Raw genomic sequence first — 57,671 nt, forward strand, 5'->3', positions numbered from 1 at the left:
CAGTCCCCGGCTTCAGGCGAGAATGGTCAACACGCATTCCAGGAATGAGTGTAAGGCGGTCATGAATTACAAACTCAGCCTGCCCGAACACACCAAGAGTGTGAGTTTCACCTTCTGGATGAGATGAGGAGCCGGGCGTTGAGCTTCCATCCGGGTTCAGACGCGGGTTGAGGCGCTCCTGATATTTCCCTTCCACCCCGTAGGTGAAGTAGGTCTGTACACCTTCGGAAAGCCGAAATTCCGATGTGTTTTCCAGTTTTGCCTGCCAATTGTTGTAGACGTACTCAGCTTCAGTTCCCAAAGGAGCACCAGGACCTGCGCGGAACGTAATATCATCCAAATCACGCTTAGTCTGGCTCCAGGATACCTGTGCTTTTACATCCAACAAATCATTGCCAGAAAAAGCGTTTTCGTAAGCAAGCAGTGCCTGTTGTTCGCTTGTGGTTTGGTCCGCATAACCAAATCCGGGACTAAAGGTTGTCTGGTCATATAGGCCATACCCAGACTTATTGACGTTGAAATAGCTTGCAATAAGAGATTGATCGTTATCGGCACCGAAGCTGTATTTCAGCTTAGCGATGCCCGAGAGATCTGTCATGCGGGAGTTGCCGAGGTCTGCACCATCAGCGCCCTCATAATCTCCATCACGGCCATAGTTCAGGTTGACCAATAGCTCCAGATTTTCCAGTGGTCGGGCAGCGACTGTAACTGTGCTTCGCGCACCATTGCCGTTCGAGTCCCACATGGCTTTGGTGCGGACGGCCAGTTTGTCATCTCCCTCCAGCAAATCGCTAGCATCTTTCGTGCGCGCACTGACCACGCCACCAAGCGCACCTGCACTGAACAATGTGGAGGCAGCCGGCCCACGCAGAACCTCGACTTCCTTAAGCAATTCAGAATCGAAGAAGAAAGAGCCTGCACGGTACATCTCGAAGTAGGAGGTGACGCCATCCACTTGAATGATATTACGATTTTCACCGGAACCGAGAGCAGAGCCGATGCCGCGAATATTGATGGACTGCCCCAACGCATTGTCTGCATTTATGGTGGTGATCCCCGGAACCGCATCGAGGATCTCACCCAATGTGCTTGCTTGGGCTGCTTCAATTTGCTCCTGAGAGACTGAAGTCACAGCCTGAGGTGTATCAATCGCCACCTTCTCTTTACCTGCTGAAACAATGATTTCATCCAGCATGGTCGCAGGGCTGTCGGCAGCAACAGGCTGTGTAGCTTCCTGCGCTGAAACAGCCGCAGAAATCAGGGCGAGCGAGAGGGTTGTGCTGGCCAGGAGGGCCGCACGGGAATAGCGCGAAATGGACATGGTCGCCTCAGTCTGAATTTTATGGGAGTGGCTGGCTGAGACGCTGCTTTGGCTAGCTTGTGTTTGCGTTTTGCAAACGTTGTTTCTATCCGTGTTTTATAAACATGAACATAATAGTCAAGTTTTAAATTGAGGGTTTTTCCCTAGATGGGGATTGAGTGCATTCATAAGAAAAGCCTCCTTCGCAGGTTCCTGATTGCGAAGGAGGCCAAAAAACGATTGTATCTCCGCTGGTTAATCTGTTTCCTCACGACCACAAGTGCCGATGATCCAGCAAACTGCCGCTCCGATGAGCGCTCCAACTATTGGTGCCAGCCAGAACAACCAAAGCTGGTCTAGAGCCCAACCACCGTTGACAATAGCTGTTGCCGTGGACCGAGCCGGGTTTAAAGATGCGCCCGAGATGGGGATCGCGATGATGTGCATGCATGTCAGCATCAGGCCGATGGCAAGCGGAGCGAGGGCTGCAGGTGCTTTTTTGGAGGTTGCACCAATAATAACAATCAGGAACAGCGCTGTGACTGTGATTTCGGTAATGCCGACCGCAATTTCAGAAAAGCCGCCGTTGGAATGCTCTCCATAACCGTTGGAAGCAAAACCCGGAGGGTCACCCGGGCCATGGGCGAGAATGATCCAGAATACAAAGGCTGCTGTTGTGCCACCAATCACCTGCGCGATGATGTAGGGGACTACATCTGAGGCTGGGAACCGTTTTGCAGCCCAAAGGCCGATGGTCACCGATGGATTGAAATGAGCACCTGACACATTGCCGAATGCGTAAGCCATACAGACAACGGAAAGACCAACCGCAAAGGCTACGCCCAGCAAGCCAGATCCACCATACCACTCAACCGGTGCATAGGACACCAATGCCCCGCCGCACACAGCGGAGACCAGAGCAAAGGTTCCTACAAATTCTGCGCCTAGCTTCCTCAACATGATACTTCTCCTCATATTGATTTGAGGGAGGTATCACAGTGAGATTTCTAACTTACGTTTAGGGTAACCAGAAATCTAACGATTGCCTTAAGCATGCATTGCTAGATCTTTAGGAGGGCACTAGCATAAATGGAGGCGGAACTTCTTTTTTCTTCATATGGTTAGAAATGTGCCTCAGCCTCTTTCAGCTCGGCACATGCATGCCAATTGGTGATTTTGCATGTGCTGAATATGCCGAGAATGCCAAAGACCGCGAAACTGGAGAAGAGCCAAAAGGCTGAGTTGGCAATGCAGCCCGCAAGAGCGGGTACTAAACGCTACGGCGAATGTTTGAACCGTTGCCAGAGCAGCAGCCTCATTTTCTTTGTCTTCAACCGGCGTCAAATGAACAGCGGACAGCTTCTGGAGATAGAACGACATGAAGTTTGCCTCGACTCGCAAGGAGGGCTGTCACTTACTCAAAATGTCGTTTTAAAACGCAATCATTATACCGTTTCAGGCTTTGCAGCCATGTGCGTGAAACGGGCTCATTGTTGAAGATTCTTCTAAATTGCTAATGCAATAATTTTGCTAGATCACTCCAAAAATAGGATAAATATCGCGATGAAACGGGCTAGACTTACAGGATAAAACCCTTACCGTAACGGCATAACAGAGATATTATGCATTAGAAATGCATCTGGAATCTCTAAAATATGCCATGGTTGGGGAGGCTGCCTTGAAGCGGTTGTTATCTGTATTGCCCGCACTTTCACTCGCTCTCATTCCGCTGAGTTCAGCACAGGCTGACGCCGAGAAGAAAGTCAGCGTTGAGGATGCGAGAACGTTTATTGAAACCTCCGAAAAAGCCATTCAGGAGATCGGCGAGGAAGCTGGCCGCGTTGCCTGGGTGAATGCTAATTTCATCACCTATGACACCAACTGGCTGAATGCGTTAATGTCGGAGCGCACCACGAAGCTCTACGTTTCTCTTGCCAATCAGACCAAGCAGTATGACGGCCTTGACCTTCCGCCAGACCTTGCTCGGAAAATGAAGCTTTTGAAGCTGAACCTGACGTTGCCTGCCCCTGAGAATGATCCTGCGAAGATCAAGAAACTTGCGCAGATCAATACCGAGATGGAAACCATTTACGGCACAGGCAAGTATGAGATTGATGGTGAGGCGCTGTCTCTTTCCAAGCTCAGCCGCATCATGGCGACAAGTCGTGATTACGATAAGCTGCTGGAAGTCTGGGAAGGCTGGCGCACTGTCTCACCGCCTATGAAGGACATGTACACGGAGATGGTCGGCATCGCCAACCAGGGTTCAAGCGAGCTTGGCTTTAAAGACACAGGCTCCATGTGGCGCTCCAAGTACGACATGGATCCGGATGATTTCCGGCAGGACGTTGATCGCCTCTGGGGTGAAGTAAAGCCACTTTACGACAGCTTGCATTGTTATGTACGCGATAAGCTGGCGGATCATTACGGAGCCGATAAAGTGCCTGCCGACGGGCCAATTCCTGCGCATTTGCTGGGCAATATGTGGGCTCAATCCTGGGGCAACATCTATCCGCTTGTCGCTGCTGATGGAGACGAGCAAGGCTACGACCTGACCAAGTTGCTGGAAGAACAGAACTATACTCCACTCAAAATGGTGAAGACGGCGGAAGGGTTCTTCACCTCGCTTGGCTTTGATCCGCTGCCTGAGACGTTTTACGAGCGCTCGTTGATTACCGAACCGCGCGACCGGGATGTGCAGTGCCATGCATCTGCCTGGAACGTGGATGGCAAGGATGACCTGCGCATCAAAATGTGCACCGAGGTGACGGGTGAGGATTTCAATACCGTCCACCACGAGCTGGGTCACAACTTCTACCAGCGCGCCTATAATCACCAATCGCCGATGTATCAAGATGATCCGAACGACGGATTCCACGAAGCAATTGGCGACATGGTGAGCCTGTCTATTACGCCTAAGTACCTGAAGCAGATCGGCCTTCTGCCGCTTGATGCTTCAGAAGAGGTCAACACCAACATCCTGTTGGCTCAGGCACTGGACAAGATCGCATTTCTGCCATTTGGCTTGCTGGTGGACCAGTGGCGCTGGAAGGTGTTTAACGGTGAGCTGACTCCCGACACCTATAACGACGGTTGGTGGGACCTTCGCGAGAAGTATCAAGGCATTGCGGCTCCGGTTGACCGTGCTGCGGATGCATTTGATCCGGGTGCCAAGTACCACATTCCCAACAACGTGCCGTACACTCGCTATTTCCTGGCGCACATCTTCCAATTCCAGTTTTACCGTGAGGCTTGTCGCCTTGCCGGATGGGAAGGACCGCTGGCAGCGTGCTCCATCTTTGGCAACAAGGAAGTTGGCGAGAAATTCAACGCGATGTTGGAAACAGGCGCTGCGCTTCCATGGCAAGACAGTCTGGAGGCCTTCACCGGAAGCCGTGAAGCCGACGCGACAGCTATTTTAGAATATTTTGCTCCACTCCAAGCTTATCTGGACGAGCAAAATTCTGGCAAATCCTGCGGCTGGTAGACCAGCAAGGTAATCCTGCCGGCCTTGATGCCCTACAAGTCCGCCGGATATTATCAAACCCCGTCTTTATGGCGGGGTTTGTTTTATTTGGAGGCCTGTTGGAGCAAGTTTGGATGGGCTAGAGTTTTGAACGCAGGGAAAACGGAGGCATTGGTCATGAGCGAGGCGCAAAGCATCACTGTTCAAATGAGGGTCCTTACCGTCTCGGACATGCCTTTATTGCATGAATGGCTCAACCAACCCCATCTGCGGCCCTTTTATGAGCGTGAGCCCAGCACGCTTGAGCAAGTAACAGAGCGCTATGCGTGCCGCGTTTCGAACAATCATCCAACCAACTGCCTGATCGCGGAGCTTAACGGCGCGCCCTTCGGCTATCTGCAATGGTATCTGAACCGCGACTTTCCAGAGTACGGCACTGGTACAATTGGCATAACAGCTGGTGTTAGCTTCGATTACTACATTGGCGATCCTGCTTCCCTAGGCCAACAACTAGGAACAGTCATGCTGAATGCTGCAGTTGAGCATGTGAAGCCGCTTGTCTGCGTTGAGGATCAGTTCTTTTGCGTTGGTCACCGACCCGAAAACACCTCTGCACTCCACTGCTCTCAATGCGCAGGCTTTCGCTATTGCAAAGTCTTCACAGAGGATGGATTGCCCCACGAGCTTTATATGAGGGATGAGAGATAAGGCTCATAAACCTACTTAAGGTTGTAGAATGAACGTGCTAACTTCAATTCAAACATTGTTTGATTTGAGATTTTCATGGGCGCAGATGATTGGACAGACGAGGAGAATGATCTTCTTGTCGCTGAGTATTTTGAAATGCTGAAGTTGGGGCTTCAAGGTCAGAGTTTCAATAAGGCTGCTCGGCAGAGAGAACTTGCGCGCTCTATTCCAAGATCTGAAAAAGCGATTGGACGGAAACAGCAGAACGTAAGTGCTATTCTGGAAGACCGCAATCAACTATGGATCACTGGCCTCAGTCCAGCCAAACATTATCAAAAGTCTCTCAAAGATGCAGTTCAACGGCACTTAGATGCACGACAACAAGAGGACTTGCAGCAAGTTCCAGAAGAACGAATGGAGCTTGATGAAGGACCTGAGGAGTACATCGCTCCGCCGCCGTCCCAAGCTTCGACGATTGAGCCCACCACGCCTCGCAATATGGTTCGTCGGGCGCAAAAGCTGGATTATGCAGAGCGGGATGCGAGCAATCGGGAACTTGGCAAGCTAGGTGAGGCATATGTTGTTCAACTTGAACAACAACGGCTGAAGAAAGCTGGAAGAACTGACTTAGCCGAGAAAGTCATTTGGGCTTCTCAAGAGGAAGGCGATGGGCTTGGGTATGACATCCGCTCTTATGAAATCGACGGTACTGAGCGGCTCATTGAGGTGAAGACCACGAATGGTGGGCGGGAAACACCATTCTACATCTCGGAGAATGAACTGAGATTTTCGGAGGATGAGCCGGAGCGGTTTGTGCTTGTCCGTGTCTACAACTTCTCTGAAGAACCCGCTTGTTTCGAGCTGCGGTCGCCTTTGGAGCAGAACCTCTCGCTGAAGCCCGCGGTTTACAAAGCAGTTCCCGAATAAAGAGGGCATTTCTATGCCTCTCTTTATTCCGTTTGTTATAGGTTGGTCGGCTGAGCAAGTGAAGTAGACCTAAAACATAAGGCTTTCTTTCAAGAAAGGCTTCTTTGTGGGGGGCTTGAGTTAGATTTTGTAAGGCATGCCTGGAACTTGCGGCGGGTTGGCTGAAATCAGGGATCAGCGTACATCAGATTACAATCTCCAATGGCAATTATGTGTTTATCATCAATTGGAGATTTGGTTTTCATGCTTGCATCCATCTGCTTTCCAACAGTCAGGCATAGAGGCCGTACGGTCAAACGGCGGGCATCGTTTTTGGTCGCCTGTGCTCCGGTAGTTTTGATGATGACACTCTCTCAGGCGCAGGCTGAGCCGCAAACGCTTTTTTATGGCGGCGATATTCTGACAATGGCCGATGAGAAGGCGGATCGACGCAAAACAGTCAAAGCGCTGATTGTTCGAAATGGCGAAATCTCTGAGATCTTCAAGTCGGACGAAGACTACCAAACCTATTTATCCGACAGCGCTGTCACCAAGGTCAATTTGGGTGGGGCAACCTTAATGCCGGGCTTTATTGAGCCACATATGCATATGCCGCTTGTGGTGAACTATGCTGCGGTTGCTGACCTTTCTCCTTGTTTGCCAGAGCCCTACAGCTACCGCACCTATGACAACCAAGTTGACCCGCGTTTTAAAGACAAAACCGTTTGCAAATATGATGGCAGTATTGAGACTGGTTTTGAATGGACGTGGAATGTCCTGAACAGTGCAACCAATCGCTGGGTGCCTTTTGCGCCGGATGGGATGCCCACAAAGCAGGCCTGGATTGTGGGAAATGGGATTGATCCTTCACGGTTTGGTGTCACGCCAGATGAGATCCAGCGCGTTGCCACTTTCCGCTCCCATCCCGCTGAGGAAATCAGTAAGAGTGTTGAGGGTGCTGATGCGCATCCTGTGCTTATTCTGGATCAGTCCGGGCACGTCGCTTATGTCAATGGGAATGCGTTTGTTGCTGCCAACATCTGCACTGCCTGGCCTTGTGGGCCGGAGATAAACAGGAACAAGGACATGCCTGCGCCAGACCCTCTTGGCAAATGGGAGGTTTATACTGGTCAGGACGGGAACGCCTATTATTCCGGCTTACTGCAGGAGGAAGCGGCTTACAGGCCGTTTGTTGCGAAAATTCAGGAGATGGCAGGAGTGCCTGCCAGTAGCCCCTTCTTCTTCATGGATTACGAAGAAGGCCTCAAGGCCGTTGCTCCGGTGGTTGAAAAGATTGCGGCGGCTGGTGTTACGACCATTGTGAATGGTGGTGGCTTCACTGTTCCTATTATTCAGTTCAACAAAGACGTTGCGCTGCATAAAGATGAGGCTGGCAATTTCACAGCCCCGTTCCGTATCCGTACGCTTATTTCGGCTACGGCGATTGATCCCAGTGAGCATAGTAAAACAGCGGTTGAGATTGCCGAGGCGGAGATGACGTCTTTGTGGCCTAACGAGGTTTTGAGCAAAACGACGCTGATAAAGAACACCCAGGGTCGCTACGGTGCGACGGGCATCAAGTTCTGGGCGGATGGTTCAACGCAGGGGTGCTCGGCTTATCTCACTCAGGGTTACAACATAAATGGCATTTGCGTGGATGAGGAGAATGGCAAGAAGACTGCCGTTACCGGCTCGCATGGCGCGAACTACCAGTTCTTTATGCCGGATAATGATGAAGAACCGGATTTGAGCAAGATTGCCGGAGGGGATGGAAGCTTTCTGGCCGCTTTGCAACCCTTCTGGAGCAAAGGCTGGCCTATTCAAATCCACACCAATGGCGACAAAGCGATCAAGGCCGTTGCGATCACCACATTGGGGCTGAGTACCGGGCGGTGCAACGAGTATCCTGTGACGCTTATTCACGCGACTGTTGGAGGGGACCCTGCGACTTCACCCAGTTCAGTTGCGCAGTATTTGTGGGAGCTGACCAAAGTTGCAAGGCGGGTGCACTGCAAAAACGAGGGAGGCCTTCCTCTGAATTTCATCGTGTCACACCTTACTGGTCATGTCGGGTATTGGGGTGGCGGGTTTGTTAGCCTGCTGGATGGTAAGGATCTCAATAATTTAGGTGCGGACGGAGACCCTAACGGGCGGGCGCCGACGCTGGATGCCACCACGTTGGATGTTCGCGATAACATCCCCTTCACGCTGCACAGTGATGCGCCTATCGCGCCGGTGAATCCGCTTTGGTATGTTGAGCAGATGGTCACTCGCAACACCTGGGTCTATCCAGATATCAAGGGCAGTCAGGTCAAAGATATGCCTGACAGCAAGTGGGCTGGAAACCGGGATGGCCGATCCATCTATGAGAACCTGAAGGGCATAACCGCCGTTGCAGCCGAGCAAACGCTGATTGATGACAAGGTTGGCACGCTGGAGCAGGGCAAAGTGGCTGATCTGGTCATACTCGACAGGAACCCGCTTGATGCAGATAGCGACGTGAACAGCAGTGTTGCCATCAACAAGATCAAGGTTTGCTACACGTATCTGGCAGGTAAGCGGTGGAAGCCAAAGAGCTTTTCTGATGAGGCCTGCGGAAAGATCGAGATAACCGACTGATGGGTTTGCGCAGAGTATGGCTCGCCTCAAGCTCAGGTGCTGCGGTTCCTTAGATCCGGGGAATGGCTCGCACCTGTTCGTGCTGCTAGGGTCATATTTACCAAGGCGCTGACCTGCGGGCTTGGTTGCCCGGCCGCAGGCCAGCAGGATGCTCATTTTGTGCTGTGTGCACGGGCGATGACACGGGGTGTTGTGAGATCGCCGGAGCATCGAAAGGCACAGTGCGTGAGTGCGCACGGGCGGGTGGTTGGAACACCCGGTTTTGCGCGCGTGATGGGATTAAGCCGTTTTGCCTGTTTAAGTTTCAGGCAAAGACTGGCTTATTCAAGAAGCGATAGCTTGGATTTTTTTGGCTGCGGATGGGCGACCCGCTCCAGTATTCCGCAGGTCTTTCTTAATGCTTCCAGTCGGTCGCGTAAGGCTTGTTGCAGAGTGAACAAAGCATCGCGTTCCCGGCATTCCTGCATCCGCTCATTCAGCACTAATTGCTGCATATAAGCCAGATTTTCCAAATCCGAGACGGCTATGATGACTTCGTCAATTTCGTTTTGAAGCGTGTTTGTGGCGCTACATGCGCATGCGGTGTCGTCCATTCTCAATCCCTCTGTTTGTAGGGTGTTGAAAGACCGCGACGACAGCAAGCTTGTGACGGCCCGCTGGCGAGCGGGAGGTTCACAACCTGCAAACAGACAGGCGAGTTTATTCCCCCCCGAAGGAGGTATTGTATTCACCGCCCTCCCGCTCATAGCAAAGGGTTTGCGCGCTACCTATAAAGCAGGCACAAAAAATCCGCTAGTCGATCGGGAGCGGTAACCGCTGTTTGGAGAGGTTGTGAAGCCTCGAAAAACAGGATGGCCGCAGATGCATGCGGTGTCAATGGGGAGTTGTTGCAGGTGGGGGATAGGGGTTAGCGATGTGGTTAAAATTTGCAGAAAATAGTAATATCATTGCAATTTCAAATCGACTCGCTCACAATACGTTCCCAGAAAAGGAACAATTGACATTTTCCCAAAATGGGAGCATATAGTATTTAGCATGCGCGTTATTGCAAAAAAGAGACTCCGCGAGTACGGCGATAGCATGCCAGATGCGAAGGCATCTCTAGATAGCTGGTATTACGAGGCAATTCACGCAACTTGGAAAAGCCCTTCAGATATCAAAGCAAAATACAGACATGCCAGCATTCTGAAGAACGGAAGAGTTGTGTTCAATATTGCAGGAAACAAGCACCGGCTTGTTGTGTCGATCAATTATGAAGCTGGCATCATCTTCATCAAATTTGTCGGCACGCACAAAGAATACGACAAGATTAATGTAGAGGACGTCTGAGATGACCTTTATTCGCCCAATAAGAACAGAAGCAGATTATGACTCTGCACTAGAGCGGATTGAAGTGCTCATGGATGAGGCTTCAGATGACGACCGCTCACAAGACGAACTCGAGGTGCTGTGTACGCTCGTAGAAGCTTATGAAGCAAAACATCACCCGATTGATCTTCCTGACCCGATTGACGCAATAAAGTTCCGTATGGAGCAAGAGGGGCTTTCTCAAAAAGATTTAGAACCATTCATTGGCAGCCGTTCTAAAGTGTCGGAGGTACTTTCCAGAAAACGCTCTTTAACCCTCGCAATGATCCGAGCACTAAACAAACACCTCGGCATTCCTGCTGAGGTGTTAATTGGGAAAGAGAACTCCAAGCTTCCTGAGAATATGTCTGATGTAGTTTGGGAAAAGTTCCCGCTGTTGCAGATGGCTAAACTTGGCTGGGTATCTCAAACTGAGAACTTTAAAGATCGAGCTGAAGAGATTATGCGGGACCTCATTACGCGGGCTTGCGGGGAACAAGCTATCCCTGCTCCAATGTATCGGAAAAACAATAGCGTCCGCCGTAATGCCAAGATGGACCCATACGCACTACAAGCTTGGTGCCTCCATGTTCTTGCTAAAGCTAGAAGCCAACCTCTGACTACAAAATACGATCAGAAAACTATTACTGCTGAGTTTTTGCGGGAAGTCGCGCGGCTCAGTCAGTTTGAGGAAGGGCCTAAGCTAGCAAAAGAGTTTCTGGCAAAACACGGCATAGTACTTATCTATGCCGCGCACCTCCCTAAGACACACCTTGATGGAGCTGCAATGCGCACCGTTGAGGGTGTCCCTGTTGTTGGGGTCACCATTCGCTATGATCGCATAGATAACTTCTGGTTCTGCTTATTACATGAGCTAGCACACATTGGGCATCACCTGACTGACGATGAAAGTATGTTTGTCGATGACCTCAGCCTGAATGAGAGCGATCATGACGAAAGCTGGGAAAAGGAAAGAGAAGCAGACCAAATTGCTCTGGATGCGCTTATCCCTGCAGACATTTGGCAGGAGTACCAAATAGCTCCATCTACAGAGGTCTCCAAAGTTTTATCCATCGCGAAACAAGCAGGCGTGCATCCAGCAATTGTGGCAGGCCGTATTCGCAAAGAGAGCGGCAACTATCGCCAGCTCACAAAATTTGTAGGAAACGGTGAAGTACGGAGGTGCTTTGCTGACTGCAATTAAGTTTGAAGCGGGGTCTGCAAACCCCGCTTCAAAATAGAGTTCTCTTCGAGTTTAACCGCCTCTCGTGGAGAATGCCAAAACCGAGAAAGAACTGCTGTAGCAAGCTTTGTGTACCTTTTTCGGCTTGATTTGGCAAATTTTGAACTCAGGCGGAAGAAAGTAAGCTCTTATGAGTAAGAATATTGTTGTACTATCTGATGGCACTGGCCAAGAGGGTGGCGTCACAGCAGATAGCAACATCTATCGCCTTTTTAAGATGGCAGAAAACCGCACAAAAGATCAGATTATTTTTTATGATCGAGGTCTTGGTACTTCAGGCAGTGGTGGGTTGGTAAGCCGAAAATTGGGAAGCCTAACTGGTTTCGGAATCCAAAAAAATATTCTGGAATGTTACCGCTTTATTTTCGATAACTTCGAAGCAGGTGACAAGATTTACTTGTTTGGTTTTAGTCGAGGGGCGGCAACAGTAAGAAGCCTATCTGGCTTTTTACATCTGTTCGGCATCTTACCAAAGTCACGTCCAGAGCTAATCCAGCACGCTTACGAAATCTACAAAATCAAAGACAACAAAAAACGAGAAACTCAGGCAAAAGAATTCCGGCAAAAGCACCACAACATGTGGTGCACAGTGGAATTTCTCGGTGTCTGGGATACTGTACCTGCACTTGGAGCTCCAATCAAAGCACTAAGCTATCTGCTCAATGTAGTCCCATGGTTCAGACACAATTTTCATGACTTTACACTGAGCGCTTCCGTTAATAACGCCTATCATGCAGTTGCGATTGACGATGAGAGGAAAGCCTTTCATCCAAGGCTTTGGAAAGGTCAGGCTCGTCAAGACCAAAAAATGCGGCAGGTTTGGTTTTCAGGTATGCATAGTGACGTTGGCGGAGGATATGATGACTCCACCTTAGCTCGCGTCAGTTTGGACTGGATGCACCATTATGCAACTCAATGCGGCTTTCTTACCTACGATGGCGTTGCGTTTGAGAAGAAAGAAGTTCAATCAAATCCATTAGGACAAATGCACAATTCTCGTAGGAAGTGGTGGGAGCGGCTCTTTTACATTCGCAAAGAGCGGTCATTGCCTAAAGATATCAGAGATATCGAGCTACACTCTAGCGTTATTAAGCGCCATAAAGAGTTAAAAAACTACAATCCATGGATTCTTCAAAGTTCTTATACCGTTACCAACGAAAAAGAAGAAGCACCTACTGAGGCCGCTTAAAAAGCATAAACCTCCACCAGAGGCGGAGGTTTATTTTGCTTACCGGGAAAAGAAGCGCTAGTGCGCCTCTTCCCAGTTGGTAGCGGCTTCGGCTTCCACTTTGAGGGGGACCGAGAGCTGGAGGGCGGGTTCTGTTGCTTTTTCCATAGTGGTGATGACGAGTTTTTTGGTCTCGTCCACCTGATCCTCAGGCAGTTCAAAGATCAATTCATCGTGCACCTGCAACAGCATTTGCGCGTCCAGATTTGCCGTTTCCAGAACCTCGTCCATACGCACCATGGCACGGCGGATGATATCTGCCGCTGAGCCCTGAATTGGGGCGTTGATGGCTGCGCGCTCGTAGAACTGGCGCATGTTCGGGTTTTTGGTGTTTACATCCGGGTAATGAGCGCGGCGGCCAAAGATAGTTTCGACGTAACCGTTTGCATGGACAAACTTTTTGGTTTCTTCCATGTACTCTTTGATGCCCGGGAAGCGCTCAAAATACGTTTTGATGTAGTCGCCCGCTTCACCACGACCAATGCCCAGCTGGTTTGCAAGGCCGAACGCGGAAATGCCGTAGATGATGCCGAAGTTGATGGCTTTTGCACGGCGGCGAACGCTTGGGTCCATGCCCTCAATCGGCACACCAAACATCTCGCTTGCTGTCATGGCGTGAATGTCGAGCCCGTCCGCAAACGCCTGTTTGAGCTGCGGAATATCGGCCATGTGGGCGAGCACGCGCAGTTCGATCTGGCTGTAATCGGCAGAAATGAGCTTTTTGCCCTTCCCAGAGATAAACGCCTGACGGATTTTGCGGCCTTCAGAGGTTCTGATCGGGATATTCTGAATGTTTGGCTCGGAGGAGGACAAACGGCCCGTGGAGGTGGACGCCAGCGAGAACGAGGTGTGGACGCGGCCTGTTTCCTGATTGATGAAGCTTGGCAGGGCGTCGGTGTAGGTGGATTTCAGCTTGCTGAGCTGGCGCCACTCTACAATTTTGCTTGGCAGCTCATGGCCTTGTGCGGCGAGATCATCCAGCACGGAAGCCGAAGTAGACCAGGCGCCGGTTTTGGTTTTTTTACCGCCGGGCAGACCCATTTTGCCAAACAGGATTTCACCCAGCTGCTTTGGCGAGCCGACGTTGAAGATTTCGCCAGCCTTATCGTGGATCTCAGCTTCCAGCGCGGCTGCGCCTTGCGCGAACTCGCCGGAGAGCAGGGAGAGCATTTGACGGTCGATGGAGATGCCGCGGCGCTCCATTTTGGCCAGCGTTGCCACCATCGGGCGTTCCAAACGCTCATAAACCACGGTCATTTCCTCAGCAGCGAGGCGTGGTTTGAGGATTTTCCAGAGGCGCAGGGTGACGTCTGCATCTTCCGCCGCATAGGAGGTGGCTTTATCCAGCGGCACCTTGTCGAAGGAGATCTGCGATTTGCCGGAGCCGCACACTTCCTTGAACGGGATTGGCGTGTGGTTGAGCCAGCGCTGGGAGAGCTCATCCATGCCATTGCCGCCCATGCCCGCGTCGAGCGCATAGGAGAGCAGCATGGTGTCGTCAAACGGCGCCATTTCCACGCCGTAACGCTTGAGCACGAGCCAGTCGTACTTCATGTTCTGCGCGATTTTGAGGACAGCCGGGTCTTCCAGCATTGGCTTGAGCAGGGCGACAGCTTCATTGAGCGGGATCTGACCTTCCAGCAGCGCACCGCCGCTGAAGAGATCACCTTCGCCATCCACATGCGCCAGCGGGATGTAACAGGCTTTGCCCGGAGTGCAGGAGAGGGAAACGCCGACAAGGCCAGCTTCCATGGCGTTGAGGGCATCTGTCTCAGTGTCCACAGCCACGTAGCCCACTTCATAAGCCTGCTCTATCCACTCTTTGAGGCGCTCAGTGGTGGAAACTGTTTCGTATGCGGAATTATCTATAGGCAGCGCAGATATTTCAGCTGCAACTTTCTCTGCCAGAGGGGCGGCGGTCCATGCTTTACCCTCAAGTTCTCCCGCAGAATCCTCAGCTTGTTCTGCCGGTTTTGCAGTGCTTTCCCAGCCTTCAATCACAGGCTCAATCGGCTCGATGTTTTCCAGCACAGCGCTGGTTTTATCTGCCACTTTTTTGGTGAGGCTGGTGAAACCCATGGCTTTGAGGAAGCCGACAGCTTGCGCGCCGTCCACATCACACACGGTGAAGTCTTCGACCGGAGTTTCAACTGGCACGGCCTCTTCCAGCTGCACGAGGCGCTTGGAAATGCGGGCCTGCTCGGCGAACTCGATGAGGTTCTCGCGGCGCTTCTTCTGCTTGATGGTGTCGGCTTGTGCCAGAAGGCTATCCAGATCACCAAACTCGTTGATGAGCAGAGCAGCGGTTTTGAGGCCGATGCCTGGGACGCCGGGCACGTTATCGACGCTATCGCCCGCGAGCGACTGCACTTCGACGACCTTTTCCGGGCCAACGCCAAATTTCTCGAAGACCTCGGGCTTGCCGATCACCTTGTTTTTCATGGTGTCGACCATGCCGATCTTGTCGGTGACAAGCTGCATCAGGTCTTTATCGCCAGAGACGATGGTAACGCGGGCGCCTTGTGCGGCTGCCTGACGGGCGTAGGTGGCGATCAGGTCATCCGCCTCATACCCCTGCTGCTCAATGGCAGGCACACCAAACGCGCGCGTTGCCTGACGGATCAGGCCAAACTGCGGGCGCAGGTCTTCTGGCGGCGGTGGTCGGTGGGCTTTGTATTCCGGATAGAAATCGTTGCGGAACGTTTTACCGGACTTATCGAAAATTACGGCGAAGTGGGTTGGCTCGTCACCAGTTTCTTTGGTGGGGCCTTCCTGCATCATCTTCCAGAGCATGTTGCAGAAGCCGGAAACCGCGCCAACGGGCAGTCCGTCGGGCTTGCGAGTAAGCGGCGGCAGCGCATGATATGCGCGGAAAATGAAGGTAGAGCCATCGATCAGGATGAGGTGATCGTTCTCTGTGAGAGCTGGTGCAATGGATTGTGTCGACATGAGCGGGATCATGCCCGCCTTGGGCCGACAAAGAAAGGGCTATTAACCCTTTTTCAATGATGTTTTAGCGGAGGGTGAGTTTGGAACGGCCTCTGGCTACTTAGCTTTCAACTTCCACCTAACAAAAATGAAGTTACTCTGACTAATCCTGTTGTTCTAACAAATCTAATGCCTCCAGAATTGCTGATCGTGTATCCTTCGTGGCTGTGCTTGGTAATCCACCTTCAATCGAGAGCATGGCCAGGCCGTGTACGGCCCCCCACGCAAGCAGGGACTTAGCTGGGATTTCAGTATGTTTTTCATCTTCAACAGCATCGTTAAGCAATAGGCGTGTCATGCGTGCCTCTGCTTCGACTAAATCTACATCTGTCTCATCCAACAATGCCGTGCGGAACATTGTTTTGAATTTTGCAGGTTCAGAAAGAGCAAAGTCCAGATAGGCCTGTCCCTTAGCGGAAAATACAGAGAGCCCCGCACTGCGTGCTTCAGTGGCTGCTGTTTCCATATGCTCTGCCATTCCGCGATGTGCGCGGACAGCAACTGCTGTCATCACAGCCCGCTTGTCTTTAAAGTGCCTGAAAGCCGCAGCAGAGGAAACACCTGCATTTTTGGCAGCAGCCCGTAAGCTCACCCCCTCAGGCCCTTTTTCAGGCAACTGAGCTTCGACAGCATCCAGAAGCGCCTCACGCAAACCTCCATGATGATACTCTGATGTGCCCGGAGTTTGTTTTTCTTGCCTCGATGTTACCATTGATAACTTTCCACTTGACCAGATAGCCTCAACTGATGTTACCATTGATAACATATTTGAAGTCTGGAGAATTGCTCATGAATTCTGTTTTAATTTCCGGTGCCTCCAAAGGGCTGGGTGCCGCAATGTTAAAAGCTTTTACAACAAACGGATGGCAAGCGATTGGTACATCTCGCCAAGGAGGCACTTTAGAAGAACTTGATGTGTGCGACGAAGATTCTGTGATTGCACTTCGCAACCGCATTAACCTTGTCCCCGACTGTTTGATATTGAATGCGGGTTCTGGCATCGCTGGCCCTATTGAAATGACAGCTGCTTCCGAAGCCGTTCGACAGATCGATACCAACCTACTCGGCGTTGATAGAATGGTACGCGCCTTTCTTCCTGATATGCGAAAAAGGCGAGCAGGAACGATTGTAATTATTGGCTCTATTGCATCACGGCTCCCAATCCCTTTTCAAGCACTTTACAGTGCATCAAAAGCTGCGATTGCTAATTATGCGGCGGCCTTATCAATGGAGGTCGCCCCTTTTGGACTCCACGTTATACTGGTGGAACCGGGAGATCATCGAACTGACTTTGGTGCAGCGAGAAGGCGAAGTCCATCCGACAACGACCCTTACGAACCTTCCACAACACGTGCGATTAATAGTATGGCGAGAAGCGAAGAAAGCGGAAATGACCCGGAGCGATTTGCAAATTTAGTCGTTCGTGCTTGCATGTCAGACAAGCCTCCACACCGCCTTACAATTACGACTTTTATAGAGCGTATGCTTTTGGTTTTATCAACAATTTTGCCCCAACGAATGATGTTGAAGGCTACACGAAGAGCATTCTGTCGGGCGTAAAAGTCCAATGTAATTTAGGCGCTCCCAAAATGAACATCCGGCACGGAGTACACCATGTGTTTACTTATGACCTTCCTACGGCTTCTCACCTTGCCTAATGGGTTCCACGGGCTCTAAATAAGGCATGAAACCGGATTGGTTGTTGCGGATGGTTGGTTTGTATTTGCCTTCCGGGCAGATGAAAATCAGCTCATCCTGAATGCGTATTTGCTGGCATTCTTCGTTGAGCTCATAGACAAAGCCGTTGTTGTCACCGCTGAAGTAGTAATCGTTGGTAGCTGGCTCTTTTCCTGCCTCTGCTTTGTCAGCGCCATGTACGGATTTGTTGCAAAGATCGCGGATCTTATCGCGGTATTGAGAGCCGCCCAGATCAGCGATGCCCTCACGCTTCATGTGCTCTTCCTCGCACTCCGCAACTTCGGCGGATGTGGCCTGTTTGGGGGGAGGCGGGGTTTCCTGCGCCTGGGCTGTGAGTATGCCGGTGCCTGTGATGAAGATCAGGATGACCAGTGATCTGAGTGAGTTGCTGAGAAGCTGTATTGTGGTGGAGTAACTCATCTTGAGCTCCCTCCGTTTTCTACTGCTGAAAGGGCGGGCAAGCTGAAGCGCTCAGCCCCCTCAGGAGGATTGAAGCGGAAGTCTTCTGAATTGAGCTGAGGTTCAAGGTTCCACCCTCGATAGGACAGGTGTGTTTGAGGCAAACCAACAAGGTCCTTATAAGTGATAATAAGATAACCGGGCAGGCCACTGTCTTCGTAGACCCACAATTGCCAATCTACCTGATCGTTAAAGAAGGCAAGATGATGGGCAACCCCTTCTGGCAGAACCTCACGCCCGACGTAGACGGACTTCGTTATTAGGTCATCAAGCATCTGGCCCAGTTCCGGGTTGGCCAAATCAATGCCGGGCAATGTGAGCTGAAAGTCACTGCGTAGTACCTCAATAAATTCCGAGGAAGTTCCAGTAAAATCACCCTGAGTGTAGATGTTCCGCGTTTTGTCGAAATAAGTGATGATGCCGTCATCAAGATAGATTTCACTCATTCCATTAGGGCGTGGGAGATCAATTTTCAGATCACCATGCCCAAGAATGTTGACCGTGTATTCGAACACAAAGTTTAGCGGCACCCTGTCTTTAAAGATACGTTCCTCGCTCGCGTAGACGGTAAAGCTCATGGCTTTGATTTCACTGAACTTCTCGATGGTCTTGTTGAGGATTTGACGTGCTTTATCTTCTTTTTGCGCAACAGCGGGGTGGGGGCGTAGCTCCAGCCAGCCGATGGCCACGAGAATGAAGAGAAGCGGCAGAACCCTGAGAGCCCCGAGTTTCATGGAGATACGTTCCTTGATCTTGTCACACCGTTTGCTTCCGCAAAGCCTAAGCAAAGACCGGAAAGACCTTCTGAACCCAACCACTAAAATTGGCGCTTGCTGAACATGCATGCAAAAAGCCCCCGAAAGCGGCGGCTCCGGGGGCTTAGGCAGATCAGCGATTTCGCGCAGATATCAGGTTGGTGACGGTGCAGGGCTCTTGGTGCGTGGCATTTCCGCGATGTAGGCCCATGCCGGACGTTTGAACAGGAACTGGCCGTAGCCTACTTTGGTGATCAGCCAGAACAGGATCATCGGTGCGATGGTTGCGGTGCACGTAACGATCAACGAGATCACGCCCGCATCCTGAATGATGCCCAGTTTGAGCAAGATGGTGCGCGAAACAGCCATCGGGAAGAAGAAGGACAGGTAGATCACGATAGAGTTTTTGCCCATATAGCGCAGCAGATCCAAAGCTTTAACCTTGGAAAGCAATGCGGAAACGGTGATCACCGCCAATGCGCCCAAACCGCCCAAAGCAAGCGAGGCAAATGGCAGGTCCGCATAGCCGTAGCCAACGAACAGGCCGTTGACGACGGCCCAGACAAACACAAAGGCCAAGCCTTTCAGCACATTCTCGCGCACCCAGTCAGCAATGACGAAGATCTTTTGCGCAAAGATGTAGCCAGCGAAAAAGAACACGAAGCGAGCGGCTGTTTCGTCAATCAGCACAGAGCCGGTGCGCAACGCACTGATTTGCAGGCCAGCAGCGACCAGCAAGGTCACTTGCCATGGCACTTTTAGTGAGTGCAGCAGTTTGGTGATGACGAAGAAAACGGGCAGGGCGTAGATGAACCAGAGGGTTCCGAATGGTTGTACGAAGGCGAGCGCGTAGTGCATCAACACACCATCCCAGCCGAACTCTGCTGCGAAGGATGGTGCCTTCATTCCAAACTGGATCGTAAGCCAGAGAATGTAGAAGTAGAAGAAATGAACGACTTTACGGTCCAGATACAGGCGCCAGTCCCGATCCAGCGTCAAGGCGAGGAATAAGCCGGAGATCATGAAAAAGTCCGGCATACGGAAGGGCTTAGCAAAGGCAACAATGTCGCCCATGAACCCCATTTCGCCAATGGCACCTCCAACCCCAAGGGTTGAATGCATCATCACCACGAGAAAGATGCAAAAGCCTTTCGCGTAGTCAACCCAATCCACACGACTGGAGGTTTGGTGCGCCGCCATGTAATACCGCCCATAAATTGACTAATTAATTCGTGCAATCATAAGTTTTAAGGGATGCGAATACTAGCGGCATCTCTTCAACTTTAATTGTTGGTTACCGCGCCTGACTGCCAAAGGGCTACCTGAGACTTTGCAACACAGCCTGATGTTATGGCTCGTATCTTTGTGACCTAAGGTAATGTTAGTTTTTATGCGCCTAGGATACATATAGTTCCACCAGATATTCTGGAGATGCAATTGCTTAGGTATTTTAAGGCGTTATGCGCTGTTGCAGTTTTAGTCATCGCTCCACAGCCCTTAAGCGCTCAGGAGGCCACAAGCCCGCCGGAGTTGCTCAAGAAAATCTGGAATGGGCCGGACTTTGATGCCGATGACTTTGCGCCCGAAGTCTACAAGAAGATCCCGAAAGAACTTCTCGTCTCCATTCTTTCACAACAACGTTCCATCTATGGTCCTGCGCTTCATGTTGAAGCGACCAAGGACCCGCACAAGTTTCTTGTTGAGACGAAATCCTACAGGATTCCAACGCTTTTGAAGCAGAACAAGGCCGGTCAGCTGACGGGGCTGCTGTTTCGCTTTGCGCTTGTGAAGGATGTGAAACACGAAGACCTGCTGGAACACATGAAACAGCAGACTGCAACGCAGAGCTTTTTGCTGATGCAAAACGGAAAGGTGCATGCTGAGAACAACAGTGATGCACAGCTGGCCGTCGGATCTGCCTTCAAGCTTTATGTGCTGGACCAGGTGGCGCAGCGGGTCAGGGACGGAGACCTGAGCTGGCAGGACAAGATCACACTGGAGCAACAGCATATCTCGTATCCAGGTGGCACAATGCAGAATGAGCCGGTTGGCAAGAAGTTTGTTTTGCTGGATGTGGCACGCAATATGATTGAGATCTCGGACAACACGGCCACGGACTTGCTGATGGATCTGGTGGGGCAGGAAAGTGTGATGTTGCCGGGAGAAAGTTCACCAGCTCTGACAACGCAGCAGCTGTTTCACCTGAAAGCGGATGAGCAAGCTGCAGAAGCTTATCGACAAGCAGGGCCAGAGGAGCGGGCGCGGATTCTTGCTGCCTTACCGGCTCAGTTGCCGCCAATGGACAAGGTTTCCGTGCCTTTGACAGAGGATGTTGAGTGGTACATCTCGAACCGCGAGTTGTGCAAGATTGTGACAAAAGTGAAGGACATCAAGGGAGTTTTCGTAAATCCGGGTGTGGCCGAACCGGATAACTGGGCGTCTTATGCTTATAAGGGCGGCAGTGAGATTGGCGTGCTCAACATGACGTATGCGCTGGAAGACATCGACGGAAACAACTGGTGCTTCTCAACCACCTGGAATGCAAAGCAAGAGCTGGACGTCACTTACCTGATCGCGCTGGTCGCAACGTTGCTGGAGAGCCCTGAGGCAGTTCAGGCGGCTCTCCGTTAAACTTGGCAGGGTTTAGCGACGCTTGTCGTCGTCAGAGGACCATGGGCTGATCTGGTCCGGGTCATTGGAACGAGGACGGGAAGGGTCATCATCCTGCTCTGTATGACGGGAGGAGCTCCACTCGTCTTCATTCAGGTCCACAGTGCCATCGCGGCGACGGTAACCCGGATTGACGTTGAGGTTTTGTACCTTCACGTGGCGTGCCAGATAGTTGCCAATCACCTCGCGCAGTGGCGGGATGAAGAGCAGAAGGCCGATTGCGTCTGTAAAGAAGCCTGGAATCAACAGCATGAGGCCCGCAAACACGATCATCGCGCCGTGCATCATCTCATGACTTGGAACGCGCCCTGAGTCCATTTCGGCACGCATGCGCATGAGCAAAGACAGCCCCTGCTGGCGCAGCATATATGTGCCGGCAGCTGCGGAAGCTACAGTCAACAGGATTGTTGGAATTGCCCCGATAACACTTCCAACCTCAATAAAGAGATAGATCTCAATGGTTGGTAGCAGAATGAAACAGGCAAGAATGATAAGTCCGAGTGGCATAGCGTCCGCGTAGGTTTAGGTTTATTTTGCTTTTTGATCACTTCTTTTTGAAGCGATCTTACTTATAGTGGGTGATCTTCACAGAATTGCAATGACTGATTTTAGCTTATACTTGCGTGGTAAGACTTTAAAAAGGCGTTGGGATGGACACGAAATAGCTGGATGTTGCTGATAGAAACCTTAAATTAGTGACAGAGCCTGTAAAAATGCGCTAGAGCACATTATCTAGATATCTAATGCATTTGATCATCGGCGCCTGGCAGCCCACGAGTAAAGGACCGGTCGGTACTCGGAATGAACGAAATATTCGACGTCTACAACATAATCTTCCTTATTGCGGCAGTTGTTATTTTCCTGCGGTTACGCTCCGTTTTGGGCAATCGCACCGGTAACGAGCGTCAACCATTTGACCCGTATTCTGCTCAGCAAAAACAAGACTCTCAAAAGACTCAGGCTCCTGAGAATGAGGACAATGTTATTCCTCTTCCAGGCAGTGAGCATGTTCAACATGACCCTGAGCGCGCAGAGCGTGAAGCTCGCGAACAGATTGAGGCTGAGATCGACAAGCTTGCCAAAAAAGGCAGTGAGTTGAATCACGGTCTGCGGGAAATCTGGAAAGCTGAGCCGTCTTTCAATCCAAAAGAGTTTGCGGAAGGTGCACGCGGCGCTTACGAAATCATTTTGATGTCGTTTGCGCAAGGTGATCGCCGCACGCTCAAAGAGCTTCTTTCTCCTGAAGTGTTCAGTGGTTTCTCTGCTGCGATTGATGACCGGGAAAGCCGCAATGAGCGTGTTGAGTCCACCTTTGTGGGCATCGACAAAGCTGACATTGTGGAAGCGGTCTTCAACGACAAAGACAAGCTTGCTGAAGTGACTGTTCGCTTCAAGGGTCAGCTGATCACCGCGACACGGGATTCTGAAAACCGCATTGTGGATGGTGACCCAACCGCAGTGAGTGACCTGACTGACATCTGGACCTTCGCTCGCGTAACTGGTGAGAACGATCCAAACTGGAAGCTGGTTGCAACTGAATCTGCATGACGTTTCCTTTCTTTCGCGACGCTATGAGTTTCATTATGGCACTCAGCGTCGCGGCGGGGATAAGTTCTGCTGCTGTAGCTGGAAACACCCTTACAAAAGACCATAGGACCATGCGAAGCGCGAAGCTCTCCGGGCCACTTGATCCCAACGAAATCGACGGATGGGCTGCAGATGATCATTCTGCGGCCCTTTCCGCATTTGTGGCTCACTGCGAGGCGAGCGAGGGCCGAACGCTGCCGACAAAGGCGTTTGGCATTAGCGACGCAAAATTACGCGCTATCTGCGCAAAATCGCGCAAAATCGACGTAAATAACGCAAGTGATGCAAAAACCTTTTTAGAACAGAACTTTACGCTTCAGCGCGTAGAGGACGACGGGTTTGTGACCGGCTACTACATGCCAGAGCTGGAAGGCTCACTTGTTCGCACGGACGAGTTTGTTGTTCCCCTTCATGCCTATCCCAAAGGCCTGAAGGTGATGCCGACACGCGGCGATGTGATGGACGGTGCACTGGATGGAATGGGCCTTGAAGTGCTGTGGGTGAAAGACCCGATAGATGCATTTTTTACAGCTGTTCAGGGTTCTGCCCGTGTTCGTCTGCCCGATGGCGAGTTGCGGCGTTTAGCTTTTGCAGGCAAGTCTGGTCATGAGTATACTGCGATTGGCCGTGTGCTCATAGAGCGGGGCGAAATCTCCAGAGATAACATGGGCATGGATGCGCTTCGTGCCTGGTTATCCCAAAACCCATCCCAACAGAAAGACGTGTTTCGGCACAATAAATCCTACATCTTCTTTGAGTTACAATCTGCGCAAGACACGGAGATTGCAGCCATTGGAGGGGCAGGAACAGCCCTGACGGACCTGAGATCACTGGCAATTGATGATGATCTGCACACTTATGGCAGTTTAATTTTTGTCTCTAGTGAGTTAAGGACCTACGACACATCAGGTGATCGCTTCGCTAAACTTATGGTTGCTCAGGATACCGGGTCAGCCATCAAAGGCCCCGCGCGCGGCGATATCTATGTAGGAAGTGGTGCAGAGGCAGGTGCCGTTGCCGGGAATATCCGTCACCGTGCGGAATTCTATCTCCTTGTTCCAAAATAATAAATGATCGTGGACGGATCGGATAGATGACGAATGGTGATCGCGCAAAGCGAGCCAAGACAAAGCAGCTGAGCGAAGCAGACAAGCGCTTGTGGGACAGGGTGAAAGCCACTCTGACACCTATTCATCAAGAGCGCCTTTCTGATATGCTGGAAGATACGACGCAGCTTTCTGAGCCGGATCAGTCCCTTATGCACGCTCAAAGCGCTGAGGTGTCTCAGCCTGAGCTTAAGCCGCAGCTGACCTCTCCACCGAAGCCTCAGGCCAAAAAATCTCGCGGTTCCAAAGGGAAGACCGCGCCAGACTACAGCCCGCCCAAGCCTGTTGTTCCTGCTATGCCTCCGCTTTCACCGCTCAACAAGAAAGAGCGCAAAAAAGTTGTCCGCGGGGGCAAGGGCTATATTGATGCGCGCATCGATCTTCATGGTTTGACGCAGTATCAAGCGCATCAACGCTTAACCTCGTTCATCTATCAAGCGCAGGCCATGGGCTACTCCCTCGTGCTTGTGATCACCGGCAAGGGGCTCGACTATTCAAGCAGCCCCTATGGAGATGATCGTGGTGTGTTGCGCAGAATGGTACCGCAGTGGCTTTCTCTTCCTGATATGCGCAGCTGTGTGGTAGGCTTCGACCAAGCTCATGTTTCGCATGGGGGCAGCGGTGCGATTTACGTTCGCATTCGTAAGCGCAAAAAATAAGGTAGGAATTTCAGTAAGATGACGCCTTTTGGAGCCAAGGTTAGAGAGCTGCGGGCTAAGCAGAAGATTACCCTGAAGGAAATGGCGGAGGCGCTTTCGGTTTCCTCTGCCTACCTGAGTGCGCTTGAACATGGCAAGCGCGGTACTCCAACCTGGTACATGGTTCAACGCATGATCACCTATTTCAATGTGATCTGGGATGAAGCTGAAGAACTTCAAAGACTTGCGGAACTTTCCAACCCGAAAATCACCATCGATACCGGCGGCCTGACACCTCGGGCGACCGAGCTGACGAATATGCTTGCCTCGAAGATCAATGGACTCTCAGAGGAATCCCTGGAGCACCTCATTCATCAACTAAGAGTGGTTAGCTCTCGCGACAATATCTAGTCTAAGCCGACAAAGCTCTGTAAAGTCAGTCTGCTGACTTTTGAAGTGGACTGCTGATATGACGCCTGAAGAACTCAAAGTAGATCAACTGGTTGATCCCCAATCCCTTCTCAACGAACTCAAAGAGCTGGTTGAGAAGCACGATGGCGACGGCAACAGCTTTAAGCTGCGCAGTGATGTTTTGACGAAGCTGAAAGCCACGCACAAAGCAGCCTTTAAAGAGATTGAAAAGCTCCTGATGGAAGACGGGCAGGGCCGGCGATGTTCCGAGCGCTTGTCTTGCGTGCAGGATATGCTCATTCAGGTGATCTATGAGTTCGCGGTTACCTATGTTTATCCCGTTGAAAATCCAACAAAATCCGAGCGTATCAGCATCATAGCTGTTGGTGGTTATGGGCGCGGAACGATGGCGCCGCACTCTGACGTGGATTTGCTGTTTCTCTGGCCGTACAAGCAGACGCCCTGGGGTGATCAGGTTGTTGAGTTCATCCTCTACATGCTTTGGGACATGGGCCTGAAGGTCGGTCATTCCACGCGCAACCTTGATGAGACAATCAAGCAGTGCCGCGAAGATATGACCGTTCGCACAGCTGTTTTGGAAGCGCGTTATGTTTGGGGTGATCTTGAGCTTTTCCAAGAGCTTACCAAGCGCTTTGACAAGGAAATCGTTTCCGGTACAGGACCGGATTTCATCGCTGCCAAGCTTGCTGAACGAGATGATCGTCATGAACGCCACGGCGCGTCCCGCTATCTTGTTGAACCCAATGTCAAAGAAGGCAAAGGCGGCATGCGTGATCTGAACACGCTGTTCTGGATCGCCAAGTATTTTTATCGCGTTCCCAGTGGCTTAGGGCTGGTTGAAAAGGGTGTCTTCTCGCGACGTGTATTGAATCGGTTCCGAAAGAGTCAGGATTTTCTCTGGGCAGTCCGCTGTCATCTGCATTTTTTGACGAACCGTCCTGAAGAACGCTTAAGCTTTGATGTTCAACGGGAAATTGCTGACCGTCTCGGATATATGGATCATCCCGGCATGCGGGCTGTTGAGCGCTTCATGAAGCACTACTTCCTTGTTGCGAAGGATGTTGGTGATCTGACACGCATTTTTGCGGCTGCGCTTGAAGAGCAGCATGTGAAGTCCGCCCCAAGTATTTCGCGGTTCCTTGGTAGTTTTGTTCCGGGAAGCAAGCATAAGCGGCGATCTATCAAAGGAACCAAGGACTTCCTTGTCGAGAACGGGCGCATTATAGCTGCGAAGCCGGATGTCTTTGAGAAAGATCCGGTCAATGTGATCCGTGTGTTTTATCTGATCGACAAAACCAATTTGGATATGCATCCGGAATTGCTGAAACTGGTTCGTCGATCCAGGCGGCTGATCAATGCGGAATTCCGCAAGAATGAACAAGCGAATCGGCTGTTCCTGAAGGTCCTGACAAGTCGCAGTGATCCGGAAACCGTTTTGCGTGCGATGAACGAGTCGTCCATCCTTGGCCAGTTCCTGCCGGAGTTCCGGAAGGTCGTCGCCATGATGCAGTTCAACATGTACCACCACTACACTGTCGACGAACACCTCATCCGATCAGTTGGCGTTCTTTCTGAAATTGAGCGCGGGATGGGTGGGGATAGTCACCCTCTGGCAACGGATCTGATCAAATCGGTTCACAGCCGAAAAGTCCTTTATGTTGCAATGCTTTTGCATGATGTGGCGAAGGGACGGCCAGAGGATCATTCTATTGCAGGAGCCAAGATTGCGCGGAAGATTTGCCCACGTCTTGGCCTTTCTCCAGCAGAGACTGATACGGTCGCCTGGCTCATCGAGCAGCATCTGGAAATGAGTACGGTTGCACAGTCTCGCGACTTGAGTGATCCGAAAACCATCAAGGATTTCTGCCGTAAAGTGCAGAGTCTGGAGCGTTTGCAGCTCCTATTGATTTTGACGGTTGCGGACATTCGGGCAGTGGGTCCGAATGTATTTAATGGCTGGAAAGGGCAGTTGCTGCGCACGCTCTATTATGAGAGCGAGACGATCCTCAGCGGTGGTCATGGCCGTATGAGCCAGCAGCAGCGTGTTGACCATGCGAAGCAAGAGCTGGCCGAAGAGCTGGTAGGCTGGACTGATGAGGAGCTGGATAATTACCTCAATCGCCACTATCCGGCCTATTGGCTGCGCGTTGATCTGAAGAGCAAGATCAACCATGCGAACCTGATCCGCAAAACGGACAAGGAAGAGGAGCATCTGGCGACCTCAGTAGAGCCTCATGCTTTTGAGGGCGTTACAGAAATCACCGTTCTGGCACCGGATCATCCAAGATTACTCTCCACAATTGCGCGGGCTTGCTTCGCAGCAGGTGGGAACATTGTGGACGCGCATATCGACACCACTAAAGACGGGCTCGCGCTGGATACGATCTACATCAGCCGTGAGCTGCCTGAGGACGATGATGAGTATCGTCGCGGGGAGCGGATTTGCTGTTTGATTAAAGAAGCACTGCGTGGGACCGCGCCTGTTCCTGAGCTGAAGGGTGCAGCGACAAAGCCGAATGCTCGTAACAAGGCGTTTACGCTGCAAACAACTGTTTTAGTTAGCAATTCGTGGTCAGAAAACTATACGGTTCTTGAAGTGACCGGACTTGACCGACCGGGTTTGCTTTCTGATTTGACCACCGAGATCTCGGCTCTCAACCTGAATATTGCGAGTGCTCATGTTGGGACTTTTGGGGAGAAAGCGGTCGATGTATTTTACGTGACCGATCTGACTGGCCAGAAAGTTCACAATGTGGGGCGTCAGGAATCTATTCGCGATAGACTCAAAAATGCCTTTGACGGTAAAAAGCCACAAAAAGCGCCTACGAGCTCACGCCGTAAACCTCAAAAACATACAGGTAAGTAATTTTATATGAGCCTTTTCAAGAGCTTCGCCACGGTTGGTGGTGCAACAATGCTAAGCCGTCTCTGCGGGTTTGGGCGAGATGTGATGCTGGCTGCCTTTGTAGGCACTGGTCCTGTTGCAGATGCTTTTGTTGTGGCTTTCCGCTTACCAAACCTGTTCCGCAGATTGTTCGCAGAAGGTGCATTTAACTCAGCTTTCGTACCACTGTTTGCCCGCTCTGTTGAGGAAGACGGAGAGCAGGGCGCGCGGAAGTTTGCTGGTGAGATTGCGGCGGCTTTGTTCTGGACGCTGGTGGTTATCCTCGCTTTGGCCGAGGTTTTCATGCCTTTGCTCGTGCATGTGCTGGCGCCGGGTTATTTCTCTGACCCAGCAAAGTTTGACCTTACCGTCCTCATGTCACGCATAGCATTTCCGTATTTGCTGTTTATGTCTCTGCTTGCGTTTTTGAGTGGAATTCTCAATACCTTTCAAAGGTTTCTAGCCGCAGCGATGGCTCCCGTCATGCTCAATGTGGTGATGATGGGCGTGCTCGCAGCCATTGGTTTTTATGGGATGGAACCTGATCAGACGACCGGTGTCCTATTGGTTGCTGGTGTTGCTGTTGCAGGTGTTGTTCAGCTCGCTGTCGTTGCCATTGGTATGAAGCGGCTCGGGTTTCGCGTCCCTATCATGCGCCCACGATGGACGCCAGGCGTAAAGCGCTTGCTGGTTTTGGGTGTTCCCGGTGTGATTGCCGGGGGGATTACGCAGATCAACATCACGGTTGGCACTATCATCGCATCGCTGGAAAGTAGTGCGAATTCATACCTTTACTATGCTGACAGGATATACCAGCTGCCACTGGGTGTGGTGGGAATTGCGATTGGTGTTGTGCTTTTGCCAAGCCTGACACGGCAGTTGCGCTCTGGTCAGGAAGAGCTGGTTCATCATACACAGAACCGTTCCATGGAGTTCGCTCTTGCGCTTACTCTTCCGGCTGCAGTCGCACTCGTGATCATCCCAGATACCGTGATTTCTGTGTTATTCCAGCGCGGTCAGTTTACGGATGCTGCTGTTGAGCAGACTGCTTTGGCTTTGATGGCATTTGCCGTTGGTTTGCCTGCGTTTGTGCTGAATAAGGTGCTGTCCCCTGGCTTCTTTGCACGGGAAGATACCAAGACCCCAATGTACTTTGCCGCTGTTGCCATGGTGGTGAACGTGGCGCTCTCAATCTTGTTGTTCCCCACCTTCAAACACGTGGGCATCGCGATTGGGACAACTGCTGCGGGTTGGGTCAACTCGGCGCTGCTGGCCTTTGTGCTGTGGCGGCGTGGTCATTTTGTTGTCGACGCAGCATTGCTGAAAAGAATTCCGCTATTGGGCTTTGCCAGCGCTTTGATGGGTGTTGTGGTCTATGGCGGCACGCTTGTTCTGGAGCCGCTTTCAACCTCCAATCTGTTTGTTGTGCGAGCCAGCGAGCTGGTCCTTCTTGTCACCATTGGCCTGATTTCCTTTGGGATTTTGGTTCAGCTCACTGGGACCGTGGATTTTCGCGCACAACTGCAGAAATTGCGGCGATAAAGACTTTCTCACTCTGCAAATCACTTGCACATACGAAAAAGCGCAGTCATAACCACCGGGCTTAATCTGCGCGGGCTGTTCTAGTTTGTTTGTCACCCATTCAATCTATGCCCGCGCAACCCACTGGCCCTTCCAACAGGCCCAAGCCTAGGGATATTTGTTATGACGGCGTTTCAGCCTCGCGTTTTCTCCGGTGTTCAACCAACCGGAAACCTTCACCTTGGTAACTACCTCGGTGCTATTGTCCGCTTTGTTCCGCTTCAGGACCAGATGCCGACCATCTTCTCCATCGTTGACATGCATGCGATCACAGTCTGGCAGGACCCTGCCGAGCTGACGCAGCAGACCCGTGAAGTAACAGCAGCTTACCTCGCAGCCGGTGTTGATCCGAAGAAGTCGATCATCTTCAACCAGAGCCAGGTGAAAGAACATGCTGAACTGGCATGGATTTTCAACTGTATCGCCCGCATGGGCTGGCTGAAGCGCATGACTCAGTTCAAGGACAAAGCAGGAAAGAACGCAGAAAACGCTTCTGTTGGTCTGTTTGCTTATCCTAACCTGATGGCAGCAGACATTCTGGCTTACCGCGCTACCCATGTTCCGGTTGGCGATGACCAGAAGCAGCACCTTGAGCTGACACGCGATATTGCGCAGAAGTTCAACAATGACTTTGCTGATCGCATCAAAGAGCTGGGTCTTGGTGTTCCAAACCCTGAACCATCTCATGAAGCGCCGGATGAGCTTTACTTCCCGGTCACTGAGCCAATGATCACTGGTCCTGCGACCCGTATCATGAGCCTGCGTGACGGCAACAAGAAGATGTCCAAGTCTGATCCTTCTGATCTTTCCCGCATCAACCTGACTGATGATCAGGACACGATTGCGAAGAAAATCAGAAAGGCAAAGACCGATCCTGAGGCTCTTCCAAGTGAAGTGGATGGACTGGAAGGTCGTGCGGAAGCTGACAACCTTGTTGGTATTTATGCAGCCCTTTCCGGACGGACCAAAGCGGACGTTCTGGGCGAGTTTGGCGGCCAGCAGTTCTCAGCATTCAAACCAGCTCTTTCTGAGCTGGCTGTTGAGAAACTTGCGCCAATGAACGGTGAGATGCGCCGGATCATGGATGATCCTGCAAGCGTTGATGCCGTTCTTCGTGATGGTGCTGAGCGTGCTGCTGAGATTGCAGAACCAGTGCTGCATGATGTACGTCGCATTGTTGGCTTTTTGGAAAGCCGTCGCGGCTAATAAGCGTTTAGTTTCAAGACTGAGAAAGCCGCAGATAATCTGCGGCTTTTTTGCTTTCCGGAGTGTTGCGGCTGCTTTTACTGGCGCACTCACTCATCCTTTAAAAAGGGCGACACGCGCGCTTGCGCTGCCTCGTTGGCCGCAACGATGTGTTTGAGCAACAAGGCATCCACCGTATGTGCCATAACCACACAGCGCCGGTCCATTTGTGGGAAGTCATCGCACACGAGTGACTTGAACAGAGTAGGGTTCTGTTGAGCCAGCCCCAGCATGTCCTGAAGATCCTGAATACTATAACGCGCGTGAAGAACCTTTATAAACTGCTCTTTGAAGCCAGTGTTATCGGCCGTGATGCGCTGAGCCAGTTCTGCCCGCGTAACTTTACAGGCCTGCTCTGTCATGCGGACTCCACAAGTCATCATACGCGGTTGCTGTTGAAGGTAATCCGATATTGGACCGTGCATGTCTTCCCAATTGTCGAACTGATAGCCCTCGAAAAGTTGAGACATCATTTTTACCTGCTTCTCTCTATCAGGAGGCAAGGGGTGAGCAAATCGGAAAGTGGCGGAGGGATCTTTTGCATCAAGTTGGCCGGTGATGAGATCAGTGAGTGGAACCGATGTTACTGATTGCGTTGTGTCTGCAATCTTGTTTCCAGAAGCATTGATAAGCGCAGGGCCGCTAAGGATTACGGTCAGATTGCGCTCAGCAAGAGCTTGAGACAGCACAGCTTTCTCAAGAAAAGTGGCTTTGGTCAGGACTGTAGTTCCAGAATCGGCATTATTGAAATCCGACACCTTCAAGACCACTTGTAAGCTCGTATCATCCACCCGAGTTAACTGGAGAACGGATGGCCCCATGGATGTAGGGGGCGAAGGGGTTTCTTGCTCTGGTAAGAGCAAATCAGGTAAACTCTGTTCAACGGTATTGCTGCAGAACACAAACCCGTTTTCCCGCTTTACCTCGCCGTTATCACAAAAGGCCACCACAGGAACCGGACCTGAGTTTTGCTTCTTTTTTTCCTGCATACGGGCATAGGTAGCCTCTGTCATCTTGTAGGTCATGCGCTGTGTGACAGAACCATCCTCAGCAAAATCATAGTGCAACTCAATATCTACGCAGGCGGAAAGAACCACCGCCAAACACATAAAAACTATCGCCTTCCATCCTCGCATCTCTTACCCCAAAACTAATCTCATTAAAAAATACGCCGGAACCAAAGCAGAGGGTTGTCATATGAGCCACACAACTATGGTCTAAGGGGGGTTGAATTGATTATTGATATGGCTGTTTATCGCGTTTCGATGCTTAAAACTGGTTCTACCACAGATCTAAAAATACAGTGCTTATTGCCGCTTAGTGGGTCGAGTTCACCATATGCTCACGATCAGAGCAGGCAATATTATATTTGACGTAATGGTCAATCTGAGACCTTGAGAGTCTTTATCGCTGGATATTCTCTGGAGCTGTTGTCTATTTCTTATAAAATTCGCCAGAAACGCATTCAATTTGCGCTGTGTTTATTGACAGAGGGCTAGTTGCACCCCTACATCCTTGCTGATTGATTGGTGGGGCTTGCCCCAATACATCAGATGGTCGGATGAATGATTGAAACTCGTATTGATCGACGCTTTGCTAAGCTAAAGGCTGAAGGACGTCCTGCGCTCGTAACTTTTATTACGGCCGGAGACCCGGACCTCGCCACTTCACAAGCTATTCTGGATGCACTTCCAGAAGCGGGTAGTGATGTTATTGAGCTTGGCATGCCGTTTTCCGACCCGATGGCTGAAGGTGTTCCAATCCAGCTGGCGACTCAGCGCTCTCTAGCGCATGGTCACACGATGGACAAAACGCTTCAGATGGTGCGTGAGTTCCGCAAAAAGGACAATGACACCCCAATCGTTCTGATGGGTTATTACAACCCAATCTTTGTTCGTGGCAGCGCTGCTTTTGTGAAAGAAGCACGTGAGGCTGGCGTTGATGGTCTTATTGTTGTTGATGTGCCTGCCGAAGCAGATGATGAACTCTGCATTCCGGCGATTGAGGGTGGTGTGAACTTTATCCGCCTAACGACACCAACAACTGATGACAAACGCCTTCCAACTGTTCTGGCGAATACATCAGGTTTTGTTTACTACGTATCCGTAACTGGTGTAACCGGATCTGCCGCTGCAGACACCACTGCTGTTGCTAAGGCAGTTACACGAATTAAATCCCACACTGAGCTTCCTGTTGCTGTTGGCTTTGGCATTAAAACCGCTGAACAAGCAGAGGAAATTGGCAAGCATGCTGACGGTGTGGTGGTTGGCTCCATTCTTGTTGAGGCGATTAGAACAAGCCTTGACGACAACGGTAAAGCCACAAATCAGACACAAGCTGCTGTTACCGAAGTTGTGCGCTCACTACGTGTGGGTGTAGAAAAAGCTCGGAAATAAGTATTGCTTTACGTATGGCCCGTTTAATGGCCATTAAAAATTGAAAACGAAATTAAAGACAGGCGGCAGCCCGTGAACTGGATTAACAACGTCGTACGGCCGAAAATCCGCAGCTTTCTCGAAAAGCGCGAAATTCCGGAAAACCTTTGGATCAAGTGCCCTGAAACTGGCGAGATGGTCTTCCATCGCGATTTGGAGGCAAACCAGTGGGTTGTACCAAACTCCAACTTTCATATGCGCCTCTCCAGCAAGAAGCGTTTGGAGTATTTCTTTGACCAGGGTGAATACACCAGCATCGAGACTCCAGAAGTTGCTGTCGACCCACTGAAATTCCGCGACCAGCGCAAGTATGTTGATCGCCTGAAAGATGCCAAAGCCAAAACCGAGATGACCGACTCTGTCGTTGTCGCCAGCGGTAAGGTGAATGGCTACGACATGACCACTGCTGTTCAGGATTTCGCCTTCATGGGCGGTTCTCTTGGCATGGCAGCTGGTGAAGCGATCATCCGCGGTATGGAACATGCCGTTGAGCACAAAACACCTTTCGTCATGTTTGCCGCTTCCGGCGGCGCACGCATGCAGGAAGGCATCCTCTCGCTGATGCAGCTGCCACGGACCACTGTAACCGTGCAAATGCTGCGTGAAGCAGGCCTGCCTTACATTGTGGTGCTGACCAACCCGACGACCGGTGGTGTAACGGCTTCCTACGCGATGCTGGGCGATGTTCACATTGCTGAGCCTAACGCTTTGATCGGCTTTGCTGGCCAGCGCGTGATTGAGCAGACTATTCGCGAGAAGCTTCCTGAAGGCTTCCAGCGTTCTGAGTATCTGCGTGATCACGGTATGGTCGACATGGTTGTGCATCGTCACGAGCTGAAAGAAACCATTTCCAACCTGTGTAACCTGCTGATGAAGCGTGAAGCTCAGCTGCCAGTGCTTGAAGAAAAGCCTGCAGAACCAGAGGCTAGCACTGAGGTTGCTGCAACCCCATAAATCTTTACGGCTCACGGAGTTGCGATTTGCTTTTAAAAGTCCGGCATACCGTGCCGGGCTTTTTCTTTATTCAGTTGCCCAGCAGATTTGAAGGTGGATAGCCAATGAACAAGATCAAAGCCGCCCTTGATCGTTTGATGAAACTTCATCCCGATGAAATTGATCTGTCCTTAGACCGTATGCATCGGGTCATGAAGGCGCTGGGGAGCCCTGAGACACGCATTCCGCCAGTTTTCCATATAGCGGGGACCAATGGCAAAGGCTCTACCGGAGCCTCTGTCAGGGCACTTCTGGAGGCACAGGGGAAAACCGTTCATGTGTATTCCTCACCGCATCTGGTTCGCTTCAACGAGCGCATTCGGCTGGGTGGTACAGGTTGCTTTGTTGAAGATGATGCATTGCTTGAAGCGATTGAGCAGGTTGAGAAAGCCAATGATGGCCATGAGCTGACGTTTTTTGAGGCGACAACAGCTGTTGCGTTCTACCTGTTTGCCAACAATCCTGCTGATTATCTTGTTCTCGAAGTTGGGCTTGGTGGTGTTCTGGATGCCACCAACGTTGTTGAGAAGCCGCTGGTGAGTGTGATCACTCCGATCTCAAAAGACCACGAGAATTTCCTGGGTGATAGCCTTGAAGGCATTGCGCTGGAGAAGGCTGGGATCATCAAGCCGGGTTGCCCTGTTGTTGTGGGTCCACAAGCGGATGCCGTGTGGGATGTGATTGAGAACAAAGCCGGGCGGGAGCGCGCGCCTATCTGGTTTCAGGGGCAGGAGTTTTCTGCCTGGGAAGAGGGCGGGCGGCTTGTTTATCAGGATGAATTTGGGTTGCTGGACCTTTCACCGCCAAAGCTTGCCGGTTTCCATCAGATGTCCAACTCCGGTCTTGCATTGGCTGCGCTGCGGGCGGCAGGACTGCTTGAGAGCGAAGAGGCGCGGGTTGCTTGCGATAAAGCGCTGCGCTCCATCAACTGGCCAGCACGGATGCAACCTCTTTATGAAGGCAAGCTCTTTGACGAGCTGCCGGAAAGCAGTGAGATCTGGGTTGATGGCGGGCATAACCCCGGCGCGGCCAAGGTGATTGCTTCTTTCCTTGCGGATTTGACGGATAAGGCATCCCGTCCGACCTATCTGGTCATGGGCATGATGAACACGAAAGATCCGGAAGGGTTCTTTGAGCAGTTTGAAGGGCTGGCGAAGCATGTCATCTGCGTGCCGTTGACCACCACAAGCGCAGGGCGGTCTCCGATTGAACTTGCCGAGATTGCGCAGGCTGCGGGCCTTTCGGCATCGGCTCACGGCACTATGGACAGAGCAATTGCGGAGATCAGACGACGTGCGCAGGATGAAGACGAAGCACCACGCATTCTGTTTGGTGGCTCACTTTACTTAGCTGGCGAAATTCTTGACAGAAATGGCACACCGCCTGAGTAAACAAGGTTCGATTCAGACTCGAAATGATCGGTAGACACAAAAAAGGGAGGCAATTGCCTCCCTTAATTCGTTTCAGATCTCGCTGGAATTAGGCATCCAGACCTTCAAAGAGAGCGGTTGAGAGGTAACGCTCCGCGAAGCTTGGGATGATGATGACAATGTTTTTGCCTGCCATTTCATCACGCTTGCCAACTTCGATCGCAGCTTTCAGCGCCGCTCCGGAAGAGATACCGACCGGAACGCCTTCTGTTTTCGCCACTTCACGAGACAGTGCAAACGAGTCCTCATTGGAAACGGTGACCACTTCATCATAAACAGCGGTATCCAGAACGCCCGGCACAAAACCAGCGCCGATGCCCTGAATTTTGTGCGGACCAGGCTGACCGCCGGACAAAAGCGGGCTGTCAGCTGGCTCAACAGCGACCACGTGAAGGGCTGGATTGCGCTCTTTCAGCACCTGAGAAGTGCCCGTGATGGTGCCGCCGGTGCCGATGCCGGATACGAATACATCAACGTTTCCGTCGGTATCGTTCCAGATTTCTTCAGCAGTGGTTTTGCGGTGGATCTCAGGGTTAGCCGGATTTTCGAACTGCTGCGGGATTACTGCGTCTGGAATCTCCGCCAGAAGCTCTTCTGCGCGTGCGACAGCACCCTTCATGCCCTTTGGGCCTTCAGTCAGGTCAATCTCAGCACCCAGAAGCTTCAACATCTTACGGCGTTCGATGGACATGGTCTCTGGCATTACGAGGATCAGGCGGTAACCTTTTGCAGCTGCGACGAAGGCCAGTGCGATGCCTGTGTTGCCGGAGGTTGGCTCGATCAGAGTGGTTTTGCCCGGAATGATCTTGCCCGCTGCTTCCATTGCTTCAACCATTGCGACACCGATACGGTCTTTCACGCTGGAAATCGGGTTGAAGAACTCGAGTTTGGCAAGCAGGTTGCCTTTTACGCCGTGAGCCTTTGCCAAACGGTCCAGACGTACGATTGGTGTGTTTCCGATAGTCTCAGTGATGGAAGAGTAAATTTTTCCACGACCCGGCTTGGAAGTGCTCATCGAAATCCCCTTTATGCAATTTGCTTGTGAGTTTGAGCCCTGTCTCGGCGGAAGAATCCCGAGCTGCAGCCTCATTAAATTTCTTAATGAAATGTAGGAAGTGTAACGAGGGTTTTCGAGGTTTCAAAAACCCCGAAAACTATAGGATATAGAAACATGATGCAAAATACTGCATGAACATAGAATTACATTCTAGCTGAGCGATGATTTAGTATGGTCTTTTGCAAAAAAGACCATTTCCTCGAAAATAGATGAACTACGCAGTGGTTTGATCCAGCGCTTCAAGACCCAACAGGTCCGGCAGGTCTGACATGTGGCCGAAGGTGATCGCGCCCAGAGATTTGGCCTGCTCGATGTCTGCATTTACATCGCCCGTGTAGTTGAAGACGCGCATTCCTGCGGCTTTTGCGGCTTTGATGCCTGCGATACTGTCTTCAATTACAACGCATTGTTCTGGCTTAAAGCCCATGCCTTTGGCTGCATAGAGGAAGATATCCGGCGCTGGTTTGCCCATTTTGCAGTCCTGCGCGGAATAGAGCACGTCCTTGAAGGTTTCCCAAAGGCCTGCAGAGCCAAGTGTCATCTGCATCTTCTCATAGCGACCTGAGGAGCCAACGCAGAATGGAATGCCTTCTGCTTTCAGATGAGCAACAACATCCAGAATACCCGGAATTGGCTCAATACCAGCTTCAAACGCGACCAGATCAGCCTGGCGGACCTGTGCAGCCCAGTCATCAGGAAGTTTTTTGCCGCTGAGGCGCTCGGCTTCTTCCTTAATGGTGTCCATTGCGGTGCCGGTGAAGCGGTGGTGACATTCCAAAGGCGAGAAATCGAGGCCGATTTTCTTCATGAAGTCAGAAAGGACTTCATTCGCTATGGTTTCGGTGTCGACAAGAATGCCATCACAATCGAAAATCACCAATTCCGGCTTCATAATTCTTCCTTGTATTCCGCGGAGCCTCTCGCCTTCATGGGAGTTAACGCGAGACGCTCCAGTTTTCTTCCAGCGTATCCTTTGAAGATGCGCTTAAACGCCAGAGGAGCCAAACCCGCCTTCACCACGTTCGGTGGTTTCAAGCTCTTTGACTTCTTCGATCTGCACTTGCGTGACAGGGGCCACCACCATTTGAGCGATGCGCATTCCGCGCTCAATCACAAAGGAGTCTCCCCCCAGATTGATCAGGATGACCTTCACTTCGCCGCGATAATCAGCATCAACCGTACCTGGTGTGTTGAGGACCGTCACACCGTGTTTAGCGGCCAGACCTGAACGTGGACGAACCTGCCCCTCATGACCAGATGGCAGAGCAAGTGAAAGGCCCGTTGGCACCATCGCCCGCTGTCCGGGCTTCAACTCGATCGCATCTGTATTTGCTGCCTGCAAATCCAAACCAGCAGCCTCCGCACTTTGATAAGCAGGAAGCTCTAACCCTTCGCTGTGGGGAAGGCGCGTAATTTTTAGTTTTGGTGTCATGAAGAGGCCCATTGATAAGAGGCGTCTTTTCTAGCAGGAGTTTGCAATTTCTTCCAGTAGGCGCATGAAATTCGATCAAGGTCCTTATCCTGCGATAAGGTCACTTTCAGTGAACAGTCCTATCAACTTTACTGAGATTGGTCGCAATTCGCTAATGCAATACACTGTTGAGAATAAGGAATTCATCAACAAACCGAAACAAAAAAGCGTTTCACATGAAACAATCACCTCTCTTTTTGCCCCATGGAGCACCAGATCTCGCAATAAGACCTGAGCTGGAAGCTCATCAGTTTCTCAAAAACCTTTGTGTTTCAGAGGTTAAGCCCAATGCGATCGTGATCATTTCGCCTCACTGGCAAACAGAGCGGCTTGTCATCACATCAGCAGGTCCGTTGAAGACCATCCATGATTTTCGCGGCTTCTCGCCGAAACTCTATGACATGCAATACGCTGCAGATGCCCCAAGCTGGCTGGTTACTCGCACACACGACGCCATTACGCGCTATGGTCTGACCGTTTGCGAAGATAATTCATGGGGTTTGGACCACGGTGCCTGGGTTCCTTTGTCACTGGCTTTTCCTGATGCGGATATTCAAGTGGTTCAGGTGTCTTTGCCCTATGCCTATGGAAGCGAAGAGAGCTTTAACCTAGGGCGTGCTTTAGCTCCGCTGGCGGAAGAGGGTATCCTTGTTATTGGCAGTGGTGCGTTGACGCATAATTTTTCTGAAGTCAGCGGCAATGGTGTCACACCAGACTGGGCATTGGAGTTTGACCACTGGATTACCGAGCTTGCGGAACAAGGGGAGACCTGCGCACTGCTCTCTTCCAGCAATCATAAGTACTACAAAAAAGCACTTCCGACTGATGAACACTTCCTTCCGCTTCTGGTGGCATATGGAGCTGCGGGTGAGCATGCCTATGGTGAAAAGCTGCATGAGAGCTTCACTTACCGCTCTATCAGCATGAGTGCGTTTCGGTTTCGTAACAGGTCGTGAGTATAGCTAAAAACTTATCCCCCCATGCCGAAGAACGTCTATTCTCTTCATATGCCTACGTAACGGGCTGCTGGCGGAGCGACCGTCAGTTTGTCGTAGGCTGGGCGGGGCTATTGGAAGACGTAACGCACCTTTCAGTGGTCCGGTGAACCGAACTTCAAACGTGACCGCATGGTTTGAGGGGAAGGGCCCAGGACTATAGGGTATCACGCGGCGACGGATGCAGATGTACCGGTTGGAGAAATCCACTTTTGCAGATGTGTTTGTCAAAGACGGAGGAACTGTTTGGGCATGGAAACGTGTCTGGATAAGCCACTTTCTTTCCGGGAAACCGGCTATCGTGCCTTATAGGCAAAAGAGGCGACGTAGTTCATTATAAAAAGCCCGGGCAAGGCGCGTAGCCAATGCTGAAGAAACATTTTTAAACAAGTAGCGCAGGTATTGCCTGCCGCCTTGCTCATCCCGACTATCGGGTTTCACATGAAAACACCGCCGGAAATCTCCAGCGGTGCTAAAACTGCTTGTGTTTTCAAACTCGAAATTAATTCGAGCTGAGCTCTTTGTGCTTTTGCTTGAGAGCGTAGAGCGCTTCCTGAGCCTGGCGCGGTGTCATATCATCAGGATCAAAGGTCTCCAACAATTCAACAAGCTCACTGGAAACAGAGACTTCCTCATGTTCTTCCGGCTCCGGAATGGTTTCCAGAGGTTGCGAGAAGGATGCAAAGAGCGGCAGATCATCCAAAAGTGTCTCAGCAGGCTTGTTGGTGTCTTGCTCTTCCAGCTGCGTCAGGATCTTTTGCGCGCGGCTGACAACAGTCTTCGGCAGACCAGCCAGTTTTGCGACCTGAATACCATAGGAACGATCAGCAGCACCTTCGACGATTTCGTGAAGGAAGACAACATCGCCTTTCCACTCTTTCACACGCACGGTCGCGTTGTTGAGACGCTCCAAACGCTGTGAGAGTGCTGTGATTTCATGGTAGTGCGTCGCGAAGAGCGAGCGCGAGCGATTGGTTTCGTGCAGATGCTCAATGGCAGCCCATGCAATGGAAAGACCGTCAAAAGTCGCTGTTCCGCGTCCGATTTCATCCAAAATCACCAGAGAGCGGTCCGTGGCCTGATTGAGAATGGCAGCTGTTTCCACCATCTCAACCATGAAGGTTGAACGGCCTCTGGCGAGGTCATCAGCAGCGCCAACACGAGAGAACAAGCGATCTACAATGCCAATGTGGGCAGTCGTTGCAGGAACGAAACTACCCATTTGAGCCAGCACTGCGATCAATGCATTCTGGCGTAGGAAAGTTGATTTACCGGCCATGTTAGGACCAGTGATCAGCCAGATCTGGCCATTTTCGTAACTTTCCTGCGGGCCGAGGTTGGCATTGTTTGCCACAAATGGTTCGCCAGATTTGCGAAGAGCTTGCTCCACCACCGGGTGGCGGCCACCTTCAATCGTGAAGGCAAGCGAGCCATCAACGATTGGGCGGATGTAGTTTTCAGCTTCCGCCAAAACCGCAAGAGAGGTTGATACGTCCAGTACTGCAAGAGCTTCAGCCGCAGCTTTAATCAGGCCACCGGCCTCAACAACAGCCTTTGTCAGCTCGTTGAAGATTTCCAGCTCAATCGCAAGGGCGCGTTCTCCTGCGCTTGCGATTTTGCTTTCCAGATCAGCAAGATCGGTGGTCGTGAAGCGCATGGCGCCAGCCATAGACTGACGGTGAATGAAGCGGGAAGGGTCATCCTTCATCGGATCACACAGCGCGGTCGGCGCTTCCATAAACCAGCCAAGCACGTTGTTGTGCTTGATCTTCAGTGAGCGAATGCCAAGCTCTTCGGCCAGATCCGCCTGCATCTGTGCGATGACTTTTCGGCTCTGATCGCGAAGTGCTTTGAGCTCATCGAGGTCTGGATGATAGTTATGCGCAATGAAACCGCCGTCTCGCTTGAGAAGTGGCGGTTCTTCTGCAATCGCGACGCTAAGCTTTTCACCCAGCGCATGCGGTGCTTGCTCCAACTTTTGCACGGCAAAGCCAACTTCCTGAGGGAAGGCGCCGCCAGAGGCGAGCAAACCTGCAATTTCTCGCGCAGATTTCATTGCAGACGCGATGGACTGCAAATCACGCGGACCTCCACGGTCCACAGCAAGGCGGGACAACGCACGAGACATATCCGGTGCGGATTTCAGCAGGCTGCGGATATCCTCACGCTGCATGGTGTCGGACGCAAAAAACGCAATGGTGTCCTGACGATGACGGATTTGTTCCGGGTCCGTAAGGGGACCAGACAGACGACTAGCAAGCAGGCGAGAACCCGCTCCGGTCACGGTTTTATCGATTGCAGACAGCAAACTGCCTCGACGCTCGCCGGACAGGGTACGAGTCAGCTCAAGGTTGGCGCGGGTTGCCGGATCAATCAGCAACTGTCCTGCAGCGGCTTCTTTGACTGGTGGGTCGAGAGGAGGGCGCTCACCGAGCTGGGTTTTGTCGATGTAGGCCAGAATGCCACTGGCTGCGATCAGTTCAGCACGGGTGTAGTTGGCGAACCCGTCCAGCGTACCGACGGAGAAGTAAGTGGAGAGGCGATCCTGAGCGTTTGCGCCATCAAAAAACGTGCGTGGAACAGGAGAAAGGGCAGCGCCAAGTCCTTCGACTGTCGCTCGCAACTCGGTTTCCTGAAGAAGTGCGTCAGCAAGCACCAATTCTGATGGATCAATGCGCGCCAGATCAGCAGCAAGGCGCACATCGTCACTTTCAGCCACGCGGAACATGCCCGTGGACATATCAATCCAGGCGAGACCATAGAGGTTTCCGTCAGCCGTGCTCCCACCTTTGACCCGCGCTAACGAGGCAAGGAAGTTGTTTCGTCTGGCATCCAGAAGGCGATCTTCCGTGATCGTACCCGGTGTCACCAAGCGCACCACATCGCGGCGAACAACAGATTTGGAGCCACGTTTTTTGGCTTCTGCCGGATTTTCCGTCTGCTCACAAACAGAAACGCGGTGTCCAAGACCGATCAGTTTTTGCAGATAATCATCAGCGGCATGCACGGGAACGCCGCACATGGGAATATCATCACCATTATGCTTGCCGCGTTTGGTGAGCGTAATTCCGAGAGATTGGGATGCAACTTCTGCATCTTCAAAAAACAGCTCGTAGAAATCACCCATTCGGTAGAACAGGAGACTGTCCGGATTTGCCGTCTTAATCTCAATATATTGCGCCATCATGGGTGTGACGCGGCCTTTTGCTGGGGAAGGCTTTTCAATATCTGCTGTAGTCATGGCGCAGACACTAGCAAATGGTTCTATGTGTTTCACCCGTGTCAGTTTAGTTCACAGCTTGAGAACGAGATTTTACGGGGATAATGTCGTCCAGTGATATTTGAAAAGAACACTGCGCTTGAGGGTGAGGAATTTTTCGCATGCCAACCACTGATAAAACAGCAAGCTCGCAGGTCAGCTTTACTGACCAAGACGCGTTAGCCTTCCATAACGAAGGTAAACCGGGCAAGCTTGAAATCTCGCCAACCAAGCCAATGGCCACTCAGCGCGACCTGAGCCTGGCCTATTCTCCTGGCGTTGCTGTTCCTGTGCTGGCAATTGCAGAAGACGCAAGCAAGGCTTACGACTACACCACCAAAGGCAACATGGTTGCGGTTATCTCCAACGGTACTGCCATTCTTGGCCTCGGAAACCTTGGCGCATTGGCTTCCAAGCCGGTGATGGAAGGCAAATCAGTTCTCTTCAAGCGCTTTGCTGATGTGGATTCCATTGACCTTGAAGTGGACACTTCCGACGTTGAGGAGTTCATCGACTCTGTAAAGCACCTCGGCCCTTCTTTCGGCGGCATCAACCTTGAAGACATCAAGGCACCGGATTGCTTTATCATCGAGCAGCGTCTTCGTGAGATCATGGACATTCCGGTGTTCCATGATGATCAGCACGGCACTGCTATTATCGCAGCAGCGGGCTTGATCAACGCGGTTCATATGACAAATCGCGACATCAAAGATGTGAAAGTGGTCTGTAATGGCGCGGGCGCGGCTGGCATTGCTTGTATCGAGCTTGTTAAAGCGATGGGTGTTCCGCATGAGAACGTTCTTCTCTGCGATACAAAAGGTGTGATTTATCAGGGTCGTGAAGCTGGAATGAACCAGTGGAAGAGTGCGCATGCTGTGAAGACTGACAAGCGCACCCTTGAAGACGCACTGGATGGTGCCGATGTGTTCTTTGGTGTTTCCGTCAAGGGCGCTTTGACACCTGACATGGTGAAGACCATGGCGCCGGACCCAATTATCTTTGCGATGGCGAATCCGGATCCTGAGATTACGCCGGAAGAAGCCAAGGAAGTTCGTCCGGATGCTATTGTTGCAACAGGTCGCTCTGACTACCCGAACCAGGTGAACAACGTTCTCGGGTTCCCGTATATCTTCCGCGGGGCGTTGGACGTTCATGCAACAACCATTAATGATGAGATGAAAGTTGCCTGCGCTCGAGCGCTTGCAGAACTGGCTCGTGAAGATGTTCCTGATGAAGTGGCAGCAGCTTATCGTGGCAGCCGTCCTCGTTTCGGTCCCGAATACATCATTCCGGTTCCGTTTGATCCTCGTCTGATTTCCCGCATTCCTCAAGCAGTTGCACAGGCTGCGATGGATAGCGGCGTGGCACGTCGTCCGATTGTAGACATGGATGCTTATGGTGCGCAGCTACAGGGTCGTCGTGACCCGATTGCCGGTACTTTGCAGCGGATCATCTCCAAAGTGCGTCAAAATCCGAAGCGCATTGTGTTTGCGGAAGGGGAAGAGCCAGCGGTTATTCGCGCAGCTTCTGCCTTTGTTGCGCAAGGGCTGGGTGAAGCGATTCTTGTTGGCCGTGAAGATGAGATCCGCGCCAATGCGACATCTGCCGGTATTGATGTGAACCGCCCGGGCATTCGCCTTGAAAGTGCGCGATCCTCCACCCGCAATGCGGATTACGCAGAATATCTGTATTCTCGCCTACAACGTAAAGGCTATCTGCAACGTGATTGTCAGCGTCTCGTCAACAATGACCGTAACTACTGGGCGTCCATTATGGTTGCGCGTGGCGATGCTGATGGCGTTGTAACGGGAACAACACGAAACTATTCCGTTGCACTGGAAACCGTCAGCCGCTGTATTGATACCAAACCGGGGCACCGCGTGATTGGTGTTTCGCTTGTTGTGACACCGGGCAAAACTGTTCTTGTGGCCGACACGGCTGTTCATGACATGCCGACCTCAGAGGAACTGGCGGATATTGCGGAAGAAGCAGCGCATGTTGCCCGCCGTCTTGGTTCTGAACCACGCGTTGCTATGCTGGCGTACTCCACATTTGGCCATCCGAAAGGTGAGCGGACTGAGCGCCTTCAGGAAGCCGTTAAGATCCTTGATCGTCGCCGTGTGGACTTTGAGTATGATGGTGAGATGGGTGCAGATATTGCACTTAACATGGAGAAGATGGCGGCTTATCCGTTCTGCCGTCTGAATGGACCTGCAAACGTGCTTATTATGCCTGCATTCCACTCCGCTTCCATCGCAACGAAATTGTTGGAAGAGCTTGGCGGATCAACACTTATTGGCCCACTGCTGGTTGGCATGGACAAGCCGGTTCAGATTGTACCGATGGGTGCCAAGGATAGCGAGATCTTCAATATGGCAGCTATTGCGGCCTACAACATCACTTAGGTCTGACGGAATTGTGAGATCAGAAAAAGCGTCGCTTCTGCGGCGCTTTTTTATTCCCTAAGCCTCTGATGGAACTACACTTCTATCTGAAAGAAATTATATTAATTACATCTCTCGCAAAACTCTTTGTTTCCTTGAAAACCTCTCTTCACCCTGCCTCCTAAATGCAGAAGAACCGGATACGTATTTATAGATATGTTGAGCCCGAAAATGAAAGACTGAAGCTGGGAGTCGATCTATGGCTAAGGGTACAATTGAAGTTGCTGAATACCAATGGGCACAGAAGGTTCACAAAGAATACTCCTGGCCATTTGATGCATATGATGGTGACCCGACGCCTGCCAAAATTGCAGCTCATTGCAAACAGAAGAGTGCCAACTACAAGAAGGCCCTCAAGAAATACGCTGCAGAGAAGAAGAACCTCAAAACTCAGGCACAAATTGATACTTTTGCGCCTCTTTATAAGAACTGTCAGGATTATCTGACCCTCGCGGATAATTATCTAAAAGTCCCCAATGTTGCTGATGCAAACGAAGCTTTGGATGACGTTGCTGCTATTCTTGATGCAATGGGAAACCTCTTCACCCGTGAAAGCGGTGGTGCGAGGAATGGGGCAGCTAAGCAGGATCTTTCAACTGCCAAACAACAAAAAGAATTGGAAGAAAGTGCAAGTCGGCTGGCCTTCTATGGATCATTGAAAAAAGAGATTCATACCCCAGAACAACAGCAGTACTTCAATGAGATTCATAAGCAGGCTGAATGGAACATCGGAGAGATCGCCAAGCATATTCTCACTGGTAATCTTGAACAAGCAGATGATCTGTTGTTCCAGACACAATCCAATCTGAAGGGAATGGAAGGGCTAATTGCTGTCGTCAGAAAACAGGCAGATGATCTGAATAGCGCCAGAGCTGCAGTAAGTGACGCGAAAACTCGCATGGCGAACGCATATAAGATTCGAAAAACAATCGCCGACAAACAGGCCAGAAAAGTATTCGAAGACCAGCACAAACAGGCCAAATCGGAGATCAAGACGGCTGAAGGGTTGCTTAAAAAAGAACAAATCAAAGAAGCGCGACCTGTTCTTGCGTCAATCGATCATCTTGTCGAGCAACTGGAATATGCGACTGGAACCAATAACTGGGCACCTTTAGATCCCAAATATGCCCGTGAACTGAAGGGGTGTAAGATAGACCTTCAGTTAAGCTATCAGCAGATTAATTCGATTCCGGATAAAACTGCCAAGAGAGAATTTGAAAAGCACTATCAGACAGCAATCAACATTGTAGCAGACACTGAAGTGCTCATAGATGGCGACGGCAGAGCTGCTGAAGAGAAAGTGAAGGGCAACATTGCTACACTGAGAGGAAAACAGCGGGAAATAGACCTATGCATTTCTGAGTCTTTCGACTCCTTCACTACAAACCCAGGTGATGCCGGGCAACAGAATGGTCATCAACAAGACTTGGACGTATGCCGTGGAGACTTGGAAGCCGCGCAAGTTGAGCTTAGCAGAATCTCAAAAAACAAAGGTGTACTCACCGACCCTCAGATCTCCAAGCAGTTCATGGACTTTGCAGCAGCAGCACAATCTTACATTACTGAAGGCCTGCAATATGTAGCTACTGACAAAATTCAGGAAGCAAGAGGGAAGCTGCAAACCTGTTCATCAGCAATAACTTCAATGGAGTTTTTACTTGAATCTGCACAAGCAGCTAGTACCGGCGGTGATCAATCCGGAACACCGCAGTCTCAAGCTCAACAGACTAAAAACGCGGCTGATCAGGTTAAGGCTGAGCATCAAGCGATGATGGGCCGTATTAAGAACCTTCTCGGCCAGGAAGCAATTATTCAAGACCAGAAGCAGCTTGAAGAGTTCGCTACTTATAAACTCCTGGCTGATCAGCTAGACAGCATGATTTCTGACTTGATCCAAAGAGACAAAGTCAGTGATGCGCGTGCAGAACTGGTACAGCTGGATGGTATGGCAAGTAATCTGCAAGCGTGTATTGATCAGGCGAACGCAAGTAACGCACAACGCTCCTCGCAACAACACGATGAGCAACGCATTGCAGAAGAGCGACAACAAGCCTCCGCATATCGTAAAGCGCTTAACACTGCACAGCGCACAGAGAAGAAACTGGAAGCTCAGCAACCACAAATTGCGGACCCAGCAAAACAGCAGAGATATGCAGCTTTGCTGGCACAAATCGGTGAACTCATTAGCGAAATCGGCGGGACCCTTGCTACCAGCCAAGAAAACCGAATTCAGCTTACAGCACAGTTAATGCCGAAATTAGACGGCTACCTACAGCAAGCTCAGGACATTTATGATGGAGCTATAGCCGCTCAGCAGCAAGAAGAGTTGCTTAGACAAGGCGCTAATGAGTGCCGAGCCAAAGTCAAAGGAATAGCCGCCAAGGCGGCCTTCTTGAGGAAAAATAAAACAGACATCAAAGATCCTCAAAAACAAAGGCAGCTTGGACAATATCTCAGCGAAATCACTGACAAAATTAGGGAAATAAATCTTACGCTTGTTTCTAAAGACCCAAACCGGGTTCTTTTAGCCGAAGCGCTGTTTCCAGTTCTTAACAATGCCTACCTGCAGGCACAAGCATTCTACAATAACATGCTCAGTGCCCCTAAACCGACGCCGCACCATCTCAAAAAGAATGAAATTCGGTACAAGCACCGAGCAAAAGGTATCCGGAACAACGTCGATTCAAGAGCAACGCCAACTGGCCCAAATCCTGATTTTTACTGCGAGCAACAGGATGGGATGTTCTGCCTTAAGCATTCAATCAATGCTTGTCTTGGCTTTGGCGCTATCACCCCTCAAGATATGGAGGATGGTCTCTTAGCAACCAGTGTCGAGGGTTTTAAAGCTCAAGATGACAGGCAACTCTTTAGTGAGTTAAAGAATTTTTATCCTGGCCTGAAAATGGAAGACATGCTCAGAGAGAAGTCGAAGGATCCTGAAGGTTTCTATCGTAAGGCCGCAAAAAAACAGTTTGAGCAGCTCTTAGGGGGTGTATCGCCCGCTGATTACATCCGCGAGCGAGGCTCAGACCCACATTCAGCCATTGCGATCATGAAATCAAAACAGAAAGATCTTGGACTTCCAGACCTGAAAGACACTTTTTTAGATAAGCCGAAAACACCAGCTGACCTGCAGAAGAACGTCGACAAGGTCAAAGAAATCACAAGCGATGCTGATGTAGATCGTCTGGTTGTTGGAGCAGGTGCGCACTTCATCGCCCTCCGGAAGAACGCAGAGGGTGATTGGTTTGAGGTAGACAGTCAGAAGGCAGCTGCACAGCGGATTGATCTAGAGCAGTACTTCAGAGACAAGGCGCTTCAACACAAAAACGAAGCCCTTGCTATTCTGCATTTTGATGGGGATGTGAATGCTGAAGCTTCTCAACCAAGGAGATGAGTTGAGAAGCTGACAATGAGGAGTGAGCGCGTCGGTTAGACGCGCCGCATGTAGCCTTTGTAAACCCAGCCGATTTGTTCGGAGGTTTGGGCGTCGCGGATGCCGAGCCAGTTGCCTTTGCAATCGGCGATGTTAATTGCTTGATTTGGGATGAGGCGGCCAATGACGTTGTAATTGGTTCCGGGGCCGGTACGAAGGTTAAGCACACCTGACTTCAATGGCTTAACTGCATAAGTGCCTGCACATGCCTGATCAAACCCGATGGGCACTTGTGGCTGGTGCTGGTAGACTGTCTGTGCTGGGGAGCTGCTTGCAAAAGCGACGAGTGCTCCACATATACCAAGGGTCATCAGATGACCGCGATAAACTCCAGATTTTCTCATTGGTCCCGTCCAGTTCAGGTTCCATAAATGACCAGAACAGGGTGACAAACCCCGATATTTTTGGTCTAACGGTCATTCTGGTATTGCTTGAACACGGTGCAAATATGGTCTCTTCCGCTATGATAAAAATCTGCGGCATCTCTACGAAGGAAACTGCGGACGCGGTTACGAAAGAACAAGTCGATATGATCGGATTTGTCTTTTTTCCGAAAAGTCCGCGCTATGTTTCCATGGCTAAAGCCAAAGAGCTGGCAGACCACGTGCGCGGTAAGACGCAAATTGTTGCACTTACTGTGAACATGGATGATGCAGGCCTGAAGGAAATTGTCGACACCATCTCACCAGATGTTTTGCAGCTGCACGGGAGTGAAACCCCTGAGCGCTGCTCAGAAATTCGCGAGAGTTTTGGTGTTCCTGTTATGAAAGCCTGCGGGATTTCTTCTGCAGAAGACGTGGAGGCACTTACGCCCTATATTCCGCACGTAGACAGATTTCTTCTAGATGCAAAACCACCAAAAAATTCCGATATTCCGGGAGGAAATGGTGTCAGCTTTGACTGGAAACTGCTACAAGGCCTAGAACTTGGAAAGCCTATCATGCTTTCTGGCGGCTTAAGCCCTGAAAACGTCCGCGAAGCTTTGGCAATCTCCGGAGTGAGTGATGTCGATGTTTCATCCGGCGTCGAACGCGAGAAGGGCGTTAAAGACATCGAGTTGATTGAGGCTTTTGTGCGTGAAGCGCGCAGCGTTGCCGAGTGAATTTGGGAAGAATTAATGAACCAGCAAGCCAACACATTGCGTTCCGGTCCGGATGATCGCGGCCACTTTGGTGATTTTGGGGGTCGTTTCGTAGCTGAAACGCTCATGCCTTTGATCCTGGATCTAGAAAAGGCTTACAGTGACGCGAAGGCTGACCCAGCATATGCGGCAGAGCTGGAAAACCTGAACACCCACTATACTGGTCGCCCATCTGCGCTTTATTTCGCTGAACGCCTGACAGAAGAGCTGGGCGGCGCGAAGATTTACTTTAAGCGCGATGAGCTGAACCACACAGGGTCCCACAAGATCAACAACTGTATTGGTCAGATCCTGCTGGCTAAACGTATGGGTAAAACCCGTATCATTGCGGAAACCGGCGCTGGTCAACATGGTGTTGCGACCGCAACAGTTTGTGCGCGCTTTGGTTTGCCATGCGTTGTTTACATGGGTGCTACCGACGTTGAGCGTCAGAAGCCGAACGTGTTCCGCATGAAGCTTCTGGGTGCTGAAATTGTTCCCGTTACTGCGGGTGCTGGTACACTTAAGGACGCGATGAATGAAGCGCTACGTGACTGGGTAACCAACGTGGATGACACGTATTACCTGATCGGCACAGCTGCTGGCCCGCATCCTTATCCAGAGATGGTTCGTGATTTCCAGTCTGTGATTGGGGAAGAGACCAAAGAACAGCTGATGAAAGCAGAAGGCAAATTGCCAGATGCTCTCGTTGCTGCAGTTGGTGGTGGCTCTAACGCGATTGGCCTGTTCCATCCGTTCCTTGATGATCCATCCGTTGAGATTTACGGCGTTGAAGCTGGTGGTAAAGGCCTTCAGGGTGAAGAACATTGTGCCTCGCTGAACGCAGGTAAGCCGGGTGTACTGCATGGTAACCGCACCTATCTGCTGCAGGATGATGACGGACAGATCCTTGAAGGACATTCCGTGTCAGCAGGTCTGGATTATCCTGGTATCGGCCCTGAGCACTCCTGGCTGAAGGATGCAGGCCGTGTGAACTACGTGCCTGCGACTGATGAGGAAGCTCTGGATGCATTCCAGATGCTGACCCGCGTTGAGGGTATCATTCCAGCTCTGGAGCCAAGCCATGCGCTTGCTCAGGTGATCAAGATGGCGCCTAAGATGGACAAAGACAAAGTGATCGTCATGAACCTTTGTGGTCGTGGTGACAAGGACGTCTTTACAGTTGGCAAGATCCTTGGATTTGACCTGTAAGTCATTTGATTTTCAAATGAAAAAGGCGGGCCTTGTGCTCGCCTTTTTTGTTGCCTGAGATTGAATCGGACGTGAAACGATTAGCCCGTGGCAGCAATGCCATCCAGAACGCCGGAAACGCCAGCTTCCCAGCCCAGAATGGCGCGCTTACGAGTGATGCCCCAGTGGTAACCACACATATTGCCCTTTGCCCCGAGGACGCGGTGACACGGAACGACGAAGGACAGCGGGTTCTTTCCAACGGCTGTTCCAACAGCACGAGAGGCTTTGGGATTACCGAGGTTATTCGCGATCTCCGAATATGTGGTAGCCTTGCCTAAAGGAATTTTCAGAAGCGTTTGCCAAACGCGGATTTCAAAGTCCGTTCCAATGAAGACAACACGAAGCGGCTGATCTTCCTTCCACTTATTTGGCTCGAAGATGCGGGAGACGTAAGGAGCGGTGAGTTGCTGGTTCTCTTCAAACTCAGCGGCTGGCCAGCGTTCGCTCATGTCAGCAAGTGCTTTTGCCTCTTCGCCGGCATCGGCAAAGGCAAGGCCTGCCAGACCACGCTCTGTTACCATCAGCAGGACGATCCCAAACGGGCAGGGGTGAAAGCCCCAACTGATTTTTACGCCCGCACCACGCCGTTTGTAGTCGCCGGGCGTCATCGCCTCATGGGTTACAAACAAGTCATGCAAACGGGCGGGGCCTGAGAGGCCAACTTCGAGCGAGGCTTCCAGAATACTAGCGGAATCTTGTAAAAGAGCGCGTGCGTGATCGATGGTGATGGCTTGCAAGAATTGCTTGGGTGTAATGCCTGCCCATCTTGAAAACACCCGTTGAAGCTGAATTGGCTGAAGGCCAACGCTGTAGGCAAGCTCTTCAAGGGAGGGTTGTTCCCTCCAATTCTCGGAGATGCCTTGAAGGGTTTTCTGGACGACACGATAGTCCTCAAGAGCAGAACTGTCTTCTACAAACGTGCCATTTGCGAGATTGGCTGCATTAAACATCTTGATTCACGGCTCTTAGATTTCGTTTCTCATTAGGTGAAATCTAGATGATCCTCAGCCTGAGAGCCACCCGAAACGCGAGTACATAGGAACAGTGTATTTCAGGCTCAGGCATGATCAAACCCACGATTGCGTGCGGAGTGGATTGCCTGAGAAAACGCAGAGGCGAAACTTGTCCGGTCATCCGGGTTCAAAAACGCTCCAACAATGAGGAAAAGTTGATCAGAACGCACCAAAATGCGCGTAACTCCAACATCATCATCCCGTTCGATATGGAGTTTCATGTGAAACGGATTGAGTACATACTCCTGCACGTCGCCTTTGTACGTGACGTGTTTCAATCTGACCTCAAGCGGGGAAACGCTGATTTCCTCATAGGTTTCAGCCGTCGCAAAGTTGTGCCTGAACGCGAGCCAGAGAAAGAGAACAGGTAATGATAGGAGGATAGGCGCGGGCCATAATCCCATCAGAACAAGCACGAGCGAATAAAAGCCAGCAATCAAGCCAGCGCACCAAAGAACGATGTTCACGCCCCGGCGGGACAGTGAGCGGTGCGGGGTTAGAACAGCCTGAAAGAAAGGGGGATAAGGCTCCCGCTTTTGAAGATCATGGGGCATTGGTGCTATTTCGCACTCTGTTTCATTGCTACTCTTTATCGCTTAAGAGTATAGAGCTTTCAAAGCCTACGCAAAGTCACTTATTTCCTTCGAGAGTCCTATGGTTGACGCTACCAAAACAAAGAAGGTTGCATCTTCTTCCAGTACACGCAAAAAGCCGGTTTCTAGATCAAGGTATTCTAAAGCCGAGATCTACGAAATCTTTGCGGCATTTGAAAAAGACAATCCAGAACCGGAAGGGGAGCTTAATCATTCCAACGAGTTCACGCTGCTGGTTGCTGTTGTGCTTTCCGCTCAAGCAACAGATGCCGGGGTGAACAAAGCAACGAAACATCTCTTCCAGATTGCAGATACGCCAGAGAAGATGGTTGCTCTTGGAGAAGATAAGATCCGTGAAGAGATCCGCACAATCGGGCTCTATAAAAACAAAGCAAAGAATACGTTTTTGCTCTCACAAATGCTGATTGAGCATCATGGTGGGCAAGTTCCGCAAACCCGTGAGGAGTTGGAAGCTTTGCCGGGTGTTGGCCGTAAAACAGCAAATGTGGTACTGAATATTGCTTTTGGGCAGCCTACGATTGCGGTAGACACGCATCTCTTCAGGATTGCAAACAGGTTAGGGCTTGCCCCCGGCAAAACACCGCTGGATGTTGAGTTGAAACTGGAAAAGATAATTCCGCAAGATTTTATGCAGCACGCACACCACTGGCTGATCCTACATGGCCGTTACATCTGTAAGGCGCGCAAGCCGGCGTGCGATCGCTGCATCATCTATGATCTTTGCAAAAGCAAAGAGAAAATCTTGAAAGAAGTTGCCTGAGAAAAAGCAGAGGCTCTTAATGCATCTGCTTTTTACGGAGACGAACAACCACTTCCACGCGGGAAATTTCCATTCCTTCAGGTGGAACTGGCAAGTTGTCTAGTGTCAGGCCACTGTCTGGAATGTCGATTACACGGTTCTCATCTTCCAGGAAGAAATGGTGATGCTCAGAAGTGTTGGTGTCGAAGTAAGTCTTTGTTCCTTCAACAGCAACTTCACGCAGCAAACCAACTTCAGTGAACTGATGAAGTGTGTTGTAAACTGTCGCCAGAGAGACGGGCACATTCGCAAGGATAGCTTCTTCGTGAAGGACTTCCGCCGAGATGTGGCGATTACCCTGAGAATAAAGAAGCTCAGCCAGTGCCACGCGCTGACGTGTAGGGCGCAGACCTGCGTCTCTTAGCATCCCTGTTACATCTTGATGTTCGTTAGCAATCTGCGAGCTCATTTTTTCCTACTTTAGTTCTTTAGGGTGCTGATGTTTTAACACCTACGCACCAATTCTACCAGCATTAGATTAAAAGCAACCTATTGACCTGCACCCAAGCACTCTCAATATAAGGGAGCATAACCCTTGATACATCAAGCTAAAACCAAGCAGGATTAACCGGACTGCTTATAACAATAATAAGAATAGTATAAGTTTAACACAACTGCGTACATTGAGCACACGCAAACTCACATACATCGCTCTTTCGATATTCGGGCTCGTGTGCTAGGAAGGCCCGAACAGTTAATACTTAGAACCATCGTTACGTTTAGGTAAGGTGAACCCTACGTTTTTCTGGCCTCAAACAAACGACAAATTATGCGGGAATAGAATGCACGAGAAGCGTTCAAGCTACGATAAAGAAGCTCTGCTGGCCTGTGGTCGCGGTGAGCTGTTTGGCCAAGGCAACGCACAGCTGCCACTTCCTCCTATGCTGATGTTTGATCGCGTCACCGAAATTTCTGAGGAAGGCGGCGAGTACGGCAAAGGCGTAATTCGTTCTGAATTCGACATTAATCCAGATCTCTGGTTCTTCGAATGTCACTTCCAGGGCGATCCTGTTATGCCTGGCTGTCTTGGTTTGGACGCTCTGTGGCAGATGACTGGCTTCTATCTTGGCTGGCTCGGCGAGCCAGGTCGTGGTCGTGCACTTTCTACCGGTGAAGTTAAATTCACAGGTCAGGTTACTCCTGACGTAAAAATGCTGGAATTCGGTGTTGATATGAAGCGCGTTATGCGCTCCCGCCTGAAACTGGCAATTGCTGATGGCTGGGTAAAAGCTGACGGCGAGACTATTTTTGTTGCGAAAGACCTACGTGTTGGTCTGTTTCAAGACGAAGCAAAATAAGTAATCAAATTATGCGAGGGTTTGTCATGTGGAATGACGAACCCTTTTTTGGAATTGGGTCCGATTGGACCGCTTAACCCACGGGAGACCTTAGATGAGGCGTGTGGTTGTTACTGGTATGGGTATTGTTTCTCCTCTTGGCAACAATGCTGAAGAAGTGAAAGCAAGCCTTTACGAAGGTAAGTCCGGTATTGTTGCAGCTGAAGACTACGAGAAGCTCGGCTTCCGTTGTCAGGTTCATGGCGCACCTACCTTGGACCCATTGGAAAAACTTGGCCGTCGTACCTCTCGCTTTATGGGTGAAGGCGCTGCATGGAACTACATTGCCATGGAGCAGGCCATTGAAGATGCTGGTCTTTCCGAAGATCTGGTTACCAATGACCGCACTGGCCTGATCATGGGTTCTGGTGGCCCGTCCACCAAAGCGATCGTTGAAGCTGCGGATATCACCCGTGAAAAGGGCCCACGCCGTATCGGGCCGACCGCTGTTCCGAAAGCTATGAGCTCTACGAACTCTGCTACGCTTGCAACGCCATTTAAAATTCACGGCGTCAACTACTCCATTTCCGCAGCTTGTGCGACAACCAATATCTGTATTGGTAATGCCTATGAGCTGATCCAATGGGGTAAACAAGACGTGGTATTTGCTGGCGGTGGCGAAGAACTGGACTGGACACTCTCCAACCTGTTTGATGCTATGGGCGCAATGTCATCCAAGTACAACGACACTCCGTCTACGGCTTCTCGTCCATATGACAAGAACCGTGATGGCTTTGTTATTGCTGGTGGTGGCGGTGTGCTGGTTCTTGAAGAACTTGAGCATGCAAAAGCACGCGGTGCAAAAATCTACGCGGAAATCGTGGGTTACGGTCAGACTTCTGATGGTCACGACATGGTTGCACCAAGTGGTGAAGGCGCCGCTCGCTGCATGAAGATTGCGCTTAAAGACGTTGATTGTGACATTGACTACATCAATCCACATGCAACCTCTACACCTGTTGGTGACATCAAAGAGATTGAAGCGATCCGCGCCGTGTTCGGTGACAAGGTTCCGCCAATTTCTGCGACTAAAGCGCTTTCTGGTCACTCTTTGGGTGCTGCAGGCGTTCATGAAGCGATCTACTCTTTGCTTATGATGGAAGGCAACTTCATTGCGGCTTCTGCTCATATTGAAGAATTGGATCCGGATTTTGAGGATATGCCAATCGTAAGAGAACGCGTAGATAATGCAGAATTGAATTGCGTTCTTTCAAACGGCTTTGGATTTGGCGGCACCAACGCGACCGTCGTGTTTAAGCGATACAAAGACTGAGTTTGAGGTTCTGAGCTTGCTCAGCTCCTTTAACTTTTGATTAAAGGAGTTTTCTATGAGCAAGCTTATGCAAGGCAAGCGTGGTCTGATTATGGGCGTTGCCAATGACCACAGCATTGCCTGGAGCATAGCCAAAACTCTTGCAGAACAGGGTGCAGAAATGGCGTTTACCTATCAAGGTGACGCCTTCGCCCGACGCGTAAAACCACTGGCAGACAGTGTTGGATGCGATATGCTTCTTCCATGTGATGTGGAAGACATTGATAGCGTGGACAAGGTTTTCGCTCAGCTCCAAGAAAAATGGGGGAGCATTGATTTCCTCGTGCACGCGATCGCGTTTTCAGACAAGTCTGAACTGCGTGGCCGTTATGCAGACACTTCCCGTGATAATTTTGCCCGCACCATGCAGATCTCCTGTTTCTCCTTCACAGAGATTGCAAAGCGAGCGGCTGATTTGATGCCGAACGGCGGTTCCATTCTGACACTGACGTATGGGGGCGCGACCAGCGTGATGCCAAACTATAACGTCATGGGCGTTGCCAAGGCCGCACTGGAAGCATCCGTACGCTACCTGGCTATGGACTTTGGCGAGCAGGGCATCCGCGTGAATGCTATATCTGCAGGGCCTGTGCGTACACTGGCTGGGGCAGGTATCTCTGACGCTCGTTTGATGTTCAACTTCCAGCAGGCAAACTCTCCGCTGAAGCAGACTGTTACAACCGAACAGCTTGGTGGTTCTGGTCTCTACCTTCTCTCAGAGTTGTCTGGCGGAGTGACTGGTGAAGTACACTTTGTGGATTCCGGTTATAACATCGTTTCGATGCCACGTATGGAAGAGCTTAAAACTGCTGAGAAGCTGATGCGCGAAAAGGAAACCATCTAGGTTTCTCTTGATTACTCAATTGAACAATAAAAAAGCCTCTGAGAAAATTCAGAGGCTTTTTGAAATCATGATCTGTGAGGATCAGTTATTGATTGTCTCGTTTTTGTAAACGCCGAACAGTCTGCTCTGATCAATCCAACCTTCAAAATCTTTGCCGGAGATGCGACAATAGCCGTCTATGCACTCAACGACACCAGCAAGCACCAGTGGCTCCAGAAAGGCGATGACCTTTTCATTCGGGCCGGGGCGCTTGCGCAGAGGGGTGGTTTCTACTGTGTTTTCCAGCCAAGGCGTTACCAGTGCAGAGCGGTAGCCAGTCAGCAGGGTTTTGAAAACCCAACCGTCTTTGCCTTCCCAATCACGGATGCGGCGCCAGTCGTCATATTCCTGAATAACTTCAACCGGCAGCCTGCTGCGAATAAAAGTCCAGCCAATATCGTGATTTCTGCTTGGACCTTTGCGAACGTTCACTCTATCAGACTTGAGGCTGACAAAACGCGGAACCGGGAGACCTGAGACACCAGAACCCGCAGACTGCGCCTGTGAGGTGATTACGAATGGGGAAACAAAGAGGAATAATAGAAAAGCAGCTGCAAGGGCACCAAGAGCACGAAAACTTTTATTTTTCATAGCGATACCAAAACTTCCCGTAGGCTAATCCGTAATTTTCACTAAAATCGAGACACAAGTATCATACCTTAGATCTCGCGATTTCCGATAGTGGCTGCTATTAGATGTAGACGTGTTTGACAAGTCTTGTTTTCACCGGAACATTTGGTAATGAAACTTTAACAGCCTGTAAGACCTTTGAGTCATTGACTCATATGGTGATTAGGGCAGGGTTAAAAAACTTCGAATTTTTGACAGAAGGCGGGGACGATGCCAAAAAAGAAGCCTATTGTGGTTGTGACGCGGAAGCTGCCGGATGTTGTTGAAACACGCATGCGCGAGCTTTTCGACACACGATTGAATGAGCAAGACAAGCCATTCACACAGGCCGAGCTTGTGGAAGCTGTCAA

General features: G+C 50.9%; 48 protein-coding genes (2 of these 48 running past the window's edge). 29 read left to right on the top strand and 19 right to left on the bottom strand.

The window, feature by feature from the left end; all coding sequences use genetic code 11:
- Positions 1-1,321, bottom strand: the 5' portion of a protein-coding gene (locus tag DHN43_RS10545) for a TonB-dependent receptor domain-containing protein (protein ID WP_108818564.1). It extends 755 nt beyond the left edge of the window; the window shows 1,321 of its 2,076 coding nt (coding positions 1-1,321); its start codon is at positions 1,319-1,321; the stop codon falls past the left edge of the window.
- Positions 1,322-1,555: 234 nt separating this feature from the next.
- Complete coding sequence (aqpZ, locus tag DHN43_RS10550; protein ID WP_108818565.1) at positions 1,556-2,260, bottom strand: aquaporin Z; 705 nt, start codon at positions 2,258-2,260, stop codon at positions 1,556-1,558.
- Positions 2,261-2,978: 718 nt separating this feature from the next.
- Between aqpZ and DHN43_RS10560 the strand changes: the two genes are divergently transcribed.
- From DHN43_RS10560 to DHN43_RS10575, 4 genes are all read left to right on the top strand, one after another.
- A complete protein-coding gene (locus DHN43_RS10560; protein WP_199914799.1) occupies positions 2,979-4,787 on the top strand; it encodes a M2 family metallopeptidase in 1,809 nt (602 codons plus the stop codon).
- 156 nt (positions 4,788-4,943) lie between these two features.
- Complete coding sequence (locus DHN43_RS10565; protein ID WP_159096818.1) at positions 4,944-5,474, top strand: GNAT family N-acetyltransferase; 531 nt, start codon at positions 4,944-4,946, stop codon at positions 5,472-5,474.
- A 75-nt stretch (positions 5,475-5,549) separates the two neighbouring features.
- Complete coding sequence (locus DHN43_RS10570; protein WP_108818567.1) at positions 5,550-6,380, top strand: DUF3883 domain-containing protein; 831 nt, start codon at positions 5,550-5,552, stop codon at positions 6,378-6,380.
- 243 nt (positions 6,381-6,623) lie between these two features.
- A complete protein-coding gene (locus DHN43_RS10575; RefSeq protein ID WP_159096820.1) occupies positions 6,624-8,978 on the top strand; it encodes an amidohydrolase family protein in 2,355 nt (784 codons plus the stop codon).
- A gap of 320 nt (positions 8,979-9,298) precedes the next feature.
- Here the strand turns inward: DHN43_RS10575 and DHN43_RS10580 are convergent, their stop codons facing one another.
- Positions 9,299-9,571 carry a hypothetical protein gene (locus DHN43_RS10580; protein ID WP_108818569.1) on the bottom strand — a complete coding sequence of 91 codons (273 nt, stop codon included), beginning with the start codon at positions 9,569-9,571 and terminating at the stop codon, positions 9,299-9,301.
- 442 nt (positions 9,572-10,013) lie between these two features.
- Between DHN43_RS10580 and DHN43_RS10585 the strand changes: the two genes are divergently transcribed.
- The 3 genes from DHN43_RS10585 to DHN43_RS10595 all read left to right on the top strand — a co-directional run bounded on the left by DHN43_RS10585 (position 10,014) and on the right by DHN43_RS10595 (position 12,757).
- On the top strand, positions 10,014-10,307 hold the full coding sequence (locus tag DHN43_RS10585; protein ID WP_108818570.1) for a type II toxin-antitoxin system HigB family toxin: 294 nt from the start codon (positions 10,014-10,016) through the stop codon (positions 10,305-10,307).
- Position 10,308: 1 nt separating this feature from the next.
- On the top strand, positions 10,309-11,529 hold the full coding sequence (locus tag DHN43_RS27590) for a hypothetical protein (protein ID WP_199914800.1): 1,221 nt from the start codon (positions 10,309-10,311) through the stop codon (positions 11,527-11,529).
- Positions 11,530-11,698: 169 nt separating this feature from the next.
- Positions 11,699-12,757 (top strand): DUF2235 domain-containing protein, encoded by a 1,059-nt coding sequence (locus DHN43_RS10595; RefSeq protein ID WP_108818571.1) that lies wholly within the window; start codon positions 11,699-11,701, stop codon positions 12,755-12,757.
- A 57-nt stretch (positions 12,758-12,814) separates the two neighbouring features.
- Here DHN43_RS10595 and polA read toward each other — a convergent pair whose 3' ends face one another.
- A complete protein-coding gene (gene polA / locus DHN43_RS10600) occupies positions 12,815-15,757 on the bottom strand; it encodes a DNA polymerase I (protein ID WP_108818572.1) in 2,943 nt (980 codons plus the stop codon).
- 130 nt (positions 15,758-15,887) lie between these two features.
- Positions 15,888-16,496 carry a TetR/AcrR family transcriptional regulator gene (locus DHN43_RS10605; protein WP_208995193.1) on the bottom strand — a complete coding sequence of 203 codons (609 nt, stop codon included), beginning with the start codon at positions 16,494-16,496 and terminating at the stop codon, positions 15,888-15,890.
- A 77-nt stretch (positions 16,497-16,573) separates the two neighbouring features.
- On the opposite strand from DHN43_RS10605, the gene DHN43_RS10610 reads away from it, so the two are divergent.
- Complete coding sequence (locus DHN43_RS10610) at positions 16,574-17,344, top strand: SDR family NAD(P)-dependent oxidoreductase (protein WP_208995201.1); 771 nt, start codon at positions 16,574-16,576, stop codon at positions 17,342-17,344.
- A 75-nt stretch (positions 17,345-17,419) separates the two neighbouring features.
- Here the strand turns inward: DHN43_RS10610 and DHN43_RS10615 are convergent, their stop codons facing one another.
- The 3 genes from DHN43_RS10615 to DHN43_RS10625 form a co-directional block, all read right to left on the bottom strand.
- Positions 17,420-17,902, bottom strand: a complete 483-nt coding sequence (locus DHN43_RS10615) for a hypothetical protein (protein WP_108818574.1) — start codon at positions 17,900-17,902, stop codon at positions 17,420-17,422.
- Positions 17,899-18,675, bottom strand: coding sequence for a DUF2092 domain-containing protein (locus tag DHN43_RS10620; RefSeq protein ID WP_063303354.1), 777 nt, complete (start codon positions 18,673-18,675; stop codon positions 17,899-17,901). Before DHN43_RS10620 ends, DHN43_RS10615 begins: the two co-directional genes overlap by 4 nt.
- A gap of 174 nt (positions 18,676-18,849) precedes the next feature.
- The gene (locus tag DHN43_RS10625) at positions 18,850-19,896 is read right to left on the bottom strand and encodes an acyltransferase family protein (RefSeq protein WP_108818575.1); all 1,047 of its coding nucleotides are present in this window, start codon (positions 19,894-19,896) and stop codon (positions 18,850-18,852) included.
- A 237-nt stretch (positions 19,897-20,133) separates the two neighbouring features.
- Here DHN43_RS10625 and DHN43_RS10630 point away from each other — a divergent pair, with 237 nt between their 5' ends.
- Positions 20,134-21,327, top strand: a complete 1,194-nt coding sequence (locus tag DHN43_RS10630; RefSeq protein WP_208995203.1) for a serine hydrolase — start codon at positions 20,134-20,136, stop codon at positions 21,325-21,327.
- A 12-nt stretch (positions 21,328-21,339) separates the two neighbouring features.
- Here the strand turns inward: DHN43_RS10630 and DHN43_RS10635 are convergent, their stop codons facing one another.
- Positions 21,340-21,873, bottom strand: coding sequence for an FxsA family protein (locus tag DHN43_RS10635; protein WP_063286252.1), 534 nt, complete (start codon positions 21,871-21,873; stop codon positions 21,340-21,342).
- A 294-nt stretch (positions 21,874-22,167) separates the two neighbouring features.
- Between DHN43_RS10635 and DHN43_RS10640 the strand changes: the two genes are divergently transcribed.
- From DHN43_RS10640 to trpS, 7 genes are all read left to right on the top strand, one after another.
- Positions 22,168-22,914: a Tim44/TimA family putative adaptor protein gene (locus DHN43_RS10640; RefSeq protein ID WP_057463180.1), complete on the top strand. Its 747-nt coding sequence runs from the start codon at positions 22,168-22,170 to the stop codon at positions 22,912-22,914.
- A gap of 35 nt (positions 22,915-22,949) precedes the next feature.
- Positions 22,950-24,020, top strand: a complete 1,071-nt coding sequence (mltA, locus tag DHN43_RS10645; RefSeq protein ID WP_208995205.1) for a murein transglycosylase A — start codon at positions 22,950-22,952, stop codon at positions 24,018-24,020.
- Between the two features lie 26 nt (positions 24,021-24,046).
- Complete coding sequence (locus tag DHN43_RS10650) at positions 24,047-24,718, top strand: Smr/MutS family protein (RefSeq protein WP_063286250.1); 672 nt, start codon at positions 24,047-24,049, stop codon at positions 24,716-24,718.
- An 18-nt stretch (positions 24,719-24,736) separates the two neighbouring features.
- On the top strand, positions 24,737-25,108 hold the full coding sequence (locus DHN43_RS10655; RefSeq protein WP_057463182.1) for a helix-turn-helix domain-containing protein: 372 nt from the start codon (positions 24,737-24,739) through the stop codon (positions 25,106-25,108).
- 58 nt (positions 25,109-25,166) lie between these two features.
- The gene (locus DHN43_RS10660; RefSeq protein ID WP_108818577.1) at positions 25,167-27,995 is read left to right on the top strand and encodes a [protein-PII] uridylyltransferase; all 2,829 of its coding nucleotides are present in this window, start codon (positions 25,167-25,169) and stop codon (positions 27,993-27,995) included.
- Between the two features lie 6 nt (positions 27,996-28,001).
- Positions 28,002-29,555, top strand: a complete 1,554-nt coding sequence (gene murJ / locus DHN43_RS10665; RefSeq protein WP_108818578.1) for a murein biosynthesis integral membrane protein MurJ — start codon at positions 28,002-28,004, stop codon at positions 29,553-29,555.
- A 162-nt stretch (positions 29,556-29,717) separates the two neighbouring features.
- Complete coding sequence (gene trpS, locus DHN43_RS10670) at positions 29,718-30,800, top strand: tryptophan--tRNA ligase (RefSeq protein ID WP_063308965.1); 1,083 nt, start codon at positions 29,718-29,720, stop codon at positions 30,798-30,800.
- 89 nt (positions 30,801-30,889) lie between these two features.
- Here trpS and DHN43_RS10675 read toward each other — a convergent pair whose 3' ends face one another.
- The gene (locus DHN43_RS10675; protein WP_159096822.1) at positions 30,890-31,942 is read right to left on the bottom strand and encodes a hypothetical protein; all 1,053 of its coding nucleotides are present in this window, start codon (positions 31,940-31,942) and stop codon (positions 30,890-30,892) included.
- A 462-nt stretch (positions 31,943-32,404) separates the two neighbouring features.
- Here DHN43_RS10675 and trpA point away from each other — a divergent pair, with 462 nt between their 5' ends.
- The 3 genes from trpA to DHN43_RS10690 all read left to right on the top strand — a co-directional run bounded on the left by trpA (position 32,405) and on the right by DHN43_RS10690 (position 35,658).
- Positions 32,405-33,235: a tryptophan synthase subunit alpha gene (gene trpA, locus DHN43_RS10680; RefSeq protein WP_063303359.1), complete on the top strand. Its 831-nt coding sequence runs from the start codon at positions 32,405-32,407 to the stop codon at positions 33,233-33,235.
- Between the two features lie 72 nt (positions 33,236-33,307).
- Complete coding sequence (accD, locus tag DHN43_RS10685) at positions 33,308-34,228, top strand: acetyl-CoA carboxylase, carboxyltransferase subunit beta (RefSeq protein ID WP_063298936.1); 921 nt, start codon at positions 33,308-33,310, stop codon at positions 34,226-34,228.
- A 104-nt stretch (positions 34,229-34,332) separates the two neighbouring features.
- Positions 34,333-35,658 carry a bifunctional folylpolyglutamate synthase/dihydrofolate synthase gene (locus DHN43_RS10690; RefSeq protein ID WP_108818580.1) on the top strand — a complete coding sequence of 442 codons (1,326 nt, stop codon included), beginning with the start codon at positions 34,333-34,335 and terminating at the stop codon, positions 35,656-35,658.
- 88 nt (positions 35,659-35,746) lie between these two features.
- On the opposite strand, the gene cysK is transcribed toward DHN43_RS10690, so the two are convergent.
- The 3 genes from cysK to dut form a co-directional block, all read right to left on the bottom strand.
- Complete coding sequence (cysK, locus tag DHN43_RS10695; RefSeq protein WP_063292542.1) at positions 35,747-36,712, bottom strand: cysteine synthase A; 966 nt, start codon at positions 36,710-36,712, stop codon at positions 35,747-35,749.
- A 256-nt stretch (positions 36,713-36,968) separates the two neighbouring features.
- Complete coding sequence (locus DHN43_RS10700; RefSeq protein ID WP_108818581.1) at positions 36,969-37,646, bottom strand: HAD family hydrolase; 678 nt, start codon at positions 37,644-37,646, stop codon at positions 36,969-36,971.
- Between the two features lie 93 nt (positions 37,647-37,739).
- Positions 37,740-38,198 (bottom strand): dUTP diphosphatase, encoded by a 459-nt coding sequence (gene dut / locus DHN43_RS10705; protein ID WP_108818582.1) that lies wholly within the window; start codon positions 38,196-38,198, stop codon positions 37,740-37,742.
- 203 nt (positions 38,199-38,401) lie between these two features.
- On the opposite strand from dut, the gene DHN43_RS10710 reads away from it, so the two are divergent.
- Positions 38,402-39,181, top strand: a complete 780-nt coding sequence (locus DHN43_RS10710; protein ID WP_108818583.1) for a DODA-type extradiol aromatic ring-opening family dioxygenase — start codon at positions 38,402-38,404, stop codon at positions 39,179-39,181.
- Positions 39,182-39,722: 541 nt separating this feature from the next.
- On the opposite strand, the gene mutS is transcribed toward DHN43_RS10710, so the two are convergent.
- Positions 39,723-42,461, bottom strand: coding sequence for a DNA mismatch repair protein MutS (gene mutS / locus DHN43_RS10715; RefSeq protein WP_108818584.1), 2,739 nt, complete (start codon positions 42,459-42,461; stop codon positions 39,723-39,725).
- 140 nt (positions 42,462-42,601) lie between these two features.
- Here mutS and DHN43_RS10720 point away from each other — a divergent pair, with 140 nt between their 5' ends.
- Both DHN43_RS10720 and DHN43_RS10725 read left to right on the top strand, forming a co-directional pair.
- Positions 42,602-44,884, top strand: coding sequence for an NADP-dependent malic enzyme (locus DHN43_RS10720; RefSeq protein ID WP_108818585.1), 2,283 nt, complete (start codon positions 42,602-42,604; stop codon positions 44,882-44,884).
- A 238-nt stretch (positions 44,885-45,122) separates the two neighbouring features.
- Entirely contained in the window at positions 45,123-48,320 is a 3,198-nt protein-coding gene (locus DHN43_RS10725) for a hypothetical protein (protein WP_108818586.1), read from the top strand.
- Between the two features lie 35 nt (positions 48,321-48,355).
- Here DHN43_RS10725 and DHN43_RS27290 read toward each other — a convergent pair whose 3' ends face one another.
- Positions 48,356-48,703, bottom strand: a complete 348-nt coding sequence (locus DHN43_RS27290; protein ID WP_208995209.1) for an SH3 domain-containing protein — start codon at positions 48,701-48,703, stop codon at positions 48,356-48,358.
- Between the two features lie 41 nt (positions 48,704-48,744).
- Here DHN43_RS27290 and DHN43_RS10735 point away from each other — a divergent pair, with 41 nt between their 5' ends.
- Together DHN43_RS10735 and trpB are read left to right on the top strand one after the other, a co-directional pair.
- Positions 48,745-49,461 carry a phosphoribosylanthranilate isomerase gene (locus DHN43_RS10735; protein WP_063317119.1) on the top strand — a complete coding sequence of 239 codons (717 nt, stop codon included), beginning with the start codon at positions 48,745-48,747 and terminating at the stop codon, positions 49,459-49,461.
- 15 nt (positions 49,462-49,476) lie between these two features.
- Positions 49,477-50,691 carry a tryptophan synthase subunit beta gene (gene trpB, locus DHN43_RS10740; RefSeq protein WP_108818587.1) on the top strand — a complete coding sequence of 405 codons (1,215 nt, stop codon included), beginning with the start codon at positions 49,477-49,479 and terminating at the stop codon, positions 50,689-50,691.
- An 80-nt stretch (positions 50,692-50,771) separates the two neighbouring features.
- Here trpB and DHN43_RS10745 read toward each other — a convergent pair whose 3' ends face one another.
- Together DHN43_RS10745 and DHN43_RS10750 are read right to left on the bottom strand one after the other, a co-directional pair.
- Positions 50,772-51,683, bottom strand: coding sequence for a methylated-DNA--[protein]-cysteine S-methyltransferase (locus DHN43_RS10745; RefSeq protein WP_063286236.1), 912 nt, complete (start codon positions 51,681-51,683; stop codon positions 50,772-50,774).
- Positions 51,684-51,790: 107 nt separating this feature from the next.
- The gene (locus DHN43_RS10750) at positions 51,791-52,300 is read right to left on the bottom strand and encodes a DUF2244 domain-containing protein (protein ID WP_208980764.1); all 510 of its coding nucleotides are present in this window, start codon (positions 52,298-52,300) and stop codon (positions 51,791-51,793) included.
- Positions 52,301-52,400: 100 nt separating this feature from the next.
- Between DHN43_RS10750 and nth the strand changes: the two genes are divergently transcribed.
- The gene (gene nth / locus DHN43_RS10755) at positions 52,401-53,120 is read left to right on the top strand and encodes an endonuclease III (RefSeq protein WP_063286235.1); all 720 of its coding nucleotides are present in this window, start codon (positions 52,401-52,403) and stop codon (positions 53,118-53,120) included.
- 16 nt (positions 53,121-53,136) lie between these two features.
- On the opposite strand, the gene irrA is transcribed toward nth, so the two are convergent.
- A complete protein-coding gene (gene irrA / locus DHN43_RS10760) occupies positions 53,137-53,568 on the bottom strand; it encodes an iron response transcriptional regulator IrrA (protein WP_057463201.1) in 432 nt (143 codons plus the stop codon).
- Between the two features lie 373 nt (positions 53,569-53,941).
- On the opposite strand from irrA, the gene fabA reads away from it, so the two are divergent.
- From fabA to fabI, 3 genes are all read left to right on the top strand, one after another.
- Positions 53,942-54,457, top strand: a complete 516-nt coding sequence (gene fabA, locus DHN43_RS10765) for a 3-hydroxyacyl-[acyl-carrier-protein] dehydratase FabA (protein WP_057463202.1) — start codon at positions 53,942-53,944, stop codon at positions 54,455-54,457.
- 94 nt (positions 54,458-54,551) lie between these two features.
- Positions 54,552-55,769, top strand: a complete 1,218-nt coding sequence (fabB, locus tag DHN43_RS10770; protein WP_063286233.1) for a beta-ketoacyl-ACP synthase I — start codon at positions 54,552-54,554, stop codon at positions 55,767-55,769.
- 55 nt (positions 55,770-55,824) lie between these two features.
- Positions 55,825-56,652 (top strand): enoyl-ACP reductase FabI, encoded by an 828-nt coding sequence (gene fabI, locus DHN43_RS10775; RefSeq protein WP_108818588.1) that lies wholly within the window; start codon positions 55,825-55,827, stop codon positions 56,650-56,652.
- 81 nt (positions 56,653-56,733) lie between these two features.
- On the opposite strand, the gene DHN43_RS10780 is transcribed toward fabI, so the two are convergent.
- Positions 56,734-57,282 (bottom strand): SH3 domain-containing protein, encoded by a 549-nt coding sequence (locus DHN43_RS10780; protein ID WP_108818589.1) that lies wholly within the window; start codon positions 57,280-57,282, stop codon positions 56,734-56,736.
- A 249-nt stretch (positions 57,283-57,531) separates the two neighbouring features.
- Here DHN43_RS10780 and DHN43_RS10785 point away from each other — a divergent pair, with 249 nt between their 5' ends.
- Positions 57,532-57,671, top strand: partial view of a 2-hydroxyacid dehydrogenase gene (locus tag DHN43_RS10785; protein WP_108818590.1) — the 5' portion only. Its footprint extends 847 nt past the window's final position; 140 of the gene's 987 nt are visible here — the first part of the coding sequence; its start codon is at positions 57,532-57,534; the stop codon falls past the right edge of the window.

The sequence above is a fragment of the Pseudovibrio sp. Alg231-02 genome (assembly GCF_900143565.1).
Classification (GTDB): Bacteria; Pseudomonadota; Alphaproteobacteria; order Rhizobiales; family Stappiaceae; genus Pseudovibrio.

Excerpts from the sequence above, each read along its gene's own strand:
- aqpZ (WP_108818565.1), bottom strand. The coding sequence starts at position 2,260 with ATGTTGAGGAAGCTAGGCGCAGAATTTGTAGGAACCTTTGCTCTGGTC.
- DHN43_RS10565 (WP_159096818.1), top strand. The coding sequence starts at position 4,944 with ATGAGCGAGGCGCAAAGCATCACTGTTCAAATGAGGGTCCTTACCGTC.
- DHN43_RS10570 (WP_108818567.1), top strand. The coding sequence starts at position 5,550 with ATGGGCGCAGATGATTGGACAGACGAGGAGAATGATCTTCTTGTCGCT.
- DHN43_RS10575 (WP_159096820.1), top strand. The coding sequence starts at position 6,624 with ATGCTTGCATCCATCTGCTTTCCAACAGTCAGGCATAGAGGCCGTACG.
- DHN43_RS10580 (WP_108818569.1), bottom strand. The coding sequence starts at position 9,571 with ATGGACGACACCGCATGCGCATGTAGCGCCACAAACACGCTTCAAAAC.
- DHN43_RS10585 (WP_108818570.1), top strand. The coding sequence starts at position 10,014 with ATGCGCGTTATTGCAAAAAAGAGACTCCGCGAGTACGGCGATAGCATG.
- DHN43_RS27590 (WP_199914800.1), top strand. The coding sequence starts at position 10,309 with ATGACCTTTATTCGCCCAATAAGAACAGAAGCAGATTATGACTCTGCA.
- DHN43_RS10595 (WP_108818571.1), top strand. The coding sequence starts at position 11,699 with ATGAGTAAGAATATTGTTGTACTATCTGATGGCACTGGCCAAGAGGGT.
- polA (WP_108818572.1), bottom strand. The coding sequence starts at position 15,757 with ATGATCCCGCTCATGTCGACACAATCCATTGCACCAGCTCTCACAGAG.
- DHN43_RS10605 (WP_208995193.1), bottom strand. The coding sequence starts at position 16,496 with ATGGTAACATCGAGGCAAGAAAAACAAACTCCGGGCACATCAGAGTAT.
- DHN43_RS10610 (WP_208995201.1), top strand. The coding sequence starts at position 16,574 with ATGAATTCTGTTTTAATTTCCGGTGCCTCCAAAGGGCTGGGTGCCGCA.
- DHN43_RS10615 (WP_108818574.1), bottom strand. The coding sequence starts at position 17,902 with ATGAGTTACTCCACCACAATACAGCTTCTCAGCAACTCACTCAGATCA.
- DHN43_RS10620 (WP_063303354.1), bottom strand. The coding sequence starts at position 18,675 with ATGAAACTCGGGGCTCTCAGGGTTCTGCCGCTTCTCTTCATTCTCGTG.
- DHN43_RS10625 (WP_108818575.1), bottom strand. The coding sequence starts at position 19,896 with ATGGCGGCGCACCAAACCTCCAGTCGTGTGGATTGGGTTGACTACGCG.
- DHN43_RS10635 (WP_063286252.1), bottom strand. The coding sequence starts at position 21,873 with ATGCCACTCGGACTTATCATTCTTGCCTGTTTCATTCTGCTACCAACC.
- DHN43_RS10640 (WP_057463180.1), top strand. The coding sequence starts at position 22,168 with ATGAACGAAATATTCGACGTCTACAACATAATCTTCCTTATTGCGGCA.
- mltA (WP_208995205.1), top strand. The coding sequence starts at position 22,950 with ATGGCACTCAGCGTCGCGGCGGGGATAAGTTCTGCTGCTGTAGCTGGA.
- DHN43_RS10650 (WP_063286250.1), top strand. The coding sequence starts at position 24,047 with ATGACGAATGGTGATCGCGCAAAGCGAGCCAAGACAAAGCAGCTGAGC.
- DHN43_RS10655 (WP_057463182.1), top strand. The coding sequence starts at position 24,737 with ATGACGCCTTTTGGAGCCAAGGTTAGAGAGCTGCGGGCTAAGCAGAAG.
- DHN43_RS10660 (WP_108818577.1), top strand. The coding sequence starts at position 25,167 with ATGACGCCTGAAGAACTCAAAGTAGATCAACTGGTTGATCCCCAATCC.
- murJ (WP_108818578.1), top strand. The coding sequence starts at position 28,002 with ATGAGCCTTTTCAAGAGCTTCGCCACGGTTGGTGGTGCAACAATGCTA.
- trpS (WP_063308965.1), top strand. The coding sequence starts at position 29,718 with ATGACGGCGTTTCAGCCTCGCGTTTTCTCCGGTGTTCAACCAACCGGA.
- trpA (WP_063303359.1), top strand. The coding sequence starts at position 32,405 with ATGATTGAAACTCGTATTGATCGACGCTTTGCTAAGCTAAAGGCTGAA.
- DHN43_RS10690 (WP_108818580.1), top strand. The coding sequence starts at position 34,333 with ATGAACAAGATCAAAGCCGCCCTTGATCGTTTGATGAAACTTCATCCC.
- cysK (WP_063292542.1), bottom strand. The coding sequence starts at position 36,712 with ATGAGCACTTCCAAGCCGGGTCGTGGAAAAATTTACTCTTCCATCACT.
- DHN43_RS10700 (WP_108818581.1), bottom strand. The coding sequence starts at position 37,646 with ATGAAGCCGGAATTGGTGATTTTCGATTGTGATGGCATTCTTGTCGAC.
- dut (WP_108818582.1), bottom strand. The coding sequence starts at position 38,198 with ATGGGCCTCTTCATGACACCAAAACTAAAAATTACGCGCCTTCCCCAC.
- DHN43_RS10710 (WP_108818583.1), top strand. The coding sequence starts at position 38,402 with ATGAAACAATCACCTCTCTTTTTGCCCCATGGAGCACCAGATCTCGCA.
- mutS (WP_108818584.1), bottom strand. The coding sequence starts at position 42,461 with ATGACTACAGCAGATATTGAAAAGCCTTCCCCAGCAAAAGGCCGCGTC.
- DHN43_RS10720 (WP_108818585.1), top strand. The coding sequence starts at position 42,602 with ATGCCAACCACTGATAAAACAGCAAGCTCGCAGGTCAGCTTTACTGAC.
- DHN43_RS10725 (WP_108818586.1), top strand. The coding sequence starts at position 45,123 with ATGGCTAAGGGTACAATTGAAGTTGCTGAATACCAATGGGCACAGAAG.
- DHN43_RS27290 (WP_208995209.1), bottom strand. The coding sequence starts at position 48,703 with ATGAGAAAATCTGGAGTTTATCGCGGTCATCTGATGACCCTTGGTATA.
- trpB (WP_108818587.1), top strand. The coding sequence starts at position 49,477 with ATGAACCAGCAAGCCAACACATTGCGTTCCGGTCCGGATGATCGCGGC.
- DHN43_RS10745 (WP_063286236.1), bottom strand. The coding sequence starts at position 51,683 with ATGTTTAATGCAGCCAATCTCGCAAATGGCACGTTTGTAGAAGACAGT.
- DHN43_RS10750 (WP_208980764.1), bottom strand. The coding sequence starts at position 52,300 with ATGCCCCATGATCTTCAAAAGCGGGAGCCTTATCCCCCTTTCTTTCAG.
- nth (WP_063286235.1), top strand. The coding sequence starts at position 52,401 with ATGGTTGACGCTACCAAAACAAAGAAGGTTGCATCTTCTTCCAGTACA.
- irrA (WP_057463201.1), bottom strand. The coding sequence starts at position 53,568 with ATGAGCTCGCAGATTGCTAACGAACATCAAGATGTAACAGGGATGCTA.
- fabA (WP_057463202.1), top strand. The coding sequence starts at position 53,942 with ATGCACGAGAAGCGTTCAAGCTACGATAAAGAAGCTCTGCTGGCCTGT.
- fabB (WP_063286233.1), top strand. The coding sequence starts at position 54,552 with ATGAGGCGTGTGGTTGTTACTGGTATGGGTATTGTTTCTCCTCTTGGC.
- fabI (WP_108818588.1), top strand. The coding sequence starts at position 55,825 with ATGAGCAAGCTTATGCAAGGCAAGCGTGGTCTGATTATGGGCGTTGCC.
- DHN43_RS10780 (WP_108818589.1), bottom strand. The coding sequence starts at position 57,282 with ATGAAAAATAAAAGTTTTCGTGCTCTTGGTGCCCTTGCAGCTGCTTTT.